The 55,511-nt window shown below is 74.1% G+C and carries 56 protein-coding genes (1 of these 56 running past the window's edge); 29 read left to right on the top strand and 27 right to left on the bottom strand.

The features are described 5' to 3' along the window. The coding region (locus tag KK617_RS08365; RefSeq protein ID WP_277499439.1) for an alpha/beta fold hydrolase at positions 1-381 on the bottom strand (381 nt) is incomplete at its 3' end. A gap of 61 nt (positions 382-442) precedes the next feature. Here KK617_RS08365 and KK617_RS08370 point away from each other — a divergent pair. Further along, positions 443-2,047: a PP2C family protein-serine/threonine phosphatase gene (locus tag KK617_RS08370; RefSeq protein WP_277499440.1), complete on the top strand. Its 1,605-nt coding sequence runs from the start codon at positions 443-445 to the stop codon at positions 2,045-2,047. Positions 2,048-2,060: 13 nt separating this feature from the next. Here KK617_RS08370 and KK617_RS08375 read toward each other — a convergent pair whose 3' ends face one another. Together KK617_RS08375 and KK617_RS08380 are read right to left on the bottom strand one after the other, a co-directional pair. Continuing rightward, on the bottom strand, positions 2,061-2,690 hold the full coding sequence (locus tag KK617_RS08375) for a hypothetical protein (RefSeq protein WP_277499441.1): 630 nt from the start codon (positions 2,688-2,690) through the stop codon (positions 2,061-2,063). A 62-nt stretch (positions 2,691-2,752) separates the two neighbouring features. Next, positions 2,753-4,075 carry a glutaminase gene (locus KK617_RS08380; RefSeq protein ID WP_277499442.1) on the bottom strand — a complete coding sequence of 441 codons (1,323 nt, stop codon included), beginning with the start codon at positions 4,073-4,075 and terminating at the stop codon, positions 2,753-2,755. Positions 4,076-4,142: 67 nt separating this feature from the next. Between KK617_RS08380 and KK617_RS08385 the strand changes: the two genes are divergently transcribed. After that, on the top strand, positions 4,143-5,489 hold the full coding sequence (locus KK617_RS08385) for an MFS transporter (protein ID WP_277499443.1): 1,347 nt from the start codon (positions 4,143-4,145) through the stop codon (positions 5,487-5,489). Between the two features lie 6 nt (positions 5,490-5,495). On the opposite strand, the gene KK617_RS08390 is transcribed toward KK617_RS08385, so the two are convergent. The 4 genes from KK617_RS08390 to KK617_RS08405 are packed head-to-tail and all read right to left on the bottom strand — an operon-like array spanning position 5,496 to position 8,758. After that, positions 5,496-6,650 carry an MFS transporter gene (locus KK617_RS08390; protein WP_277499444.1) on the bottom strand — a complete coding sequence of 385 codons (1,155 nt, stop codon included), beginning with the start codon at positions 6,648-6,650 and terminating at the stop codon, positions 5,496-5,498. Between the two features lie 9 nt (positions 6,651-6,659). Then, positions 6,660-7,082 carry an SRPBCC family protein gene (locus KK617_RS08395; protein WP_277499445.1) on the bottom strand — a complete coding sequence of 141 codons (423 nt, stop codon included), beginning with the start codon at positions 7,080-7,082 and terminating at the stop codon, positions 6,660-6,662. A 33-nt stretch (positions 7,083-7,115) separates the two neighbouring features. Next, complete coding sequence (locus KK617_RS08400) at positions 7,116-7,709, bottom strand: TIGR03086 family metal-binding protein (protein ID WP_277499446.1); 594 nt, start codon at positions 7,707-7,709, stop codon at positions 7,116-7,118. Beyond that, entirely contained in the window at positions 7,706-8,758 is a 1,053-nt protein-coding gene (locus KK617_RS08405; protein WP_277499448.1) for a sigma-70 family RNA polymerase sigma factor, read from the bottom strand. Before KK617_RS08405 ends, KK617_RS08400 begins: the two co-directional genes overlap by 4 nt. A gap of 152 nt (positions 8,759-8,910) precedes the next feature. On the opposite strand from KK617_RS08405, the gene KK617_RS08410 reads away from it, so the two are divergent. Next, positions 8,911-9,327 (top strand): VOC family protein, encoded by a 417-nt coding sequence (locus KK617_RS08410; protein WP_277499449.1) that lies wholly within the window; start codon positions 8,911-8,913, stop codon positions 9,325-9,327. Positions 9,328-9,541: 214 nt separating this feature from the next. After that, entirely contained in the window at positions 9,542-9,739 is a 198-nt protein-coding gene (locus KK617_RS08415) for a hypothetical protein (protein WP_277499450.1), read from the top strand. Here the strand turns inward: KK617_RS08415 and KK617_RS08420 are convergent. Beyond that, entirely contained in the window at positions 9,711-10,223 is a 513-nt protein-coding gene (locus KK617_RS08420; protein WP_277499451.1) for a DUF2000 domain-containing protein, read from the bottom strand. The two genes, KK617_RS08415 and KK617_RS08420, sit on opposite strands and share 29 nt — an antisense overlap. A 110-nt stretch (positions 10,224-10,333) precedes the next feature. Between KK617_RS08420 and KK617_RS08425 the strand changes: the two genes are divergently transcribed. Further along, positions 10,334-10,786 carry an Lrp/AsnC family transcriptional regulator gene (locus KK617_RS08425; RefSeq protein ID WP_277499504.1) on the top strand — a complete coding sequence of 151 codons (453 nt, stop codon included), beginning with the start codon at positions 10,334-10,336 and terminating at the stop codon, positions 10,784-10,786. Positions 10,787-10,827: 41 nt separating this feature from the next. Here the strand turns inward: KK617_RS08425 and KK617_RS08430 are convergent, their stop codons facing one another. Together KK617_RS08430 and KK617_RS08435 are read right to left on the bottom strand one after the other, a co-directional pair. Then, complete coding sequence (locus KK617_RS08430; protein WP_277499452.1) at positions 10,828-11,589, bottom strand: pirin family protein; 762 nt, start codon at positions 11,587-11,589, stop codon at positions 10,828-10,830. Beyond that, entirely contained in the window at positions 11,586-12,773 is a 1,188-nt protein-coding gene (locus KK617_RS08435) for an aminotransferase class I/II-fold pyridoxal phosphate-dependent enzyme (protein ID WP_277499453.1), read from the bottom strand. Before KK617_RS08435 ends, KK617_RS08430 begins: the two co-directional genes overlap by 4 nt. 147 nt (positions 12,774-12,920) lie before the next feature. Here KK617_RS08435 and KK617_RS08440 point away from each other — a divergent pair, with 147 nt between their 5' ends. Further along, positions 12,921-14,270: an MFS transporter gene (locus KK617_RS08440; RefSeq protein ID WP_277499454.1), complete on the top strand. Its 1,350-nt coding sequence runs from the start codon at positions 12,921-12,923 to the stop codon at positions 14,268-14,270. Between the two features lie 113 nt (positions 14,271-14,383). On the opposite strand, the gene KK617_RS08445 is transcribed toward KK617_RS08440, so the two are convergent. The 4 genes from KK617_RS08445 to KK617_RS08460 form a co-directional block, all read right to left on the bottom strand. Continuing rightward, complete coding sequence (locus KK617_RS08445; RefSeq protein ID WP_277499455.1) at positions 14,384-16,459, bottom strand: NADPH-dependent 2,4-dienoyl-CoA reductase; 2,076 nt, start codon at positions 16,457-16,459, stop codon at positions 14,384-14,386. Further along, on the bottom strand, positions 16,456-17,022 hold the full coding sequence (locus KK617_RS08450) for a PadR family transcriptional regulator (RefSeq protein ID WP_277499456.1): 567 nt from the start codon (positions 17,020-17,022) through the stop codon (positions 16,456-16,458). The genes KK617_RS08445 and KK617_RS08450 overlap by 4 nt, the downstream gene beginning before the upstream one ends. 314 nt (positions 17,023-17,336) lie before the next feature. Next, positions 17,337-18,512, bottom strand: a complete 1,176-nt coding sequence (locus tag KK617_RS08455) for a lactate 2-monooxygenase (RefSeq protein ID WP_277499457.1) — start codon at positions 18,510-18,512, stop codon at positions 17,337-17,339. 84 nt (positions 18,513-18,596) lie between these two features. After that, positions 18,597-18,911 carry an SMR family transporter gene (locus KK617_RS08460; RefSeq protein ID WP_277499458.1) on the bottom strand — a complete coding sequence of 105 codons (315 nt, stop codon included), beginning with the start codon at positions 18,909-18,911 and terminating at the stop codon, positions 18,597-18,599. Between the two features lie 107 nt (positions 18,912-19,018). Here KK617_RS08460 and KK617_RS08465 point away from each other — a divergent pair, with 107 nt between their 5' ends. Genes KK617_RS08465 through manA form a run of 5 tightly spaced genes read left to right on the top strand, consistent with a single transcriptional unit; the run spans position 19,019 to position 24,334 of the window. Continuing rightward, on the top strand, positions 19,019-20,182 hold the full coding sequence (locus tag KK617_RS08465) for a CaiB/BaiF CoA-transferase family protein (protein WP_277499459.1): 1,164 nt from the start codon (positions 19,019-19,021) through the stop codon (positions 20,180-20,182). A gap of 32 nt (positions 20,183-20,214) precedes the next feature. Continuing rightward, the gene (locus KK617_RS08470) at positions 20,215-21,507 is read left to right on the top strand and encodes an SLC13 family permease (protein WP_277499460.1); all 1,293 of its coding nucleotides are present in this window, start codon (positions 20,215-20,217) and stop codon (positions 21,505-21,507) included. Between the two features lie 9 nt (positions 21,508-21,516). Further along, positions 21,517-21,960: a T6SS immunity protein Tdi1 domain-containing protein gene (locus tag KK617_RS08475; RefSeq protein WP_277499461.1), complete on the top strand. Its 444-nt coding sequence runs from the start codon at positions 21,517-21,519 to the stop codon at positions 21,958-21,960. A gap of 9 nt (positions 21,961-21,969) precedes the next feature. Then, entirely contained in the window at positions 21,970-23,121 is a 1,152-nt protein-coding gene (locus tag KK617_RS08480; RefSeq protein ID WP_277499462.1) for an acyl-CoA dehydrogenase family protein, read from the top strand. A gap of 22 nt (positions 23,122-23,143) precedes the next feature. Then, positions 23,144-24,334, top strand: coding sequence for a mannose-6-phosphate isomerase, class I (gene manA / locus KK617_RS08485; protein WP_277499463.1), 1,191 nt, complete (start codon positions 23,144-23,146; stop codon positions 24,332-24,334). A gap of 13 nt (positions 24,335-24,347) precedes the next feature. Here manA and KK617_RS08490 read toward each other — a convergent pair whose 3' ends face one another. Next, positions 24,348-24,761: an S-adenosylmethionine decarboxylase gene (locus KK617_RS08490; RefSeq protein WP_277499464.1), complete on the bottom strand. Its 414-nt coding sequence runs from the start codon at positions 24,759-24,761 to the stop codon at positions 24,348-24,350. 47 nt (positions 24,762-24,808) lie between these two features. Further along, on the bottom strand, positions 24,809-26,050 hold the full coding sequence (locus KK617_RS08495; protein WP_277499465.1) for an AI-2E family transporter: 1,242 nt from the start codon (positions 26,048-26,050) through the stop codon (positions 24,809-24,811). 194 nt (positions 26,051-26,244) lie between these two features. On the opposite strand from KK617_RS08495, the gene KK617_RS08500 reads away from it, so the two are divergent. The 4 genes from KK617_RS08500 to KK617_RS08515 all read left to right on the top strand — a co-directional run bounded on the left by KK617_RS08500 (position 26,245) and on the right by KK617_RS08515 (position 30,611). Continuing rightward, positions 26,245-27,456 carry an acetyl-CoA C-acetyltransferase gene (locus KK617_RS08500; protein WP_277499466.1) on the top strand — a complete coding sequence of 404 codons (1,212 nt, stop codon included), beginning with the start codon at positions 26,245-26,247 and terminating at the stop codon, positions 27,454-27,456. A gap of 30 nt (positions 27,457-27,486) precedes the next feature. Beyond that, positions 27,487-29,685: a 3-hydroxyacyl-CoA dehydrogenase NAD-binding domain-containing protein gene (locus KK617_RS08505; RefSeq protein WP_277499467.1), complete on the top strand. Its 2,199-nt coding sequence runs from the start codon at positions 27,487-27,489 to the stop codon at positions 29,683-29,685. A 145-nt stretch (positions 29,686-29,830) separates the two neighbouring features. Continuing rightward, entirely contained in the window at positions 29,831-30,004 is a 174-nt protein-coding gene (locus tag KK617_RS08510) for a CsbD family protein (protein ID WP_277499468.1), read from the top strand. A 124-nt stretch (positions 30,005-30,128) separates the two neighbouring features. Further along, the gene (locus tag KK617_RS08515; RefSeq protein ID WP_277499469.1) at positions 30,129-30,611 is read left to right on the top strand and encodes a glutathione peroxidase; all 483 of its coding nucleotides are present in this window, start codon (positions 30,129-30,131) and stop codon (positions 30,609-30,611) included. Between the two features lie 229 nt (positions 30,612-30,840). Here the strand turns inward: KK617_RS08515 and KK617_RS08520 are convergent, their stop codons facing one another. Next, positions 30,841-31,914 carry a glycoside hydrolase family 6 protein gene (locus tag KK617_RS08520; RefSeq protein WP_277499470.1) on the bottom strand — a complete coding sequence of 358 codons (1,074 nt, stop codon included), beginning with the start codon at positions 31,912-31,914 and terminating at the stop codon, positions 30,841-30,843. A gap of 155 nt (positions 31,915-32,069) precedes the next feature. Between KK617_RS08520 and KK617_RS08525 the strand changes: the two genes are divergently transcribed. Continuing rightward, the gene (locus KK617_RS08525; protein WP_277499471.1) at positions 32,070-32,786 is read left to right on the top strand and encodes a PadR family transcriptional regulator; all 717 of its coding nucleotides are present in this window, start codon (positions 32,070-32,072) and stop codon (positions 32,784-32,786) included. Beyond that, the gene (locus KK617_RS08530; protein WP_277499472.1) at positions 32,783-33,274 is read left to right on the top strand and encodes a DUF1707 domain-containing protein; all 492 of its coding nucleotides are present in this window, start codon (positions 32,783-32,785) and stop codon (positions 33,272-33,274) included. The genes KK617_RS08525 and KK617_RS08530 overlap by 4 nt, the downstream gene beginning before the upstream one ends. A 97-nt stretch (positions 33,275-33,371) precedes the next feature. Here the strand turns inward: KK617_RS08530 and KK617_RS08535 are convergent, their stop codons facing one another. Together KK617_RS08535 and KK617_RS08540 are read right to left on the bottom strand one after the other, a co-directional pair. Beyond that, positions 33,372-33,980: a YceI family protein gene (locus tag KK617_RS08535; RefSeq protein WP_277499473.1), complete on the bottom strand. Its 609-nt coding sequence runs from the start codon at positions 33,978-33,980 to the stop codon at positions 33,372-33,374. A 199-nt stretch (positions 33,981-34,179) separates the two neighbouring features. Further along, on the bottom strand, positions 34,180-34,317 hold the full coding sequence (locus KK617_RS08540) for a hypothetical protein (RefSeq protein WP_277499474.1): 138 nt from the start codon (positions 34,315-34,317) through the stop codon (positions 34,180-34,182). A 287-nt stretch (positions 34,318-34,604) separates the two neighbouring features. On the opposite strand from KK617_RS08540, the gene KK617_RS08545 reads away from it, so the two are divergent. From KK617_RS08545 to KK617_RS08555, 3 genes are all read left to right on the top strand, one after another. After that, positions 34,605-35,657 carry an SGNH/GDSL hydrolase family protein gene (locus tag KK617_RS08545; RefSeq protein ID WP_277499475.1) on the top strand — a complete coding sequence of 351 codons (1,053 nt, stop codon included), beginning with the start codon at positions 34,605-34,607 and terminating at the stop codon, positions 35,655-35,657. A gap of 138 nt (positions 35,658-35,795) precedes the next feature. Further along, on the top strand, positions 35,796-37,007 hold the full coding sequence (locus KK617_RS08550; RefSeq protein ID WP_277499477.1) for a TerC family protein: 1,212 nt from the start codon (positions 35,796-35,798) through the stop codon (positions 37,005-37,007). Positions 37,008-37,208: 201 nt separating this feature from the next. Next, on the top strand, positions 37,209-38,666 hold the full coding sequence (locus tag KK617_RS08555; protein ID WP_277499478.1) for an NAD-dependent succinate-semialdehyde dehydrogenase: 1,458 nt from the start codon (positions 37,209-37,211) through the stop codon (positions 38,664-38,666). Between the two features lie 155 nt (positions 38,667-38,821). Here the strand turns inward: KK617_RS08555 and KK617_RS08560 are convergent, their stop codons facing one another. Further along, positions 38,822-39,760 carry an NAD(P)/FAD-dependent oxidoreductase gene (locus tag KK617_RS08560; protein ID WP_277499479.1) on the bottom strand — a complete coding sequence of 313 codons (939 nt, stop codon included), beginning with the start codon at positions 39,758-39,760 and terminating at the stop codon, positions 38,822-38,824. 88 nt (positions 39,761-39,848) lie between these two features. Here KK617_RS08560 and KK617_RS08565 point away from each other — a divergent pair, with 88 nt between their 5' ends. Beyond that, a complete protein-coding gene (locus KK617_RS08565) occupies positions 39,849-40,286 on the top strand; it encodes a MerR family transcriptional regulator (RefSeq protein WP_277499480.1) in 438 nt (145 codons plus the stop codon). A gap of 152 nt (positions 40,287-40,438) precedes the next feature. On the opposite strand, the gene KK617_RS08570 is transcribed toward KK617_RS08565, so the two are convergent. Next, positions 40,439-41,962: an SPFH domain-containing protein gene (locus KK617_RS08570; protein WP_277499482.1), complete on the bottom strand. Its 1,524-nt coding sequence runs from the start codon at positions 41,960-41,962 to the stop codon at positions 40,439-40,441. Between the two features lie 78 nt (positions 41,963-42,040). After that, positions 42,041-42,538, bottom strand: a complete 498-nt coding sequence (locus KK617_RS08575) for a hypothetical protein (RefSeq protein WP_277499483.1) — start codon at positions 42,536-42,538, stop codon at positions 42,041-42,043. Positions 42,539-42,767: 229 nt separating this feature from the next. On the opposite strand from KK617_RS08575, the gene KK617_RS08580 reads away from it, so the two are divergent. Then, positions 42,768-44,552: an ATP-binding cassette domain-containing protein gene (locus tag KK617_RS08580; RefSeq protein WP_277499484.1), complete on the top strand. Its 1,785-nt coding sequence runs from the start codon at positions 42,768-42,770 to the stop codon at positions 44,550-44,552. Between the two features lie 43 nt (positions 44,553-44,595). After that, positions 44,596-46,059: a glucose-6-phosphate dehydrogenase gene (gene zwf / locus KK617_RS08585; RefSeq protein WP_277499485.1), complete on the top strand. Its 1,464-nt coding sequence runs from the start codon at positions 44,596-44,598 to the stop codon at positions 46,057-46,059. Positions 46,060-46,078: 19 nt separating this feature from the next. On the opposite strand, the gene KK617_RS08590 is transcribed toward zwf, so the two are convergent. From KK617_RS08590 to KK617_RS08600, 3 genes are all read right to left on the bottom strand, one after another. Further along, positions 46,079-47,161, bottom strand: coding sequence for a class I SAM-dependent methyltransferase (locus tag KK617_RS08590; protein WP_277499486.1), 1,083 nt, complete (start codon positions 47,159-47,161; stop codon positions 46,079-46,081). A 107-nt stretch (positions 47,162-47,268) separates the two neighbouring features. Next, complete coding sequence (gene folP, locus KK617_RS08595) at positions 47,269-48,132, bottom strand: dihydropteroate synthase (protein ID WP_277499487.1); 864 nt, start codon at positions 48,130-48,132, stop codon at positions 47,269-47,271. Next, complete coding sequence (locus KK617_RS08600) at positions 48,129-49,097, bottom strand: glucosyl-3-phosphoglycerate synthase (RefSeq protein WP_277499488.1); 969 nt, start codon at positions 49,095-49,097, stop codon at positions 48,129-48,131. Before KK617_RS08600 ends, folP begins: the two co-directional genes overlap by 4 nt. A 116-nt stretch (positions 49,098-49,213) precedes the next feature. On the opposite strand from KK617_RS08600, the gene KK617_RS08605 reads away from it, so the two are divergent. The 3 genes from KK617_RS08605 to KK617_RS08615 are packed head-to-tail and all read left to right on the top strand — an operon-like array spanning position 49,214 to position 50,934. Next, a complete protein-coding gene (locus KK617_RS08605) occupies positions 49,214-49,780 on the top strand; it encodes a hypothetical protein (protein WP_277499489.1) in 567 nt (188 codons plus the stop codon). A 54-nt stretch (positions 49,781-49,834) separates the two neighbouring features. Next, the gene (locus tag KK617_RS08610) at positions 49,835-50,449 is read left to right on the top strand and encodes a rhomboid family intramembrane serine protease (RefSeq protein ID WP_277499490.1); all 615 of its coding nucleotides are present in this window, start codon (positions 49,835-49,837) and stop codon (positions 50,447-50,449) included. Beyond that, positions 50,446-50,934, top strand: coding sequence for a hypothetical protein (locus tag KK617_RS08615; protein ID WP_277499491.1), 489 nt, complete (start codon positions 50,446-50,448; stop codon positions 50,932-50,934). Before KK617_RS08610 ends, KK617_RS08615 begins: the two co-directional genes overlap by 4 nt. Positions 50,935-51,045: 111 nt before the next feature. On the opposite strand, the gene KK617_RS08620 is transcribed toward KK617_RS08615, so the two are convergent. Beyond that, positions 51,046-51,900 carry an aldo/keto reductase gene (locus tag KK617_RS08620; RefSeq protein ID WP_277499492.1) on the bottom strand — a complete coding sequence of 285 codons (855 nt, stop codon included), beginning with the start codon at positions 51,898-51,900 and terminating at the stop codon, positions 51,046-51,048. A gap of 139 nt (positions 51,901-52,039) precedes the next feature. Between KK617_RS08620 and KK617_RS08625 the strand changes: the two genes are divergently transcribed. Genes KK617_RS08625 through KK617_RS08635 form a run of 3 tightly spaced genes read left to right on the top strand, consistent with a single transcriptional unit; the run spans position 52,040 to position 54,725 of the window. Continuing rightward, positions 52,040-53,035: an ABC transporter substrate-binding protein gene (locus KK617_RS08625; protein WP_277499494.1), complete on the top strand. Its 996-nt coding sequence runs from the start codon at positions 52,040-52,042 to the stop codon at positions 53,033-53,035. Further along, complete coding sequence (locus tag KK617_RS08630; protein ID WP_277499495.1) at positions 53,032-53,871, top strand: ABC transporter permease; 840 nt, start codon at positions 53,032-53,034, stop codon at positions 53,869-53,871. The genes KK617_RS08625 and KK617_RS08630 overlap by 4 nt, the downstream gene beginning before the upstream one ends. After that, positions 53,868-54,725 (top strand): ABC transporter ATP-binding protein, encoded by an 858-nt coding sequence (locus KK617_RS08635; RefSeq protein ID WP_277499497.1) that lies wholly within the window; start codon positions 53,868-53,870, stop codon positions 54,723-54,725. The genes KK617_RS08630 and KK617_RS08635 overlap by 4 nt, the downstream gene beginning before the upstream one ends. A gap of 307 nt (positions 54,726-55,032) precedes the next feature. Here the strand turns inward: KK617_RS08635 and KK617_RS08640 are convergent, their stop codons facing one another. Continuing rightward, positions 55,033-55,511: the 3' portion of a hypothetical protein gene (locus tag KK617_RS08640; protein ID WP_277499498.1), read on the bottom strand. The gene runs 127 nt beyond the window's last position; 479 of the gene's 606 nt are visible here — the last part of the coding sequence; the start codon falls outside the window, past its right edge — the gene reads right to left on this strand; the stop codon is at positions 55,033-55,035.

Consider the following 55,511-nt stretch of genomic DNA (forward strand, 5'->3'; position numbering starts at 1 on the left):
CGCCCGCCGCAGCACCCGCGCCGCGCTCGGCGGCCGCCCGCCGCCGTCGGCGGTGGCCGGCGGCCAGAACCCGCCCGGCGAGATCGCGCAGACCGACGCGGCCCGGCCCCGGCGCGCGAGCTCGAGGGCCATCCAGCCGCCCAGCGAGTTGCCGGCGAGGTGCGGGGCGTCGAGGCCCTCCTGGTCGAGCCAGCGCTCGCAGTCGTCCACCAGGTCGGTGATGGTGACGGGGACCCGGCTCGGCACCCGGCCGCCGCGGTGACCCATCGTCGTGGGGGTGCGGACGTCGTGGTGCTCGGCCAGCAGCGGCACCACCTCCCGCCAGGCCAGGCCGCTCATGGTGACGCCGTGGAGCAAGACGAGGGGCGAGCGAGCCGTCACGGGGGCCTCCGAGTTGGTGGTCGTCAGGACGCCGCGTGGCGCCTGCGCCTAGATTGCACCAGTGACCACCGAGATCCCGAGCGCGGGCCTCCGTGCGCTCTACGCGGAGCGCGACTGGGCGGCCACCCCGCTCGGCGACCCCGCGGGGTGGTCCCCGGCGTTGCGCACCGCCCTCGAGATGGTGCTGTCGACCCAGTTCGCCTGCATCCTCCTGTGGGGCGACGAGTTCGCGTGCCTCTACAACGACGCCTACATCGACGTCATCGGCGACAAGCACCCGGCGGCCCTCGGCGAACGGGCCGTCGACGTCTTCCCCGAGGCGTGGCACGACATCGGGCCCCTCATGGAGGGGGTGCTCGGCGGCGGGCCGTCGTTCCGCATCGACGAGGCACACGTTCCGCTCCACCGCCGGGGGTTCCTCGAGGACTGCTGGTTCGTCTACTCCTACTCACCGGTGGCGGGACCCGACGGCGTCGAGGGCGTGCTCGACATCGTCGTCGAGATCACCCCGCACGTGCTGACCGAGCGGCGGCTCAGCGCCCTGACGCGGCTGACGACGGCGCTCGTGGGGGTGGAGTCGCGCGACGAGCTGCGGCGGGTGGCCCGGAAGCTGCTCGCGGACACCCCCGACCTGCCGGCCGCCGAGGTGCGGCTCCCGGGTGGCGACCCCGAGGCGGAACCGGCCGGCACGGACCTCCCCGCCGCGCCCCCCGCGGGGGCGCGGCCCGACGAGGCCGGGGTCGTGGTCGCAGAGGTCGACGGCGGGCGGACGGCCTGGCTGCCGCTCGGCACCGACGGTGACGACGCCCAGCTCGTGTGCCGGCTCTCCCCGCGGCTGCCGTACGACGCGGACTACCGCGACTACCTCCAGCTGCTGGCCACGGTGGTCACCGAGGGCCTGACCCGCATCGAGCTCCTCGCGAGCGAGCGCGCGCGGCACGAGCAGGAGCGCCACCTGTCGCTGGCCCTGCAGCGCAGCCTGCTGACGCCGCCCGCCGCCGTACCCGGCACGGAGGTCGCGGCCCGCTACGTCCCCGCCACCGAGACGGCGCAGATCGGCGGCGACTGGTTCGACGCCTTCCCCCGCGACGCCCACGCGCTCGTGCTGACCGTCGGCGACATCGCCGGCCACGACAGCGAGGCGGCCGTGACGATGGCGCAGGCGCGCAACATCGTGCGGGGCGTCGCGTTCGCGGTGGAGGACAGCCCGGGTCGCGTGCTCGAGGTGCTCGACCGCGCCCTCGAGCGCCTCGACGTCGCCACCGTCGCGACGGCGGTCGTGGCGCACGTCGACCAGGCGCCGTCGCAGGTGGGCACCGGGCGGTGGACCGTCCGGTGGTCGCGCGCCGGCCACCCGCCGCCGGTGGTGCTGCATCCCGACGGCTCCACGTCGCTGCTCGACACGGGCGGCGAGCTGCTGCTCGGGGTGGACGCCTCGGTGCCGCGCGCCGACCACGTGCTGCTGCTGGAGCCGGGCTCGGCGCTCGTGCTCTACACCGACGGCCTCGTCGAGCGCCGCGGCGAGACCCTCGACGTCGGCACCGACCGGCTCCGGGCCACGCTCACCGGCCGGCAGGACCTCGACGCCGACGCGCTGTGCGACCTGCTCGTCGACGGCCTCGACGTGCGCGAGGACGACGTGGCCGTGCTCGTGCTGCGGGTCTGAGCGGGGCCCGCGCTCACACGCGGACGGCGATCTCCTCCCCGAGCCGCGCGCCCTGGCGCAGCTCGAGGTGGTCGCCCGACCAGAACTTGCCGGGGTCGTAGTAGTTCGTCGGTCGCTGGCCGTCGAGCAGGCCCATGGCCTGGTACGTCGCGGCGACCACCTCGGCGCAGTAGGTCTCCTCGACGGGTGCGGTGCGCCGTACCCGGCCGCGGGCCCAGCGCCCCGCCAGCCGCGCGGTCGCGGGGAACGGGGTGCCGTCGAGGCGCGCGATCGTGCGGAGCACGGCGGCCTCCTGCTCGGCCGTCACCCCGCTCGGCCCGGCGCCGGGCACGTCGAGCTGGCGCAGCCACGCGTGCTGGGAGTAACGGTCGCACCACTGCACGACGGCGTCGTGCAGGTCGTGCAGCTGCACGCCGCGGTGGTGCGAGCCGGTCCACACGTCGAGCAGGCCCTTGCCCAGCTCGGCGTGCCACATCAGCGGCGGCATGTCGTCGAGCACCACCGCCATGCCGACGTGGTTGACGGGGGCGTTGGTGACGGCCCGGATGGCGCGGTCGGCGCCGGAGGACCCCCGGAAGAGCCAGAGGTCACCGGTGCGCGTCAGCTCGACGGCGCCGGACAGGCTGAGGCTGTATCCGCTCACCCCGGCATCCTCGCAGGCCCCGCGCCGACAGCGCCCCCGGCGCCCCGGGGCCCGCGGCGCGGCTAGCGCCGCCGGTGCACCTGCGCGTCGACGCCGCCACCGACGTCGATCAACGGGTCGTCGTCGACCGACTCCCGCCCGTCGGCCCCGCCGTGCGCGTCCTCGTCGCCGGCGTGGTCGCCCGCGCCCTCCGGCAGCGCGGCGAGCAGCCCGTCGGGGTCGACGAAGCTGACCGTGTGGCCGTCGAGGTGCAGGCGTCGCGCGCCCTCGAGCAGCATGCGCCGGCCCACCTCGCGCACCTCGTGCACGCGGGTCAGGTCGAGCACGACGGCGGAGGTGCGGGGCGCCTCGTCGGCGAGGTCGCGCAGGAGCCGCTCCATGCCGACGAAGTCGACCGAGCCCTGCAGCTCGAAGACCTCGCCCTCCTCCTCGCCGCCGGGCAGCGGGGAGCGCTCGCGCACCAGCGAGCGCGCGGGCGGCGGCACCTCCATCAGGTGCATGCCCATGTCGGCCGACAGGCGCTCGAAGACCTGCACGCCGCGCACCGAGTTGCCGTGCTTGTCGAGCCGCGGCGAGAACACGGCGAACCCGGCGCGGCCGGGCAGGGCGCCGATGAGGCCTCCGGAGACGCCGGACTTGGCGGGGATGCCGACGGTGGTGAACCAGTCGCCGGCGGCGTCGTACATGCCGCACGTCGCCATCACGCTCAGCACCTGTCGGGCCACCCACCGCGGCACGACCTGCTCGCCGGTGACCGGCTGCACGCCGCCGTTGGCCAGCGTCGCCGCCATCGTGGCGAGGTCGGAGACGGTGACGAGCAGCGAGCACTGCTCGGTGTAGCCGGCGACGACGTCCTGGGGGTCGGTCTCGACGATGCCGTGGTTGCGCAGCATGTAGGCGATCGCCCGGTTGCGGTCCGCCGTCTCGAGCTCGGAGGAGCGCACCTCCTCGTCGACCTCGAGCTCGCGGCCCGCGAAGGCGGCGAACCCCCGGCGTACCCGCTCGGCCTCGAGCATCGAGTGCACCGTGATCGCGCCGGCGTTGATCATCGGGTTCAGGGGCCGGCCGGACTCCTCCTCCAGCGACAGCTCGTTGAACGCCTCGCCCGAGGGCTCGACCCCGACCTTCGTCGAGACCTCCTCCAGCCCGTGGTCGGCGAGCGCGAGGGCGTAGGCGAACGGCTTCGAGATCGACTGGATGGTGAAGGCGGCCTCGGCGGCGTCGCCCACGGCGTACCCGGTGCCGTCGACGGTGCACAACGACAGGGCGAGCCGGTCGGGGTCCGCCTGGGCGAGCTCGGGGATGTACGACGCGAGCTCACCGCTGGTGTCGTCGCCGCAGGTGTCGAGCACCTCGGTCAGGTAGTCCGGCAGGGGGGTGCGCACGGGGACACCTCACCACGGCCCGCAAACCGGGGTGCGCCGTCCCGTGCCCGGCGGCGAGGATGGGCGGGTGGACCCCGCGAGCGACGCCGTCACCGAGAGCCCCGCCCCGCCGCCGCGCGCCGGGCTCGGCCGGGCCCTCGCGCCGTTCGGGATCCCGGCGTACCGGCGCCTCGCCCTCGCCCTCGTCTTCTCCACCTTCGCGAGCGGCACGTGGGCGGTGGCCCTGGTCTGGGAGGTCATCCGGCTCGGCGGCGGCCCGGGCGCGCTGTCGCTGGTCAGCGGCGCCTCGGCCGCCGGCATCCTGCTGCCCGCGCTGCTCGGCGGGGTGGTGGCCGACCGGGTGCCGCAGAAGGACGTGCTCGTCGTGGTCGCCCTCGTCGAGCTGGTCGGCATCGGGGTCGTCGCGGTGCTGGCCGCCACCGACGTCGCCGCGCTGTGGCACCTCGCGGTCGCCGCGTTCGCGACCGGGACGGGCATGGCGTTCTACTACCCGGCGTACTCGGCGTGGCTGCCCGCGCTCGTGCCCGAGCAGCACCTCATGGCGGTCAACGGCTTCGAGGGCGTCGTGCGCCCGCTCGTGCAGCAGGCCGGCGGGCCGGCCGTCGCGGGCCTCGTCATCGGCGCGGCCGCCCCGTCCGCCGCGTTCGGCGTCGGCGCGGCGAGCGTCGCCGTGGGCCTCCTGGTGCTGCTGACCGTGCCCCGCACGGCGGTACGACGCCTGGTCACCCCCGGGGCCGACGGGCCATGCGAGGAGCCCGTCGAGGAGCCCGTCGAGGAGCGGCTGCTCGGCCAGGCGCTCGGCGACGTGCGCGAGGGCTTCGCCTACATGGTGCGCACACCGTGGCTGCTCGGCACGCTGGCCTTCGCCTCGCTGATGACCCTGCTGGTGATGGGCCCGCTCGAGGTGCTGGTGCCGTTCCTGGTGAAGGACGGCCTGGGCGGCGACGCGGGCGACCACGCGGCGGTGCTGGCGGCGTTCGGCATCGGCGGGGCGCTGGGGTCGATGGCGATGGCGGCGTTCCCGATGCCGCGGCGCTACCTGACGACGATGAACGTGATGTGGGGCGTGGCCTGCGTGCCGTTCGTCGGCATGGCCGTGGCGACCGCGGTGTGGCAGCTCGTGGTCTGCGGCTTCGTGCTCGGCGCGCTCTTCGGCGCCCCGATGGTCATCTGGGGCACGCTCCTGCAGCGCCGGGTGCCGCCCCACCTGCTGGGCCGCGTCTCGAGCCTCGACTTCTTCGTGTCGCTCGCCCTCATGCCGGTCTCGATGGCGCTGGCGGGCCCGCTCGCGACGCTGGTCGGCCTGACGACGGTCTTCGTCGTGGCGGGCCTGCTGCCGGTCGGGCTCGCGGTCGCCGCCGTGGTCGTGTTCCGCATGCGCGCCGACGAGGTGGCGCACCCGCTGCGGGACTGACCGGCGCTAGTCCAGGTCCTGCCCGCGCAGCACCGGGAGCATCGCGGCGAGCAGCAGGGCCACCGCCAGGAGGGCCACGGAGGCGCCGCCCACGGCGGCGGCGCCGAGCACCGACGGCACGACGACCTGCCCGACCCGGTTGCCGGCCAGCCGCAGCGTGACGGCCTGGGCGCGCTGCTCTGCCGGCGCCCGCCGGGTCAGCCACGACATCGTCAGCGGCTGGCCGACGCCGAGCCCGAGCCCGACGACCGCGAGCACGACGAACATCACCGGCACCGGCAGGGGTACGGCGAGCAGGGCCAGGCCGCCCGCCGAGGCGACGATGCTCGTCAGCAGCACGGGGCCGCGGCCGAAGCGCCCCGTGAGCCGCCCCAGCCCGACGCGCGAGAGCATCGAGAAGACGGCCCGCACGGTGAGCATCGCGCCGACCGTGCCCGCGCCGAGGCCGCGCTCGGCGCCCAGCGCGGGGAGGTAGACGAGCGTCAGGTCGATCGCGGCGATCACCACGGCGCTCGTGGTCAGCGCGCGGGTGAGCCCGGGCAGGCGCAGCAGTCCCCGCAGGCCGCCGCCCCCGTCGGCCCCGTCCGTGCGGCGCGGCCGGCGCCGCAGGCCGAGCACCGGGGCGAGGAGCACCAGCGGCAGGGCGAGCAGCGCCGCCACCACGAGGATGCGGTCGGTGTCGGGCGCCAGGGCCGTGCCGCCGACCGCGGCGATGAGCAGCGGGCCGAGCGCCTGGCCGAGGGACGCCGCGAACGTGTAGTAGCCGAACGCCGCGTCCAGCCGCGACGCCTCGAACTGGTGGGCCACGTGGGTCTGCTGACCGATGACGCAGGCGAGCTGGCCCGCGCCGAGCAGCGCGTTGCCCCCGACGAGCGTCGCGGGCCCCGCCGGGGCCAGGACCAGGACGAGGCAGGCGCCGACGAGCACGAGGCCGCCGACGAGCTGCAGCGCACCCTCGCCGATCCGGTCCGCCACCGACCCGAGAGGTACGGCGAGCAGCAGCGGCGCCACCGCGAACGCGGCCCCGATCGCCCCCAGCGCCGCAGCGGGCACGTCGACGGCGATCGCGGCGTACGTGCTCGCGGGTCGGGCCAGGAAGACCACGGCCTGCACCACGAGGGAGGAGGCGAGCAGGGCGCCCAGTCGTGCCCCGGACGGCATCCGGGGGGCTCAGCCGCGCCGGGTGGCGCGGGCGAACAGGGTGAGCAGCACGCGGTTGACGCCGGCGAGCGCGAGCCGCTCGAGCACCGGCACGCGGGGCGAGGCCGTGAGCGTCCAGCGCACCTCGGTGGCGTCGAGGCCCCGCACGGTGAGCTCGATGGTGCCGGCGTAGTCGCGGAACGGGATGCCGCTGACCGCCTCGTAGCCCAGCCGGCGGCCGGGCACGAACGCGGTGATGCGCTCGACGATCGCGGGGCCGGGGCCGCCCTCGATCCGCCGTACGGCGCCCACCTCGCCCGGTGCGGTCGCGGCGGTGTCGTCCACCTCGACGCGCAGGCCCGGCGCCCAGCCGGAGATGCGCCGGTGGTCGGCCAGGGCCGCCCAGACCTCGTCGACCGGCCTGGCGATGACGGTGCTCGCGCTCGTCTGCATGCCTCGATCCTGCTGGGTGGTCGGTGGGCCGGTCTAGCGTCGCGGGTCGCGCCCGAGGAAGCAGAGGAGCCGCTCGCCGTGCGAGGCCGCGAACGGCGGCGGCACGGGCGGGGCGAAGCGGGCCGGCCGGTCCTGCGCCACGACGGTCGCGCCGGCCACGCCGAGCAGGTCCCGGGCCAGGGGCGCGGGCAGGGCGGGCCGGCGGGCGGGCGCGGGGTCCAGCGCGACTGCCACGTCCCAGCCGTGCACCGCCACCTCCAGCGCGGCCGCGGCGACGAGCACCGCGGTGGGCAGGGCGACCGACCCGGTCCGCACGGCGCGCGGCGTCGGCCGCGCCCACGCCCCGAGCAGCGCCGACGCCTTGGCCTGCAGGAGCGGCACGCGGGGGACGGGGTGGGCCTCGAGCCGCGGGTCCGGCACCGGTACGACGAACCCGGCCGCCGCCTCGGCGAACGCGTCGAGCGCGTCCTCCATGTGCGCCAGCAGGGCCGCGAGGTCCCAGCCGGCGCACGGGGTCGGCGCGCCCAGCTGCTCGGGCCGCACGCGGGCGAGCTGCCCGCACGTCCAGGCGAGCGCTCGCTCGAGGAGCTCGACCTCGCCGGGGACGACGAGGTCGCCGGCGGTCACGACACGCCTGCGGCGCCCGCCGGGTCGCGCGGGCGGGGGTCGTGGTCGGCCGGCAGCGTGGCGGGCAGCCCGAAGGTCTCGAACAGCCGCTGGTCGAAGAACGCGCTGACGTGGCGCACACGGTCGCCGTCGAGGTCGAGCACCTGGAGGTGGAACGGCTCGAAGTGGCCGGCGGGGGTGCGCATGTAGAGGCCGAACGCCGGCGCGCCGTTGGCCTGGGTGCGCACCATCGGCATGTCGTAGGTGCCGCCCGGGCACTTGGTGCCGATGAGGGTCGCGATGGTCTCGGCCCCGACGTACCAGCCGGTGAAGGGGGGCATCTCCCAGCTGGCCTCGGTGGTGAGGAGGTTGACGATCTCCGTGACGTCCTTGCGCCAGAACGCGTCGACGTAGCGGTCCAGCAGGCGCTGCTGCGCCGGGTTGAGGGACTCCTCGACCGTCTCGTCGGTCAGGCCCTGCTGGGTCATCTGCGCGTGGGCGCGCTGCAGGGCCGAGTTGACGGCGGCGACGGTGGTCTCGAGGGCCTCGGCGGTCTCCTTCGCGCTCCAGCGCAGCACGTCGCGCAGGATGAGGACGGCGCGCTGGCGGGCGGGCAGGTGCTGCAGGGCGGCGACGAACGCGAGGCGGATCGAGTCGCGCTCCGCCACCACCACCGCCGCGTCCGGCACCGGCTCGAGCCAGGGGACCTCGGGGTTCGGGTCCAGCTCGCCGACCACCGCCTCGGGGGTGCCGAGGGCGCTGGGCAGCGGCCGCTTCGGCTTGTTCTCCAGGTTGGTCAGGCAGACGTTCGTCGCGATGCGGTAGAGCCAGGTGCGCACCGAGCTGCGGCCCTCGAAGCTGCGCGCGGCCTTCCAGGCGCGCAGGAAGGTCTCCTGCACCAGGTCCTCCGCCTCGTGGGTCGAGCCGCTCATCCGGTAGCAGTGCGCGAGCAGCTCGCGGCGGTAGCGCTCGGTGAGCGCGTCGAAGTCGTCGAGCTCGGCGGGCGCGGTGGCAGCAGCCTCGGCGGCGGGCTCCGCGAGGGCGGTCGACGTGGTGGGGATGGTGGTCACCGGGGCGCTCCTGGTGGTCGGCGGCGGCAGGCCCTCATCATGACCCGGGGCGGCCCCGGAAATCATCGGTCCGGCCGGCGATGATTCGCGGTGCGCCGCCCGGTCGGAGCACCTGACCGGCCCGCAGGGGGCCGCCACCGAGAGGAACCACCATGACCACCACCCAGCAGGCCACCGACCGCATGCTCTTCGTGAACCTCCCGGTCGCGGACCCCGCGGCGACCCGCACGTTCTGGAGCGAGCTCGGGTTCTCGATCAACGAGGCGTTCAGCGACGAGAACGCCACGTCGGTGCAGCTCAACCCCCTCACCTCCGTCATGTTCCTGCGGACGGACTACTTCCACTCCTTCCACGGCACGACGTCGCCCACCGGCGGCACGAGCGCCCTCTACTGCCTGTCCGCGAACAGCGCCGACGACGTGCGCGCGCTCGTCGAGCGGGCCCTCGAGCTCGGCGCGTCGCCGGCCGGCGAGCCCCAGGAGCAGGGCCCGATGTTCGGCTGGTCGTTCCGCGACCTCGACGGCACCATCTGGGAGGTCATGTGGATGGACCCGGCCGCCCTGGGCTGAGCGCGCGGCGCTCTTCACGGGGCGCGCCGGCGTGCGACCGCCCGGACGTCACCACACCCCCCGGCGGCGGCCTGCAGTGGCGCGGCGTACCCACGGGGAGTGGATGCGGACGGGCGCCCCGCCCCTCACGCCTGCGGCGCACCCCCGGGCTCGGCGACGCAGACGGCGGGCCGGGGCAGGATGGCGTCGTCCGTCCCCGACCCCAGGAGGTCCCGTGAAGCTGTGGAAGGTGCTCGGCCTCGCCGGGCTGGCCGGTGTGACCGCCACCGGTGTCGTCATCGCGCGCGACGCGCGGGCGCGGGGCCAGCTGAGCCCCGACGAGGTCCGCGAGCGGCTGCACCAGCGGCTCGCCGAGGCCGACGGGCGTGACGACCCCGCGGAGGTCACGGGAGCAGGCGCAGACCCTTCGTGAGGCGGTCGACCACCCTCCGGGGCCCCACGAGGCTGACGGCGTAGTAGCCCAGGTGGGCCGACGGGGTGCGCCCGACGGCGAAGAGGTAGTCGTCGTACACGCGGGTGTGCTGCGCCTGCGTCGGCATGTCGGCCAGCGCGACGTCGTCGCGGGCGGCCGCGCGGGAACGCACCGCCGCGAGCCGGTCGGGCGCCGCGCCGAGCACCGTGCAGCCCAGCCACGGCAGCCCCGGGTGTGCGGAGCCGTCCGCGTCGTCGACGGCCGGCCCCAGCAGTCCGGGCACGCGGTCGACCGTGGCCCCGGCGACGCACACGGCCGCGTTGACGGCCCGGCCGGGCGGCAGCGTCTCGTCGACGACCACCACCCACTTCAGCGGTACGTCGCGGGTGGCGGCCGCGGTGTCGACCTCGTGCGGTCCGAAGCCGACGGGTGGGGCGCCGACGGGTGGGGCGCCGACGGGCGGGATGGCGGCGGTCTCGGTCACGGGTGTCTCCTGGTCGAGCGTCGGGCAGTACGCCGCTGACGCTAGGAAGACGTTCGCCACGACCGCAAGCAGCCCGGAGTTCGTCAGGCAGAATGGCCGGTGTGGCTGACATGGACGAGCTGGACCGGGCGATCCTGGCCGCCTGGGCGACGGATGCACGGCGGAGCCTGCGCGACATCGCGGCGGAGGTCGGCGTCTCGGCCACGACCGTCCACGACCGCGCCCGGGGCCTCCAGCGGCGCGGCGTCGTGCGGGGAGCGCGGCTCGACGTCGACCTGGCGAGCATCGGCCGGCCGGTGCAGGCGCTCATCGCGGTCCGGATCCGCCCGCCGTCGCGCGCGAGCATCGAGGCGTTCCGCGACTGGGTGAGCGCCCTGCCGGAGACGGTCGGGGTGTTCGTCACCTCGGGCGGCGCCGACTTCATGGTGCACGTCGCCGTGCCGGACAACGACCACCTCTACGCGTTCGTCATCGACCGGCTGACCTCGCGCGCGGAGATCGCGGACGTCGAGACGTCGGTCATCTACGAGCACCTGCGCAGCGACCGGGTGCCCCCGGCCTGAGGCGCCGCGCGCCCGGCTGGTCCGGGGACCGACCCATCCGCTCAGGCGTCGGCGTCGAACGCCCACACGACGAGCTCGGTCCCGTCGTCCCGGGGTACGACGACCTGCTCGCCGGCGTCCCGCAGGCGCCAGGCATCTCCCTCCCCCCCGCCTGGCGCCGCGGGTCCGTCGTACCCCCCGTCGGGCTGCGTCCCGAGCGGGCCGCGCTCGGGGAGGGTGACGGCGCCGCGGGCGACGTACAGGTGCAGGAGCGGAGCGTCGGGCAGGCGGAGCGGTACGCCGGCCCGCGGCCGCGCGACGAGCAGCCGGGCGCCGCGGGTGCCGAGGGGGAGCCCGCCCGCGCCGGCCAGCGGTGTGAAGCCGTCGGGGTCGAGGACGGCGGTGGTGCGGGTGGTGCGGGGCGGGCGGCCCGGCTCGTCGGGGCGCAGCCACACCTGCAGGAACCGGGTGGGGCCGGCGGCGGGGTCGACGAGCTCGCTGTGCCGGATGCCGGAGCCGGCGCTGGTCACCTGCACGGTGCCGGCGCCCAGCGCGGCGCGGGAGCCGTCCACGGTGTCGGTGTGGGTGAGCTCGCCGTCGAGCACCCACGTGACGATCTCGAGGTCGGTGTGCGGGTGGTCGGGGTAGCCGCCGCCCGGCGCGACCCGGTCGTCGTTGTGGCAGACCATCGGGCCGAAGCCGAGGTTCGCGGCGTCGTAGTGCGGCCCGAACGAGAAGGCGTGCACCGTGGTGCGGTCGTCCCGCACGGTGCGGAACGCGTCGGCGCCGCGCCGCACCTCGCCCGGGCCCCCGGCGGCGCTCACGTCAGCGCCCGGGCGATCCGCTCCACGAGGGCCTCCAGCCGCTCGGGGGTGGTGGCCAGGTTGAGCCGCACGTGACCCTCGAGCCCGGGCTCGTAGTCCTGGCCCGGTGCCGGCCAGGCGCCGTGCGCGCGGGCGGCGGCCGCGGGGTCGGGGACGCCGTACGCCCGCAGGTCGAGCCAGGCGAGGTACGTCGCCTCGAGCGGCCGCGTGCGCGCCTGCGGCAGGTGCGCGGCGAGGAGGTCGGCGAGCAGCGCGCGCTGGGCCGCGAGGCGCTCGACGAGCGCGGCGAGCCAGTCGTCGGCGTCGCTCCAGGCCGCGACGCCGGCGGCCACCCCGAGCCGCGAGACGCCGTGGTTGGCGGAGTGCACGACGCCGCGCAGCGCCGCGGCGTCGGCCGGGTCGGGGGTGACGAGGTGGGCGCAGGCGAGGCCCGGCACGTTGAACGCCTTCGACGCGCTCGTGACGGTGATGCCGCGCGGGTCGACCGCGAGGTACGGCGTGAAGCCGGCCCCTCCCGAGCCGTCGGGGGCCGCCGCGCCGTCGGGCTCGGGCAGCACGAGCGGGGCGTGCACCTCGTCGGCGACGACGCGGGCGCCGTGCCGCTCCGCGAGGTCGCGCACGGCCTCCAGCTCGGCGCGGGTCCAGCGGCGCCCGAGCGGGTTGTGGGGCGAGCAGAGCAGCAGTCCGCGGGCGCCGGCGGCGAAGGCGGCCTCGAGCCGGTCGAGGTCGAGCGTCGCGGTCGGCGCGTCGGGGTCGACCGGCAGGGCGACGACCTCGCGGGCGGCCAGCGCCAGCAGCTCGCGGAACGGCGGGTAGCAGGGGGTGGGCAGCACGACCGGACCGGGCGGCACGAGGGTCTCGACCGCGACGCGGAGGCCGGTGACGACGTCCGGGGTGAGGGTGAGCGAGCCGGCGGGCACGTCCCAGCCCCAGTGGCGGGCGGCGAAGCCGCGGAACGCCCCGGCCAGGGCCGCGGTGTCGGAGCCGTCGTCCTCGGCGCCGTCGAGGGAGAGGTGGGGGTAGCCGGTGCGGCCCGTGCGCAGCGCCGCGGCCACCGCGGCGGTCACGGCCGGCGCCGGGGCGTAGTCCATCTCGGCCACCCAGGCGGGGATGGTGCCCTCGGGGACCGCCGACCACTTGAGCAGGGCGGCGCGGGCCTCGGCGTCGGTGAGGTCGCGGATCACGGGATCGACCGTAGCCGGGTCAGCCGACCTCGCCCGCGAGCCGCCACGACGAGGTGCTGCGCGCCGTGGGGGTGAGACGTGATTCCCACGCTTCGAGACGCCCGGCGTAGCCTTCCCGGGTCCCCCGCCGCTGTCACGGAAAGACCCATGTCCACCGCACACGCCCCCTCCGCGACCGACGCCCCTGCCAATCCGCGCTCCCGCGTGCTGGTCGCGAGCCTCGTCGGCACGACGATCGAGTTCTACGACTTCTACATCTACGCCACCGCCGCGGTGCTGGTCTTCCCGCACCTGTTCTTCCCGGCGGGGAACGACACCACTGCGCTGCTCGCCTCGTTCGCCGTCTTCGGCGCCGCGATGGTCGCCCGCCCGCTCGGCGCGGTCTTCTTCGGCCACCTCGGTGACCGGAGGGGACGCAAGGTCACGCTCGTCGTCTCGCTCCTCACGATGGGCGTCGCCACCTTCGCGATCGGCCTGCTCCCGACGTACGCGCTCGTCGGCTGGTTCGCGCCGCTCCTGCTGGTGCTGATGCGCCTCGCGCAGGGCTTCGCGATCGGCGGTGAGTGGAGCGGCGCTGCCCTCGTGGCCACGGAGAACGCGCCGGCCGGCAAGCGCGCCTGGTACGGCACCTTCCCCCAGCTCGGCGCCCCGCTCGGCTTCATCCTCGCCAACGGGCTGTTCCTGACCATCGCCGCGCTGATGCCGTCGGACGACCCCTCCACGCCGTCCGACATGTTCCTGTCGTGGGGGTGGCGCATCCCGTTCCTCTTCTCCGCCGTCATGGTCGTGGTCGGCCTCTACGTCCGGCTGCGCCTCGTCGAGAGCGCCGCGTTCCAGCGCGCGGTGGAGAAGGGGAAGGTCACGAGGCTGCCGCTGGGCGAGGTCGTCCGCACGCACGGGCGAGAGCTGGTGCTCGGCACGTTCTACATGCTCGCCACCTACGTGCTCTTCTACCTGATGACGACCTACTCGCTGAGCTACGGCCGCGCCGCCACCGACGCCGAGGTGCCCGGACTGGGCTACACCTACAACGGTTTCGTGCTGATGATGATCGTGGGCGTCGTCTTCTTCGGCATCTTCACCATGGTCTCCGGCCCGGTCGCCGACCGCTTCGGGCGGCGCGCGCACCTGCTCGTCGTGACCGCCGGCATCATCGTGTTCGGCCTGTGCTGGGTGCCGCTGCTGGAGGCGGGCGACGTCGGCGTCATGGCGTGGCTCATCCTGGGATTCAGCCTGATGGGGCTCACCTTCGGCCCGATGGGCGCGCTGCTGCCCGAGCTGTTCGCGACGAACGTGCGCTACACGGGCTCCGGGTTGTCCTACAACGTCAGCTCGATCCTCGGCGCCGCCGTCGCCCCGTTCATCGCGGTGTGGCTGTGGGGCCTCGGGGACGGCAGCCCGTTCCTCGTCGGGGTCTACCTCTCGGTGATGGGCCTGCTCACCTTCGTCGCGCTGGCCGTGGGTCGCGACACCCGCAGCCTCGACATCGACCGCTGACCGGGGGCACCCACCACCCCCCGGCCCCCCCGGCCCCTCCGACCCCGGCCCGGTCGCGGTAGGAGCGATAGCCCTCGACTACCGCTCCTACCGCGACCCGGAGGAGTCGCCGCTCAGCCCGGCAGCGCCGCCACGACGCGGGTGGCCTGCTCGATGGCGCGCTTGGCGTCGAGCTCGGCCGCGACGTCGGCGCCGCCGACGAGGTGGCGCCCCGCCGCGGTGCCGGACGCGGCGGCGGTGAGCGCGTCGTACAGCCCGCGCACCGACTCCTGCCCGGCGCAGACCACGACGTGGTCGACGGCGTAGAGCCGCTGCTCCCCGTCGACGGTGACCCACAGACCCTCGTCGTCGATGCGGTCGTAGGTGACGCCCGCGACCTGCACGACGCCGGACTGCTTGAGCACGGCGCGGTGCGCCCACCCCGACGTCTTGCCGAGGCCCACGCCGATGGGGGTGGTCTTGCGCTGCAGCAGGTAGACCTCGCGGGGTACGGCGCGCGGCTTGCGGTCGGTGAGACCGCCGCGGTCGAGCGCAGGGTCGCCGACGCCCCAGTGGGACTTCCAGGCCTCGACGTCGTCGATGGTCTCGGCGGGGTCGTGGGTGAGGAAGTGGGCGACGTCGACCCCGATGCCGCCGGCGCCGATGACGGCGACGCGGCGCCCGCAGGTGACGCGGCGGGCGAGCACGTCGGCGTACGACACGGCCTTGGGGTGGTCGATGCCCGGGATGTCGGGCAGGCGCGGCTCGACGCCGGTGGCGACGACGACCTCGTCGAAGGCGGCCAGGTCGTCGGGGCGGGCCTCCGTGCCGAGGCGGACGTCGACGCCGAGCACCTCGAGCCGGCGGGTGTAGTAGCGCAGCGTCTCGGCGAACTCCTCCTTGCCGGGGATCTGCACGGCCAGCTGGAACTGGCCGCCGAGGTGGGGGTTGCGCTCGAAGACGGTGACCGCGAAACCGCGCTCGGCCGCGGAGGTGGCAGCGGCGAGGCCGGCCGGCCCGGCGCCGACGACGGCGAGCGTGCGGCGGCGCCGCGTCGGGGCGAGCACGAGCGTGGTCTCGCGGCACGCGCGCGGGTTGACGAGGCACGACGACTTCCGGTTGCTGAACGTGTGGTCGAGGCACGCCTGGTTGCACGCGATGCACGTGTTGATCTCGTCGGCGCGGCCCTCGGCGGCCTTGGCCACGAGGGCGGCGTCGGCGAGGAACGGCCGGGCCATCGAGACGAGGTCGGCCTCCCCGCCGGCGAGCAGCTCCTCGGCGACCTCGGGGGTGTTGATGCGGTTCGACGCGCAGACCGGGGTCGCGACGCCGGCGGCCCGCAGCGCCGCGCGCAGCCGCGCTGTCGAGTCGCGCCACGCGGCCCGCGGCACCTGCGTGATGATCGTCGGCACCCGCGCCTCGTGCCAGCCGATGCCCGTGTTGAACACGTCCACCCCGGCCTCGACGAGCCGCAGCGCCAGCTCCTCGGTCTCCTCCCACGTCTGGCCGTCCTCGACGAGGTCGAGCAGCGAGATGCGGTAGTCGAGGAGGAAGTCGTCGCCGACCAGCTCGCGGGTGCGGCGCACCACCTCGATCGGGAACCGCATCCGGTTCTCCGCGCTGCCGCCCCAGCGGTCGGTGCGGTCGTTGGTGCGGGCGGCGAGGAACTGGTTGACCAGGTACCCCTCCGAGCCCATGATCTCGACCCCGTCGTACCCGGCCTTCTGCGCCAGCCGCGCGGCGCGGGCGAAGTCGCTCGCGGTGCGGTCCACGGCCTTCGTGCTCAGCGCGCGCGGCGTGAACGGGGTGATGGGGCTCTTGCGGGCCGACGCGCCGACGCTGAGCGGGTGGTAGCCGTAGCGGCCCGCGTGCAGCACCTGCAGCACGATCTTCCCGCCGTGCTCGTGCACCGCGTCGGTGACCTGCACGTGGCGGGCGGCCTGCAGCCGGGTGGTCATCTCGGAGGCGAAGGGCTTGAGCCAGCCGCGCTTGTTCGGGGCGTAGCCGCCCGTGACGATCAGCCCGACCCCGCCGCGGGCCCGCTCGGCGAAGTACGCCGCCAGCTTCGCCACGTTCCAGGGCGCGTCCTCGAGCCCGGTGTGCATGGAGCCCATGACGCTGCGGTTGCGCAGCGTGACGCTCCCCGCGCCGTGGGCGGTCGGGATCGTCAGGGGGCTGAGGAACGTCGGGTACGGCGTGGGGCCGGTCATCGGGTCTCCTCCGGGTCGGCGGGGGTGGGGGTGAGCTGGTGGGCGGTGAGGTACTCGGACAGCCACGTCACCCAGAACTCCTCCATGAGGAGCCCGCCGCGCAGCACGAGCCAGCGGTCGAGCGCTGCGCCGCTGAGGGCGGACGGGTCGGGGAACTGCTCCGCGGCCATGCCGCGGAAGGTGGCGAGGCGCGCCTCGTGGTCGGCGAGCCGCGCGGCCAGGTGGGTGAGCAGGGCCTCGCGGTCGCCGTACGACGCCGCGCGCATCTTCACCGCGATCTCGGTGCGCAGACGCTCGGGCGGGCTGGGCTCGGCGAGCCAGGCGGCGAGGACGTCCTCGCCGGCGGGGGACACGGCGTACACCTTGCGATCGGGCTTGCCGGACTGCACGACGGTCTCGACGCCCACCCAGCCGTCGTCGGCCATGCGGGCCAGCGTCCGGTAGACCTGCTGGTGGCTGGCGTGCCAGAAGAACCCGATGGTGCGCTCGAAGCGCTGCGCCAGCTCGAGGCCGGACCCGCTCCGCTCGCGCAGCGCGACGAGGAGGACGTGCTCGAGGGCCATGACCGCAGCATGGCATGCAACGAGTTGCAGTGCAACGAGTTGCACCGCGGGAAGCCCGCCGAGTCGTCGCTGACCGCACGCCCAGGCCCGCCGAGTCGTCGCTGACCGCACGCGGCCGGCCCCCCGGGGTCGCGGTAGGAGCGATAGCGGACGACTACCGCTCGTACCGCGACCGCGCCGCGATCGCGCCGGCACACTGCCGGCCCCGGGGTCGCGGTAGGAGCGGTAGCGGACGACTACCGCTCGCACCGCGACCGCGCCGCGATCGCGCGGGCCGGGGCGCCCGTCCGCACCGGTGGGCGCCGGGGCCGCCCCTAGGGCAGGGGCGCCACGGCCCGCAGCGCCTCGCGCGACAGGACGGCGACGCTCGGGTAGCCGTTGATCGCCATCGTCAGGTCCGTCTCGGCGAGCAGGCACCGCAGCACGTGCTCGACGCCGGCCTGGCCGCCGACGGCGAGGCCGTAGGCGTAGGGCCGGCCCACCGCGACGGCGCGCGCCCCGAGCGCGAGGGCCTTGACGACGTCGGGCCCGCTGCGCACGCCCGAGTCGAAGACGACCGGCGCGTCGCCCGCGGCGTCGACGACCTCGGTGAGCACGTCGAGGGCGGGGAGGCCGCCGTTGGCCTGGCGACCGCCGTGGTTGGAGCAGTAGATGCCGTCGATCCCGGCGTCGACGGCGCGCCGGGCGTCGTCGGCCGAGCAGATGCCCTTGAGCAGGATGGGCAGGTCGGTCAGCGAGCGCAGCCAGGCGAGGTCGTCCCAGCCGAGGCTCTGGTTGCCGAAGATCATCGCCCAGTGGCCGACGGCGGCCTGCGGGTCCTCCTCGGGGGGCGCCGCCAGCCGCGAGCGGAACACGGGGTCGGAGGTGTAGTTGGCCAGGCAGAGCCCCTTGAGCTGCGGGAAGCTGGCGAGCGCGAGGTCGCGCGGGCGCCACCCGAGCGTCAGGGTGTCGAGGGTGATGACGAGGGCCGTGTAGCCCGCCGCCTCCGCGCGGCGCACCAGGCTCTCCGTCAGCTCGCGGTCGTTCGGCGGGTAGAGCTGGAACCACCCGGGCGTGTCCCCGAGCTGGGCCGCAACGTCCTCCAGCGGGTCCTGCGAGAGGGTCGAGGCGATCATCGGTACGCCGGTCGCGGCCGCCGCGCGGGCGGTCGTGAGGTCCCCGTGGCCCTCGGGCTCGCAGATGCCGAGGACGCCCACCGGCGCCAGCATCAGGGGCGTGGCGAACCGGCGCCCGAACAGCTCGACGCCGAGGTCGCGCTCGGCCGCGCCGGCGAGCATGCGCGGCACGAGGCCCCACCGCTCGAAGGCCCGCACGTTCGCGCGCTGGGTGTGCTCGTCGCCCGCGCCGCCCGCGACGTACGACCACACCTCGGGCGACATGGCCTCCTCGGCGGCGGCCTCGAGGGTGCGGAAGTCCATCGGCAGGCTCGGCATCGTGCCACCCAGTCCCTCGAGGTAGATGCCGAACTGCCAGTCGCCGTGGTTCGCCACGTCGGGCCCCCTTGCTCGTCGTCGGCGTCGACCCCCGGCGCCCGCGACGGAGCGTAGACCCGCCTCCCAGCCCCGGGGCGACGCTCAGTGCGCGAGCTTCAGCCCGATCACGCAGGCGACGATGCCGAGCAGCAGGAGCGCGCGGACCAGCGAGAACGCCTCGGCGCCGGTCACCATCGCGTACGACGCGGTGAGCGCCGCGCCGATCCCCACCCACACGGCGTACGACGTGCCCACCGGCAGCGTGCGCATCGCCCACGCCAGCCCGACCATGCTGGCCACGACCGACACGCCGAACACGACGCTCGGCCCGAGGCGCGTCAGCCCCTCCGAGCGCGACAGCGCGGTCGCCCAGACCGCCTCGAGACACCCCGACACCACCAGCACGACCCACGCCATGCCCGCATCCTGCCGCGCCTGCATGACGCCCACGTGTCGTGCCGGGACCGAGCGGACGCTCGGTGACCCCTCGCGACGTTGACAGTAGATCTGTCATGATCCGGCCCATGGTGCTCTCCCTGGGACACGGAACCGGCCCCCTCGCGGGCCTCAAGGTCGTCGAGCTGGCCGGCATCGGCCCGGGCCCGCACGCCTGCATGATCCTGGCGGACCTCGGCGCCGACGTGATCCGTGTCGACCGTCCGGGCGGGGGCGCGCTGAGCGTCGTGGCGGACCCGCGTCACGACCTGCTGACCCGCGGGCGACCCAGCGTGGCGGCGAACCTCAAGGACCCGGCGGCCTGCGACACGGTGCTCGAGCTGGTCGCGGGCGCCGACGTGCTCGTCGAGGGCCTGCGCCCCGGGGTCACCGAGCGCCTCGGGCTCGGGCCGGACGACTGCCTGGCCCGCAACCCGCGTCTCGTCTACGGCCGGATGACCGGGTGGGGCCAGACGGGTCCGCTGGCGCAGGTGGCGGGCCACGACATGGACTACGTCGCGATCGCCGGCGCGCTGCACGGGCTCGGCCAGGACAAGAGCCGGCCCCACTTCCCGGCCAACCTGGTGGGCGACTTCGGCGGCGGCTCGACGTACCTCGTCATCGGCATCCTCGCCGCGCTGCTGGAGCGGGGGGTCAGCGGGAAGGGGCAGGTCGTCGACGCCGCCATCGTCGACGGCACCGCGCACCTCAACGCGATGGCCTCCGCGATGCTCGCCGGCGGGGCGCTCAAGGAGGAGCGCGCGGCGAACGTGCTCGACGGCGGGATCCCCTACTACGACGTCTACGAGACCTCCGACGGCGAGCACGTCGCGGTCGGGGCGCTCGAGCCGCAGTTCTTCACCGCGCTGGTCCGCACCCTGGGGATCGAGGAATCCGCGCCCGGCCAGGCCGACTTCGACCGGTACGACGACCTCCGCGAGGCGCTGGCGGACACGTTCCGCACCCGCACCCGGGACGAGTGGGCCGAGGTGTTCGACGGCAGCGACGCCTGCGTCGCCCCGATCCTGCGGCTCAGCGAGGCCGCGCAGCACCCGCACATGGTGGCGCGCGGCGTGTTCGTGGAGCACGAGGGCGTCGTGCAGCCCGCCCCGGCGCCGCGCTTCTCCCGCACGCAGCCGACGCTGACGCTCGCCCCGTCACGTGCGGGCGAGCACACCCGCGAGGCCCTCGCCGCGTGGGGAGTCGAGGGCGTCGACGAGCTCCTCGCCTCGGGGGCCTTCGTCCAGGCCTGAGGCCCCCGGGGGGCACCTGGCACCCTGACCCGGTGACCGTGCTCGCCGTCCTCGCCGCGGGCGCGTGCCTCCTCGCGGCGCTGGCGCTGCAGGGCTGGCGCCAGCTCGCCGTGGGCGTCGTCGCGGCCGTGGCGGTGCTCGCCGCCGGCGCCGTCGACCTCGCGGCGGCCCGCGCGACGGTCGCGGACCTGGGCCCGGTCGTCGGCTACCTCGTCGCCATCCTGCTGCTCGCGGGGCTCGTCGAGCGCGGCGGGCTCTTCGCCTGGCTCGGGTACGCCGTCGCGCACCGGTCCCGCGCCCGCCCGGGCCGCCTGCTCCCGCTCGCCGTGGCCGCGGCCGCCGGCGTGACCGTGCTGCTGACGCTCGACGCCACCGTCGTGCTCCTCGTGCCGGTGCTCGTCGTCGCCGCCCGCGTGCTGGCCGTCGACCCCTGGCCCGTCGACCTGGCCGCGGTGCGGCTGGCGAACAGCGCCTCGATCCTCCTGCCGATCTCGAACCTGACGAACCTCGTCGCCTTCGAGGCGTCCGGGCTGTCCTTCGCCCGCTTCACGCTGCTGATGGCCCCGGCCTGGGTGGTGGTCGTGGGCCTCGAGCTCGCCCTGCTCCGTGCGGTCGCGCGCCGTTCCGCCGGCCCTGCCTCCCGCAGCGCCCCCGCCGCCGACCCCGCCCCCGCCGTCACGACGCCGCCCGCGGCCGCGCCGCGCCCCGACGGCCCGACGGTCGTCGTGCTGGTCCTGGCCCTCGCCGCGATCGTCGCCGGGGGCCAGGTGCACCTCGACCCGGTCTGGCCCGCGCTCGCCGCGGCGGCCCTGCTGGGCGCGCGGGCGGTGACCACGCGCCGTACCGGCCTGCGGGTCGCGCCCGCCACCCTCCTACGGGAGGCGGGCCTGCCGTTCGCCTCCTTCGTGCTGTGCTGGGCCGTCGCGGTCGCGGCGCTGGCCGAGCAGGGCGGGGCCGACCTGCTGGCCCGCCTGCTGCCCGACGGCACGGGACCGGTCGCCCTCGTCGCCACGGCACTGCTGGCCACCGTCGTCGCGAACGTCGTCAACAACCTCCCCGCGACGTTGCTGCTCGTGCCGCTCGCCGCCCCGCTCGGCGCCCCGGCCGTGCTGGCGGTGCTGGTGGGCGTCGGCGTGGGGGCGGGCGCGACGTACGCCGGGTCGCTCGCCAACCTGCTGTGGCTGCGCAACCCCGCCGTCGACCACCCGGTCGACGTCGGCCGCCGCTTCCACCTCGCCGGCCTGCTCGCCACCCCCGTGCTCGTCGTCGCCGCGGCCCTCGCGCTGGCCGCCACGGTGGGGTTGACCGGCGGCGGCACGGGGTAGGGGCGGCGGGTGCCCGTCGAGCTGCTGCGCCCCGCCACCTCCGACGACGTCCGGGGACTCGCCGACTGGACGTGGCTGCCCGGCCTGGTCGACCAGCGGCCGCTGCTGGTGACCGCGTTCGCCGACGTCGTCCTCGCGGGCGACGACGGGCTCTGGTTCCTGTCGACCGTCGAGGGCAGCCTGGAGCGCTGCTGGGCCGACCTCGACGACCTGCGCGCCGCGCTCGACGACGTGGAGGCCCAGGACCGGTTCCTCCACGCCTGGCTCGTCGAGGGCGCCGCCCGCCGGGGCCTCGAGCCCGGGCCCGGCCAGTCCTACGCCTTCACGGTCGCGCCCGTGCTCGGCGGCGCCTTCACCGCGGCCAACGTGCAGGTGCTCGACAGCGTCGTGGCCCTGTCGCTGAACGGCCAGCTGCACCGCCAGGTCGGGACAGGCAACCCGCCCGCCTGGTAGAGAAGTGACGTGGACCTCACCCTCAGCCCCGACCAGGAGGCGTTCCGCGCCGCCGCCCGCGAGTTCTGCGACCGGGAGGTCGTGCCGTTCCGTGCCGAGTGGGACCGGGCGGAGGCCGTGGACCTCGCCATCGTTCCCAAGCTGGGAAAGCAGGGCTTCCTCGGGCTGATGATCCCGGCGGAGTACGGCGGGCTCGAGCTCGACCTGCTCATTTACTGCCTGGCGATGGAGGAGCTCGGCCGCGCCGACTCCGCCATCCGCGGGATCGTCTCGGTCTCCGCGGGCCTCGTCGGCAAGCCCCTGCTGGCCCACGGCACGGAGGAGCAGAAGCAGCGCTGGCTGCCCGGCATCGCGAGCGGCGAGCTGCTCGGCTGCTTCGGTCTCACCGAGCCGGGCCACGGCTCGGACGCGGCCAACCTCCGCACCCGTGCGGTGCGCGACGGCGACGACTGGGTCCTCGACGGCGAGAAGATCTTCATCACGAACGGCACGTGGGCCGACGTGTGCCTCGTGTTCGCCCGCACCGGCGGCCCCGGCCCCCGAGGCGTCTCCGCCTTCCTCGTGCCCACCGACACTCCCGGCTTCGAGCGGCGCGAGGTGAAGGGCAAGCTCGGGCTGCGTGGCCAGGCCACCGCCGCGCTGTCGTTCTCCGGCGTCCGCGTGCCCGCCGACGCGCTGCTGGGCGAGGAGGGCGGCGGCTTCCGCATCGCGATGTCGACGCTCGACACGGGCCGCATCGGCATCGCCGCGAGCTGCACCGGCATCATCGCCGGCTGCCTGGAGGCGACGGTGGCCTACACGGGCGAGCGCGAGCAGTTCGGCAAGCCGATCGCGGCCCACCAGCTGGTGCAGGAGCTGATCGCCGACATGGCGGTCGACGTCGACGCCGCGCGGCTGCTCGTCTGGCGCGCCGCCGACCTGGCCATGCGCGGCGAGCCCTTCTCGACCGCTGCCTCCAAGGCCAAGCTGTTCGCCTCCGAGGCCGCGGTCCGCGCCGCGAACAACGCGATCCAGGCGTTCGGCGGCTACGGGTACGTCGACGAGTACCCGGTGTCGAAGTACATGCGGGACGCCCGCGTCATGACGCTCTACGAGGGCACGAGCCAGGTCCAGAAGCTGCTCATCGGCCGCGCCGAGACGGGCATCGCCGCGTTCGGGTGAGCCGCTGCCTAGGCTGACGCCCATGTACCGACTCCGCAACGGCGTGCAGACCTACTCGTGGGGCTCCCCGGACGCGATCCCGCGGTTCCTGGGCGAGCGCCCCGACGGCACCCCGGTCGCGGAGGTCTGGATCGGCACGCACCCGCTGCAGCCCTCGACCGCGGTCGACGCCGCGGGCGACGCGAAGCCGCTGTCGGACCTGACGGGCGACCTGCCCTTCATGCTCAAGGTGCTCGCCGCCGCCCAGCCGCTCTCGCTGCAGGTGCACCCGAGCAAGTCGCAGGCCGAGGACGGGTACGCCGAGGAGGAGCGCGCGGGCATCCCGCTGGACGCCCCGAACCGGGTCTACAAGGACGCGAACCACAAGCCCGAGATGGTCTACGCGCTGACCACCTTCGACAGCCTCATCGGCTTCCGTCCCACGGTCGAGATCCTCCGGGTGCTGGCCCCGCTGGAGACGCCGCTGACGCAGCGCCTCGCCGAGGACCTGCGCGCCGACCCCGGGTTCGCCGGCATCGTGCGCCGCGTCGAGTGGCTGCTGTCGCAGGACGTCACGGCGGCCCAGGTCGGCGAGGTCGTCGGGGCGTGCCGCGCGCTCGGCAAGATGGGCATGGACATCAAGCGGGCCTACTCCACGGCCGTCGAGATCTCGGAGTACTACCCCGACGACGTCGGCGTCGTGCTCTCCCTCATGCTCAACCGGATGACGCTGCAGCCGGGCGAGGCGGCGTACCTCGGGGCGGGCATCATCCACGCCCACCTCAAGGGCCTCTGCCTGGAGGTCATGGCCTCGTCCGACAACGTGCTGCGCGCGGGCCTGACGAAGAAGCACGTCGACCCGGCGGGCCTCGTCACCTGCCTCGGGGCGACGGGCATGGCCCGCATCGCGCGGGTGAACCCCGAGTTCGTGCTGGCGGAGACCGAGGTCTTCAGCCCCGCCGACGTCGAGTTCGCGCTCGCCGTCACGCAGGTCTCCCACGCCGACCCCGACGGGGTCGCGGTCGTGAGCGCCAAGCAGTCGCTGCTCATCTGCACCGGCGGCGAGGTCGAGGTGCGCTCGGCCGAGGGCGAGAAGGTGGCGCTGGCCCGGGGCGAGTCGGTGTTCCTCGGCCCCGACGACCGCGACTGCGTGGTCGTCGGCCTGGGCGAGGTGGCGCAGGCGTTCGAGCCCGCGCGCCGCGCCGTGCACTCCCGCCTGGTCGACGTCGTCTGAGGACGGGCCGGGCTCAGTCCGGCGCCTGCACCGGCCGCATCGTGCGGGTCAGCCGGGTGCGCGACGCCGCCAGTCCGGCGCAGACGGCCGCGACGATGGCCTCGCCCTCGAGCACGCCACAGGTCAGCAGGTCGACGTTCGCCAGCCGGTGCTCGGGCCAGGTGTGCACGGCGAGGTGCGACTGCGAGAGCACCAGCGAGGCGGTGACCGCGCCGTTCGGGAAGACGTGCCCGGCCTCGCCCAGCACCACCGCACCGCCGGCCGCGGCGGCCGCGCGCAGCAGCGCCCGGAGGGCGACCTCGTCGGTGAGCAGCGTCGGGTGGTCGGTCCACACGTCGAGGGCGTAGGAGCACATCTCGTCGCCCGACGGCGCCGTCACCAGCGCGCCGAGGGCGGACGGGACGGGCGGGGCGGTGGGCTCGGGCACGGCGGTGCAGCCTGCGTCGTGGCGGTGGGGCTCAAACCCCGCGCGGCTCACGCGGTGGCCGGACCCTCCTCGCGCAGCTCGGTCGGCGTCCGCCCGTCGTGGGTGTGCGGTACGTCGGGCAGCGCCGGGTGGGCGCCCGCGGGTCCGTCCGGGCCGTCGGCGCCGGCCGCGTCCTGCGGGTGGGCGTCGTCGGCGACCGCGTCGTCGATCCGCTCGTTGAGGTAGCGCAGCACCTCGGCGACGGTCGCCGCGACGGGCACGGCGAGGAAGGCGCCGGTGATGCCGAACAGGGTGGAGCCGGCGGTGACGGCCATGAGCACGACGGCGGCGTGCAGGTTCATCGACTTGCCCTGCAGCCACGGGGAGAGCACGTTGCCCTCGAGCTGCTGCACCACGACGATGATGATGAGCACGATGAGGGCGTCGCCGGGGCCGTTGGTCACGAGGGTGACGAGGCCGGCCAGCGCACCGGCGGAGACCGCGCCGACGATCGGGATGAAGCCGGCGAAGAAGGTGAGGATCGCCAGCGGGATCGCCAGGGGCACCCCGATGATGACGAGGCCGAGGCCGATGAGCACCGCGTCGATGAGGGAGACGAGCGCCTGGGTGCGGATGAAGCCGCCGAGGGTGTTCCACGCCCGGGCGCTGACCTCGACGAGGTGGCCGCCGGCGCGGTGGCCGCCGATGGCGGAGACCCAGGGCAGGAAGCGGTGGCCGTCCTTGATGAAGAGGAACGTGAGGATCAGCATCAGCACGAGGTTGATGAGGATGTTCGTCACCGCGCTGATGCCGGTGATGACGCCCGAGCTGATCGCGGACGCCTGGCTGGAGATCTCGTCCTGGAGGGTGGAGAGCGCGTCGGTGATCTGACCGTCGCTGACCCCGAGCGGGCCGTCGGTGAGCCAGGTCCGGATCTGCCCGACGCCGTCGACGGCCGAGTCGGCGATGTCGTTGGACTGCCCGGCGATCTGGGGGGCGAGGAGGAACCCGACGAGCACGAGGCTGCCGAGGAACCCGAGCATCACCCCGGCCGCCGCGAGGCCGGACGGCACACCGCGCTTGCGCAGGAACGCGGTCGGCGGTCCGAGGACGGTGGAGAGCACGAGGGCCAGCGAGACGGGGAACCACACCATCCACGTGTGGCCGACGGCCCAGCCGAGGATGAACAGGGCGGCGGCGCCGACGACGACGCGCACGCCCCAGACGTTGATGCGCGAGAGCCCGCGGTCGATCACGTCCGCGCGGTCGGGCACGGTGCGGGGATGGCGGTCGGGCGCGGGGCTCGTCACGCCCACCACCCTAGGTGTCGCCTCCCGAGCCGGGTCGTGCGGAGGCGCCTTGTTACCGACGAGTCACCTAAATCACGTGCCCCCGTTCCCACGATGACAGTAATGGTGTCATTATCGGATCCGGACCTGGATCTCCCCGAGCTGCGACGCGGGTGCAGATCCCCACACGACCATCGAGGCAGGCAAGGACCGACATGGCAGAAGCATTCGTGTACGACCACGTTCGTACGCCGCGCGGCAAGGGCAAGAAGACCGGCTCCCTCCACGAGGTGAAGCCCATCGACCTGGTCGTCGGCCTGATCGACGAGACCCGCAAGCGCAACCCCGACCTCGACCCCGCCCTCGTCGACGACGTCGTGCTGGGCGTCGTCAGCCCGATCGGTGACCAGGGCGGCGACATCGCGAAGGCGGCGGCGCTGAAGGCGGGCCTGCCCGACGAGGTCGCCGGCGTGCAGCTGAACCGCTTCTGCGCCTCGGGCCTCGAGGCCGTCAACCAGGCCGCCTCGCGCGTGCGCGGCGGGTTCGAGGAGCTGATCCTCGCCGGTGGTGTCGAGTCGATGAGCCGCGTGCCCATGGGCTCCGACGGCGGCGCCTGGGCGATGGACCCGCGCACCGCGCTGCAGTCGAGCTTCGTGCCCCAGGGCATCGGCGCCGACCTCATCGCGACCGTCGAGGGCTTCAGCCGCGAGGACGTCGACGCCTACGCCGCCGAGTCCAACGCCCGGGCCGCCCGCGCCCGCGAGGCCGGCTACTTCAAGCGGTCGGTCATCCCGGTCGTCGACGAGAACGGCCTGACGGTCCTCGACCACGACGAGTTCATCCGCCCCGGCACGACGGTGGAGAGCCTCGCGGGCCTCAAGCCCTCCTTCGCCGACATCGGCAAGGGCGCCGGCTTCGACGACGTGGCCCTGGAGAAGTACCACTGGCTGGAGAAGATCGACCACGTCCACCACGCCGGCAACAGCTCGGGCATCGTGGACGGCGCGGCCATCATGGCGATCGGCACGGAGGACGCGGGCAAGCGCGCCGGCCTCACCCCCCGCGCCCGCATCGTCTCGGCCGCCGTCTCCGGCGCCGACCCGGTCATCATGCTGACCGGTCCGGCCCCCGCCGCACGCAAGGCGCTGGCGAAGGCCGGCCTGACGGTCGACGACATCGACCTGTTCGAGATCAACGAGGCGTTCGCCGCCGTCGCGATGCGCTTCATGCGCGACATGGGCATCGGCCCCGAGATCACCAACGTCAACGGCGGCGCCATCGCCATGGGCCACCCGCTCGGCGCGACCGGCGCGATGATCCTCGGCACGCTGATCGACGAGCTCGAGCGCCGCGAGCTCAAGCGCGGCCTCGCCACCCTGTGCGTGGGCGGCGGCATGGGCATCGCCACCATCGTCGAGCTCGTCTGAGCGTCGTACCGGACATCGAGAGAGGAACCCATGACCGAGCAGAGCGCCGTCCGCTACGACAAGGACGCCGACGGGATCGTCACGCTGACGCTGGACGACCCGAACCAGAGCGCCAACACCATGAACGAGCTCTACCGCACGTCGATGACCGACGCGGTGGAGAAGCTGTACGCCGAGCCGGAGGGCTCGGTGAAGGGTGTCGTCATCGCCAGCGCCAAGAAGACCTTCTTCGCCGGCGGTGACCTCAAGGGCATGGTGCAGACCACGCCGGACGACGCCGCCGACGTGTTCGCGATGGTCGAGGACGTCAAGGCCGCGCTGCGTCGCCTCGAGCTCCACCCCGCGCCCGTGGTCGCCGCCATCAACGGCGCCGCGCTCGGTGGCGGGCTGGAGATCGCGCTCGCCGCGAACCACCGGGTCGCGTGGGACAGCCCGAAGGTGCAGATCGGCCTGCCCGAGGTGCAGCTGGGGCTCCTGCCCGGCGGCGGCGGCGTCACCCGCACGGTGCGCATGTTCGGCCTGCAGACCGCGCTGATGGACGTCCTGCTCCAGGGCACGCGCTTCAAGCCGGCCCAGGCGAAGGAGAAGGGCCTGGTCGACGAGCTGGTCGCCGACCTCGACGGCCTCCTGCCCGCCGCGAAGGCGTGGCTCGCGTCGGTCGCGGGCGACGCGGACGCGGGCAAGCAGCCCTGGGACCGCCCGGGCTACAAGATGCCCGGCGGCACCCCGTCCACCCCGAAGCTCGCCCAGTTCCTCCCGGCCTTCCCGGCGCTGCTGCGCCAGCAGGTCAAGGGCGCGCCGTACCAGGCGCCGCGGGCGATCCTGTCCGCCGCCGTCGAGGGCGCGCAGGTCGACTTCGACACCGCCTCGCGCATCGAGTCGCGCTACCTGACCGGCCTCGTCGTCGGCCAGCAGAGCAAGAACATGATCCAGGCGTTCTTCTTCGACCTGCAGGCGATCAACGGCGGCTCGCTGCGTCCTGACGGCCACGAGAAGTACGTCGGCCGCAAGGTCGGCGTGCTCGGCGCCGGCATGATGGGCGCGGGCATCGCGTACGTGTTCGCCAAGTCGGGCGCGCAGGTCGTGCTGAAGGACGTCACGACCGAGGCCGCCGAGCGCGGCAAGGCGTACTCGGAGAAGCTGCTCGACAAGGCGGTCTCCCGCGGTCGCGAGACCGAGGAGGGCAAGGCCGAGTTCCTCTCGCGCATCCACGCCACCGCCGACCCGGCCGACTTCGCGGGCGTCGACGTGGTCGTCGAGGCCGTCTTCGAGGACCCGTCGCTGAAGGCCAAGGTGTTCGCCGAGATCGCCGAGCACGTCAACCCGGACGCGCTGCTGTGCTCGAACACCTCGACGCTGCCCATCACCGAGCTGGCCCAGGGCGTCGACCGTCCGAAGGACTTCATCGGCCTGCACTTCTTCAGCCCCGTCGACAAGATGCCGCTGGTGGAGATCATCCGCGGCGAGGAGACCGACGACGCGGCGCTGGCGAAGGCCTACGACCTGGTGCAGCAGATCAAGAAGACGCCGATCGTCGTCAACGACAGCCGCGGCTTCTACACCTCCCGCGTCATCGGCTTCATGGTCAACGAGGGCCTGCAGCTGCTCGCCGAGGGCGTGCACCCGCAGACCCTGGAGCGCGCGGTCACGCAGGCCGGCTACCCGGTCGGCACGCTGCAGCTCTCCGACGAGCTCAACATGGAGCTCATGGCCAAGATCGCCAAGGCCACGGCGGACGCGGCCGAGCGCGACGGCCTCGACTACGTGCCGCACCCGGGGCTGAAGGTCGTCGAGAAGATGATCGAGATCGGTCGTCCCTCGCGCCTCAAGGGCGCCGGCTTCTACGAGTACGACGAGTCCGGCAAGCGCCAGGGCCTGTGGAAGGGCCTCGCCGAGACCTTCCCGGTCGCGGAGCAGCAGCCGCCGCTGCGCGACGTGCAGGACCGCGTGCTCGTGCTCGAGGCGCTCGAGACGGCCAAGTGCTTCGAGGAGGACGTCATCACCTCGGCGGCCGCCGCGAACATCGGCTCGATCATGGGCATCGGCTTCCCGCCGTACACGGGTGGCGCGGCCCAGTTCATGACCGGCTACGAGGGCGCCGACGGCGAGATCGGCCTCGCGGCCTTCGTCAAGCGCGCCGACGAGCTGGCGGAGAAGTACGGCGACCGCTTCCGGCCGACCGACCACCTCCGCAAGATGGCCGCCAACGGGGAGTCCTTCCCCGCCTGACGGCCCTCCGCGACCCACCACCGGGCCGGTGCCCCTCCCCAGGGGGCACCGGCCCGGTGCTGTCGTCGGCGGGCTCCCGGCGCGTCCTTGGAGACGTGGCTACCGTGGGGGAGGACCGGACGACGAAGCACGGAAGGGGAACGACATGGGTATCGCGGACAAGGCGAAGAACACCGTCGAGGACCTGGGCGGCAAGTCCAAGGAGCACGTGGGCGACGCCACCGGCGACGACGAGCTCAAGGCCGAGGGCAAGAAGGACCAGACGAAGTCCTCGCTCAAGCAGGCCGGCGAGAACGTCAAGGACGCCTTCAAGTCCTGAGGTCTCGACGCACCACGACGGGCTCCCCGATGATCGGGGGGCCCGTCGTCGCGTCCGGGCCCATCCGGCGGGCCCGCGGCACCGAACCCCTGATGACCCCGACCGACCCCCTCCGAGGAGCACCATGAGCACCCTGTCCGACTTCACCGCGACCCGGCTCGACGGCACCGAGGAGTCCCTGGAGGCGTACGCCGGACGGGTCGTGCTCGTCGTGAACACCGCCAGCAACTGCGGCTTCACGCCGCAGTACGAGGGTCTCGAGCAGCTCTACCGCACGTACGGCGAGCAGGGCCTCGTCGTGCTCGGGTTCCCGTGCAACCAGTTCGCGGGCCAGGAGCCCGGCGGGGCCGACGACATCGGCGAGTTCTGCCAGCGCAACTACGGCGTCTCGTTCCCCATGTTCGACAAGGTCGACGTGAACGGCTCCGACGCCCACCCCGTCTTCGACTGGCTGAAGAAGGAGAAGGGCGGCCTGCTCGGCGGTCGCATCAAGTGGAACTTCACCAAGTTCCTCGTGGGGCGCGACGGCACGGTCGTGAAGCGCTACGGCCCCACCACGAAGCCCGCCGACATCGCCGCCGACATCGAGAAGGCGCTCGCGGCCTGACGCTCCTCCCGCTCGCGCGGTGGTTGAGGTGGGTGCGCTAGCACCCCTCGAAACCACGCTGACCTACTCCGGTGGTTTCGAGGGCCGCTGGGGCGGCCACCTCAACCACCGGATGTCGGTGGTTGAGGTGGGTTGCTCTGGCAACCCCTCGAAACCACGACCGGGTTCCCTGGGTGGTTTCGAGGGCGGCTGGGGCGGCCACCTCGACCACCGGACGGGGTCGGCGGCCTCAGCGGCCGAGCAGGCGCCGCGCTCCCGTCGCCCACCACTGGCCGGCGGCGGGGCCGCCGTTGCAGGCGCCGTCCGACTCGCCGGGGCGCTTGACCCACGCGTAGAAGTCGACGCCGTTCGCGTTCACGACCTTCGGCTTGCTGCCCAGGCGGGCGGCGGCGGTGTTGCACCACGAGCCGTCGCGCGCGGGGCCGGCGCCGTTGCGGGAGGTGTCGACGAGCTGGCGCTTGCCGGCGTACCCCCGGGTGGCGAGCGCCGCGACCAGCGACCGGCCGTAGGCGAGCTCGTCGTTGGTGGTGCGGTAGTTGCTGACGTTCGTCGCGACGCCGCGCGCCCACTGCACGCCCGACTGGGACAGGCGGTCGGCCATGACGTTCGCGGAGTGCCACGACGAGTGGCCCGAATCGACGTACACCCACGTGCCGTTGCGCGCGAACGTGTAGGTCGCGTAACGGATGAGCGACGTCCACAGCTCCTGCCCGGCGCACGAGCCGAGCAGGCCGAGCGCGTCCGGCTCGAGCACGACGACGGCCCCCTTGCCCTTGAGGCCCAGCGCGATCTGCTCCACCCAGAGGCGGTACGAACGGGGGTCGAACCCGCCTGAGGAGTGGCTGCCGCAGTCGCGGTTGGGCAGCCCGTAGACCGCGATCATGGGCGTGCGGTTCTTCTGCCGGCCGTAGTCCGCCCACGCCGCGGCCGCCGCGCGCGCCCGGCCGACCGGCACCGCCTCGGTGAACCAGCGGGTGTGCGTGTTCGCCGCGATGGGGGTGTACGTCGCGTCCTTGCGCGCGGCGACCATGGCCGGGCTCGACGGGTCGACGAGCACCCCGCGCCGCAGTCGGATGTCGACGGCCGCGGCCGCCTGGACCGCGGGCGCCTGGACCTCAGGTGCCGGGGCTGCGGGTCCCCCGTCCACCAGGGCCGCCGGGGCGGGCGTCGCCGCGCGGGCCGACCCCGTCAGACCCGTCAGGCCGGTCAGCAGCGTCGCGAGGAGCACGACGGCGAGCGCGGCGGGGACGAGGACGAGGTGCGCGGCGCGGGCAGGCGTCAGCGCGGACGAGGTGGGGGGCACTGCCGCAGCCTAGGGCGGCGCGACCCGGCCCGGGCGGGCGTCGGTGGGACCTGCAGAGAAACAGCGCTTGGCTTGAGCCGACCTCCGGCGTACTGTCGCGATATATCGCGAGCGGTCGACGACCGTACGGCCGCGACGGACGGAGGGAGCAGCACATGTGGGACGCCGACAAGGTCGACGGCTTCGACGACGACGACCAGGAGAACGGCTGGGAGCGGGGGCGCCACCAGCACCCGCGCGAGGGGGGCCGCCGCGGTGACTTCCCGGCGTGGCCCGGCCTGGGCGGGCCGTTCGGCCCGGCCGGCCTCGGCGCCGCGTTCGGTCCGCGGCGCGGCGGTGGGCGTCACGGCCAGCCCGTGCCGCCGTGGGTCGCCGGTCTGCTCGGCTTCGACGCTCCGCCGCAGCGCGGCCACGGCGGCGGGCCGAAGGTGCGGCGTGGCGACGTCCGCGCGGCGATCCTCGACGTGCTCGCGTCGGGACCGCGCAACGGCTACCAGGTGATCAACGAGATCGCGGAGCGCTCGCACGGCGCCTGGAAGCCGTCGCCGGGCTCCGTCTACCCGACCATCCAGCAGCTCGAGGACGAGGGCCTCGTCGTCGCCGACGACGCGCAGGGCCGCCGTACCCTCACCCTCAGCGACGAGGGGCAGGCGTACGTCGCGCGCCACGCCGACGAGCTGGCCGCCGTGTGGCGTCCGTTCGCGCCGCGGGCCGAGGCGCCGCAGGGCGCGCTCCCCGAGATCGGCCAGGTCATGAACGCGTTGTGGCAGATCGTGTCGACCGGCACCGACGCCCAGCGGGCGGAGGCCCTGACGGTGCTCGCCGAGGCGCGGCGCCGGCTGTACGGGATCCTCGCGGAGGGCGACCGGTGAGCGAGGCCGGCCGGGTGCGGCTCTCCGACGCGGAGCGGCAGGACGCCGCGGCCGCGCTCGGCACCCACTTCGCCGAGGGCCGGCTCGACCCCGTCGAGCACGACGAGCGCTCCACCGCCGTGTGGGCGGCGCGCTTCGCCGAGGACCTGCAGCCCGTGTTCGCGGACCTGCCGGCGCCTCACCCCGGGGCGCTCGCCCCGGCGCGGGCGCACGACTGGAACGCGCAGCGCCCGGCCGCGCGGAAGCGGGGCGCCCGGGGCGCCCGGGGTGACGGACCGCCGGCCTTCGTGCCGACCGCGGTGCTCGTCGCGCTGCTCGTCGGCGGTGTCCTGCTGGGTGTCGCGGTGCTGAAGGTGCTGGTCGCCGTCGTGCCGCTCCTCCTGCTCGGCGGGCTGGCGTTCCTGGCGGTCCGCCGCATCGCCGGCCGGGGCGCGGCCGGCCCGCGCGGGACGCTCCCGGGGCGGGGAGGGCCGCCGTACCGCTGCTGAGGGCGGGTACGACGACGCCCCCGCTCCCCGGTGATGACCGGGAGGCGGGGGCGTCGGGTGCGTCGGGGGTCGCCCGGCGCGCTGGGGGAGTGCGTGCTCAGGCGCTCTGGATCGCCGAGACGTCGAACTCGAGCTTGACCTTGTCGGAGATGAGGACGCCGCCGGTCTCGAGCGCGGCGTTGTAGGTGAGGCCCCAGTCCTTGCGGTTGATGGCGACGCCACCCTCGAAGCCGATGCGCAGGTTGCCGAACGGGTCGCGCGCCGAGCCGGTCTGCTCGAGCTCGACGGTGACGGACTTCGTGACGTCCTTGATCGTGAGGTCGCCGGTGACCAGCCACGTGTCGGCGTCCTCGCGCTCGACCTTGGTCGAGACGAAGGTGATGTTCGGGTACTTCTCCGCCTCGAAGAAGTCACCGGTCTGCAGGTGGCCGTCGCGGTCGGCGTTGCCGGTGTCGATGCTGGCGGCCTTGATGGTCAGGGCGACCGTCGAGGCGGACGGCGTGGCCGTGTTGATGGTGGCGGTGCCGTCGAACTCCTTGAAGGAGCCGCGGACCGTCGTCACCATCGCGTGGCGCACGGAGAAGCCGAGACGGGTGTGCGTGACGTCGAGGGCGTAGGAGCCCGCGATGTCCTCCACGGCGGTGGTGGGAGCGTCGAACGTCTGCTCGGCCGGGGCCGAGTCCTTGGTGCGGCTGAAGATGCCCATGATGCTGTCCTCCGAAGTCAGTTGAACTTTCAACGACGACTGTACGGGTATCTACTTGCGCCGTCAACCATCTCGGGGTCGGCGGGGTGGTGACGACACACACCCCGGACGCAGCAGAGCCGCCATCCCGGGGGATGGCGGCTCTGCGGGGCTGCCTCGAGGGCGGCGGGGCGCCGGGTGGCGCGTGAGTGCTCGGCTGTCAGGCGGCGGCCGGTCGGGCGACGGCCGTCGAGGCCGAGGTCCAACGAGCCTCCATGCGAGCACGGCCGGACGCGTCGACGACCTTGGTCCAGGTGAGGACGAGGCCGTTGCGGTGGGTCGACGTCGAGTAGAGCATGAGACACCTCCTGTTCACTTTCCGTTCATCCAAGGTAGCGCACCGTCGGCGGGATCGGTAGTCGGCGCCGCACTTTTCTGCCCCAGATGCGGCGGTCCTGCTCCACCTGGGCCTGTGGACGGGCCCGGACGAGCCCGTTCCGCTCCACTTGGGGGGCTGCTCGCAAGGTGAACGACGGGTGAATGCGGAACCCTCCGGCCTCCCCTCACGGGGGTGGTCACCGTCGAGCGCGTCGACCTACGGTGCCGCTCGGGCGCCACCGATCGCCGGCACCCTCGGGAGGAACCATGGCGACCCCACCTGTCCGCACGCCCGCACGACGTCGTACCCGGGGGTGGGTGGCGCTCCCCGCCGTCCTGGCCGCCGGGCTCGCCCTGGCCGGCCCCGCCGCCCCGGCGCTCGCCGACCCCGTCTCGGGCTCCACCTCCGTGGGGCCCGCCGCCGGCGGCTCCTACGTCGCGCTGGGCGACTCCTACTCGTCGGGCACGGGAACGCGGGAGTACCTGGCGGACGGCACCCAGTGCCTCCGCTCCGTGCACGCGTTCCCCTCGCTGCTGGCCTCCGCCGGGGGCTGGGACCTCGACTTCCGCGCGTGCTCCGGCGCCGTCGTCGCCGACGTGCGCGCCAACCAGCTCACGGCGCTCTCCGCCGCCACCGACCTCGTCACCCTGTCCGTCGGCGGCAACGACGCCGGGTTCACCGACGTCATCACGGAGTGCGCCCAGCCGGGGTGGATGAGCGACTGCGACGGCGCGATCGACGGCGCCCAGGCCTTCATCGGCGCCACGCTGCCCGCGCGGCTCTCGGGCCTCTACGCCGACGTCCGCGCCGCCGCGCCGAACGCCGACGTCGTGGTCGCCGGCTACCCGCGTCTGTTCCAGGGCGAGGACTGCGACGTCCTCACCTTCATCTCGCCGGCGGAGATGACGCGCCTGAACGCCACCGCCGACCAGCTCGACGCCCGCACCGCCGCGGCCGCCCGGGCCGCCGGGTTCCGCTTCGTCGACCCCACCGCCGCGTTCACCGGCCACGCCGTCTGCGACGAGCCGGCGTGGCTGAACGGGCTGTCGAACCCCGTGGTCGAGAGCTACCACCCGAACACGCTGGGCCACGCCCAGGGCTACGTCCCCCTCGTGTCCTCCGCGGCCACCGGCAGCGCGCTGGCCGTCACCCCCGCGGTCGTCGCCGACGCCGAGGCGCACGCGGGCACGTACGTCGCGCAGCAGGCGCCGTACGCGGCGTACGACCGCACGATCGCGCCGCGGGTGGTGGAGACGGCGCCCCTCCACGCGGCCCAGCGGGCCATCGCCGACGGGACGGCCGACCCCGCGCAGGAGTGAGACGGGGGGAGATCCACGTCGCACCGGGAACTTGTGCGACCCCTGTGCACGTTCTTCTCCCTGACGTCGCCGCGCGGCGGGGTGGCCGACCGGTCGCCCCGCCCTCGTGCACCACCGCAACGCAGAAGGAGTCCGTCCATGGAGGTCACCCCGCTGGTATGGGGCCTCACCATCGCCGTCATCGCCGGCTTGCTGCTCTTCGACTTCTTCTTCCACGTGCGCAAGGCGCACATCCCCACGTTGAGGGAAGCAGCGATCTGGTCGGCCATCTACGTCGGCCTGGCGATCGTGTTCGGCTTGTTCGTGCTGTGGAACTGGGGCGGGACGTACGGCGGTGAGTACTTCGCCGGCTACATCACGGAGAAGGCGCTGAGCGTCGACAACCTGTTCGTGTTCCTGGTGATCATGGCGAGCTTCAAGGTGCCGCGCGAGGACCAGCAGAAGGTGCTGCTCTTCGGCATCGTGTTCGCGCTGTTCGCGCGCACCGCGTTCATCCTCGTCGGCGCCGCCGCGATCAACCAGTTCAGCTGGGTCTTCTACCTCTTCGGCGCGATCCTGCTCTACACGGCGATCTCCCTGCTGAAGGAGGACGACGACGAGGGCGGCGAGGAGGCCGACAACTTCGTCATCCGCCTCGCGAAGCGTTTCTTCCACACCTCGGAGCACTACGACGGCGACAAGCTGTTCACCGTCGTGGACGGCAAGAAGATGCTGACCCCGATGCTGCTCGTCATGGTCGCGATCGGCGGCACGGACCTGCTGTTCGCGCTCGACTCGATCCCCGCGATCTTCGGCCTGACGCAGGAGACGTACATCGTCTTCGGTGCCACGGCGTTCTCGCTCATGGGTCTGCGCCAGCTGTACTTCCTCATCGACGGCCTGCTCGACCGCCTCGTGTTCCTCTCGTACGGCCTGGCGATCATCCTGGCGTTCATCGGCGTCAAGCTGTTCATCCACGCCCTGCACGAGAACGAGCTGCCCTTCATCAACGGCGGCGAGCACGTGACCGCCATCCCGGAGGTCAGCATCGCCATGTCGCTGAGCGTCATCCTCGGCGTCCTCGTCGTCACGGTCATCGCGTCGCTGCTCAGCCCCAAGGGCAAGGCGGAGTCGACGATCAAGGCGGCCAGGGCGGCGGCCGACCACTACCTCGACGGGACCTACACCCACGACGTCGACGAGCACGAGCGCCAGTTCGGCATCGTCGTCGCCAAGCAGCAGCAGATCGACGACCTCCCGGAGAAGCACCGCCCCACCCCGGCGGAGCGCGCGGAGCTCGACGAGCTGTTCGCCCGGGTGCACGCCGCCCGCGGCGGCACGGCCACCGAGGGCGGTCGCACCCGCGACTGACCCACGGGCACGCCGGTCACGCACCGGTCGCACCACCCGCTCGATCCGACGGCCCCCGGCACCACGCCGGGGGCCGTCGGCGTCCCCGGCCGCACTCCACCCCGGCCGCGCCTGGTCGCGCCCGGCCACGCACCCGCCGTACGCCGCCGTTGTGCGCAGCGCCCGTTGGCGGCGCTCGGGCCGGGTGGCACGCTGAGGGCCATGAGCGCACTGCCCGACGACCTGTTCGTCCCCCAGCTCCACATCGGCGGCACCTGGCGTGACGCCGAGGACGGGGCCACCTTCGACGTGCTGGACCCCGCCGACGAGTCGGTTCTCGTGAGCGTCGCGGACGGCACCGCCGCCGACGCCGTGGCCGCCCTCGACGCGGCGGCCGAGGTCCAGGAGGAGTGGGCCCGCTCGGCGCCCCGCGACCGCGCCGAGATCCTGCGGGCCGCCTTCGAGGCCATCACCGCCCGTCGCGACGACTTCGCCCGGCTCATCAGCCTCGAGATGGGCAAGCCGCTGGCCGAGGCCGCGGGCGAGGTGACGTACGGCGCGGAGTTCCTGCGCTGGTTCTCCGAGGAGGCCGTGCGCATCCACGGGCGCTGGATGAGCGCGCCCGCCGGTGGGTCCCGGCTGCTGACGGTGAAGAAGCCGGTCGGTCCGTGCCTGCTCATCACGCCGTGGAACTTCCCGATCGCCATGGCCACCCGCAAGATCGCCCCGGCCATCGCCGCCGGCTGCACGATGGTCGTCAAGCCCGCCGCGCTGACGCCGCTGACGACGCTGGCCGTGGCGAAGGTCTTCGAGGACGTCGGTCTGCCCGCCGGCGTGCTCAACGTGGTGACGTCGACGCACTCCGGGGACGTCTCCGAGACGCTGATGGCCGACGAGCGGCTGCGGAAGGTCTCCTTCACGGGGTCCACCCCGGTCGGCAAGGTGCTGGTGCGGCAGTCGACCGAGCACCTGCAGCGCCTGTCGATGGAGCTGGGTGGCAACGCGCCGTTCCTCGTCTTCGAGGACGCCGACCTCGACGCGGCCGTCGAGGGCGCCGTGCTGGCCAAGATGCGCAACATGGGCGAGGCCTGCACGGCCGCCAACCGCTTCCTCGTGCACGAGAGCGTCGCCGAGGAGTTCAGCCGGCGCCTCGCGGAGCGCCTCGGCGCCCTGCGCGTCGGCCGCGGCCAGGACGACGGGGTCGACGTCGGCCCGCTGGTGCAGGCCTCCGCGGTCGAGGACGTGCACCAGCTCGTCACCGACGCCGTGCACGACGGCGCCCGGGTGCTGGTGGGCGGCGAGGCGCCCGACGGCGCGGGTTACTTCTACCCGCCGACGGTGCTGGCCGACGTACCCCACGAGTCGGCGATCGTGAACACGGAGATCTTCGGCCCGGTGGCGCCCATCTCGACCTTCACCGACGAGGACGAGGCGGTGCGCCGGGCCAACGCCACGGAGTACGGCCTCGCCTCGTACGCCTTCACCCGCGACCTCGAGCGCACCATCCGGCTCGCCGAGCGCCTCGAGGCCGGCATGCTCGGCATCAACACGGGCCTGCTGTCGAACCCCGCCGCCCCCTTCGGCGGCGTCAAGCAGTCGGGCTTCGGCCGCGAGGGCGGCTTCGAGGGCATCGAGGAGTACCTCGAGACCACGTACGTGGGGATCTCGACCGGGTCGTGAGGCGGGGGTGGGGGGTTCCCCGGTGCACCGGGGAACCCGCCACTTCCGGGTGGGAACTTCCCGCCGGAAGTGGCGGGTTGCGGCTACAACCTTCGCGCCGGGCCGGGCCGCGAGACCGGGTACGGCGCCGCTCGCCGCCGCGCCGCCGCTGCGGGTCAGTGACCGGCGGCGCCGAGCGCGGCCATCTCCTCGCCGAGCAGGTCGGCGCTGCAGGCCGTCGCCGCCATCTGACCGGCCGCCAGCGCATTGACCACGGACGCCATCGGCATCGGGAAGACCGAGCGGTGGGCGAGGTCGCCCCCGGCGTACACGCCCGTCACGCTGGTGCGGCCCATGTCGTCGATCTCGACGCAGCCGGACGGCAGCAGCTCGACGCCCAGCTGGGCCGCGAAGGGCGCGGACTGGCGGTAGGTCGGCGCGAGCAGCACGCCCACGGCGTCGATCTCCGAGCCGTCCGACAGCACGACGCGCGCGCCGTCACCCCGGCGCTCGAACCGCTCGACCTTCGCCTCGACGACGGCGGCGCCGAGGGCCGCGAAGATCGTGCGGGCCTCGGGGGCCACCTCGGCGCCGTTCGCGAGCACGGTGATCTCGCCCGCGATGCCGCGCATGAGGCCCACGGCGTGGCTCATCTGCTGGGCCGCGCCGAGCACCACCACGTGGCCGTCGGCGAACTCGTGGCCGTGGCAGAAGGGGCACTGCGCGGCCACGGTGCCCCACAGGTCGGCGAGCCCGGGCACGTCGGGGAGCTCGTCGGTGAGGCCGGTGGCCAGCACGACGCGCTTGGCGCGCACGGTGCTCCCGTCGTCGAGCGTCGCGGTGAACCCGCCGACGACGTCGCCCTCGATGGTCCGGACGGTCGCCTCGCGGACGACGACGTCGTACGCGTCGAGCTGGGCGCGGGCCTGCGCGCGGAACTCGGCCGGCGGCCGGCCGTCGTGGGTCGCGACGTTGTGCATGTGGTCGACCTGGGCGTTCCGGTAGGTGCCGGAGTCGACCAGGGTGGTGCTGCGGTGGATGCGGCCCAGGGTGAGGGCCGCCTGGAGGCCGGCGGGGCCGCCGCCGACGACGAGCGCGTTACGGATCTCGGACATGGTGCTCCTTCTCGGGTCAGGACTTGTGCAGGTCACCAGCGTGTGACTTCATGTGAACATGAAGTCAAGCCCGTGGAGCATCGGAGATGTGGCACGCCGTTTCGACATCGGTACCCACGTGCTGCGGTTCTGGGAGGACGAGGGCCTGCTGGTTCCCGAGCGGGACGGTGCGGGCCGTCGCCGGTACGGCGAGGCCGAGGTCGTGCGGGTGGCCGCCATCGTGCGGAACAAGGCGGCGGGGATGACGCTGGAGCAGATCCGGATCCTGCTCGACAGCGAGGCCGAGGGCCGCCAGGCCGTGCTGCAGGCGCACCTCGACGACATCGCCGAGCGCATGCGGTCGATGGAGCTGTGGCGCGCCATGACGGAGCACGCGCTGCGCTGCCGGGCGCACGACGTGACGAACTGCCCCCGCTACAAGGCGTTCCTCGCCGACCTGCTCGACGACAGCCGGCCGCGCCCCGCGCTGCCGCCCGAGCCCACGGCGGAGGAGATGGCCGCGCTGGGCCACCCGCCCGCGAGCTGACACCGGAGCCGCGGGACCGCCGTACCCCCCCGAGACGACCGCGGACGTCATGCGGACCGGAGGCCGGGGGCCACCGGACGCATGACGTCCGCGGGGTGCTGCAGTGCAGCGGGGGTGGGCAGGTCGTGCCGGTGGTGCGGGCGGTACGGCGCCTACTGGCCGGTGGTCTCGCCCGTCACCGTGTCGCCGCGCAGGCCGAGGCCGTCGGCGGCGGAGCCCACGGACCGCTTGATGAGCGCGTCGAGGTCGAGGCCGGTGGTCGTCCGCAGCATGTTGAGCGTCTCGACCATGTTGGAGGTGACCTGCTTGGGCAGGGCGCCGGCACCGTCGGTCGACACGACGGTGAGCTGGTCGATCGCGCCGATCGGGGCGGCGACCTCCTTGGCGATCTGCGGCAGCACCTCGATGAGCATCTGCAGCACCGCGGCGTCGTTGTAGTGCGCGAACGCCTCGGCGCGCTTGTCCATCGCCTCGGCCTCGGCCTGCCCGACGGCCAGCACCGCGGCCGCCTGGGCCTCGCCCTCGGCGCGGACGGCCTCGGCCTCCGCCGTACGACGGGAGCGCTCGGCCGCACCGCGCCGCTCGCCCTCGATGGCACCGGCCTCCGCGAGCGCGGCACGCCGGGCCTTCTCGGCCTCACCGGAGAGCCGGACCTCCTGCGCCTTGGCCTCGGCGGCCGCGATGGTCGACGCCTTGCGGGCGTCGGCGGCGGCGATCTCGGCGGAGCGGCGGGCCTCGGCGTCCTGCTCGACGCGGTAGCGCTCGGCGTCGGCCGGCTTGCGCACCTTGGTCTCGAGCTCGCGCTCGGTGAGGGCGGCCTGCCGGACGGCGACCTTCTCCTGCTCGAGCAGGATGGCCTGGTCCTGGTCGGCCTGCGCGAGCGGGCCGGCGGCCGCGGCGCGGGCCTGCGCGGCGTCCGTCTCGATCTTGATCTCGGCCTGGCGCAGCGCGAGGGCACGCTGCGAGACCGCGATCTCCTCCTCGGCGGCGATACGCGCCTGCTCGGCGGCTCGGCGGGCGTTCGCCTCGGCGATCGAGGCCTCCTGGCCGATGCGCGCGGCCTCGGGGCGACCGAGGTCCGCCAGGTAGGAGCCGTCGTCGGTCACGTCCTGGATCTGGAACGTGTCGAGGATGAGCCCCTGGCCGGTCAGGGAGTTCTCCGACTCGTCGGCCACGCGCTGCGCGAAGGCCGCGCGGTCGCGGATGATCTGCTCGACGGTCAGGCCGCCGACGATGGAGCGCAGCGCGCCGGCGAGCACCTCCTGGGTGAAGGGCTCGATGTCGCCCTGCTGCGACAGGAACCGCTGGGCCGCCAGCCGGATCTGGTCGGCGTTGCCGCCCACCTTGACGATGGCCACGCCCTCGACGTTGAGCTTGATGCCCTGCCCGGAGACCGCGCCACGGATCTGCACCGAGATGCGCCGCGACGACAGGTCGAGGTTGCCGAGCTTCTGCACGAACGGGATGACGAAGACGCCGCCGCCCATGACCACCTTCTGGCCGGACAGGTCGGTCGTGAGCTCCCCGGTCTCCGGGTTGATCACCGCCTTGCCCTTGCGGCCGGTGACGATGAACGCCTCGTTGGGGCCGGCGACCTTGTAGCGGCTGGTGATGAGCAGCACCAGCAGCACGAGCAGGACGACGAAGCCGATGATCGGGGCCAGGACCGGGTCCATGGTGATGGGCCTTTCGGTGGTGGGCGAGCGGTCACGCGGGGGAGCGGTGGTGCGGGCGGTGCGGGTCGTGCCGGGGGTTCAGGAGAGCTCGTCGTACGTCGCGGCGACGGTGACGGCGGTCGGCGACAGCACGCCGGTGACGTGCACCGCGGTGCCCGCGGGCAGGGCGCGTTCGGCCTGGGCGTTGTAGCGCAGCACGTGGCCGCCGCGGCGGACGGTGATCGCGCCGTACCCGCCCTCGGGGATGGCCGTCACGACGGTGGCGTCCCAGCCGACGGCGTCGCGGGCGCCGGGCGTCGCGTCGGTGCCGCCGGTCTTCACGAGCCGGGTGAGCCACGCGGCGAACCACCCGACGACGAGACCCGCGGCCACCCCGACGAGCGAGGAGGGGAGCTGGCCGAGGCCGGCGGCCTGCGCGATCGCGCCGCCGAAGCCGAGCGCGGAGACGAAGCCACCGAGGGCGGCGGTGGAGAACCAGTCGCCGGCGAGAGCCTCGATGTCGAACAGGTCGCCGAGGACGAGCGAGACCAGGAGGACGACGGCGCCGCACAGCCCGATCACCAGGAACGGCGTCACGGGCGCCTCCTCCAGGTGTCGCGGGCACAGGCTCGATGGGCGGGGCCGCCCCCACCCTCTCACGGCGCGGACCACCGCGCCGCCGATCTCCCGCGTGCGGGGGAAAACCCGTTGGCCGTCCGGCGCCCGGGGCGTAGCCTGGCGAGCACCATGGAGCTCTGACGACGCCCGCGATCGCGCTGCGGCCCCGCCCGCGCGGTCCCTCCCCACCCCGGACGGACGCGTCGTCATGCCTGCCCACTCCTCTTCTTCCTCCGCCGCCGATCTTGCCGGCCTCCCGGACCTCGCCGATCTCACCGCCCCGCTCGCGCCCGTCGTCGCGCACGGCGTCGTGCGCTCCTACCCGGGCCGCGCCGGCGGGCCCGTCCTCGACGGCGTGGACGTCGTGGCCGCGCCCGGCACCCGGCTGGGGCTCATCGGCGAGAACGGCTCCGGCAAGTCGACGCTGCTGCGCGTGCTCGCCGGCCTCGACCGGCCGGACGCCGGCACGGTCCGCGTGCCCGCCGACGTCGTCCACCTCGCCCAGGAGCCCGACCCCCGGGCCGGCTCCGGGGCCGGCACCGTCGGCGACCTGCTCGACGACGCCCTGCGCCCGCTGCACGCGGCGGTCCGGCTCCTCGAGCGGCTCGCGGCCGACCTGGGCGCCGACCTCCCCGCGGGTACGGCGGACGAGGTCGGGGCGGCGTACGACGCCGTGCTGGCCTGGGCGACCCACCACGACGCCTGGGACGCCGAGCGCCGCGTCGAGCTGACCGCCGCCACCCTCGGCGTCGCCGACCTCGACCGCGCCCGCCCCGTCGCGACGCTCTCGGGCGGCCAGCGCACGCGCCTGACGCTGGCCGCCGCGCTCGTGCGCCGCCCCGCCTGCCTGCTGCTCGACGAGCCGACCAACCACCTCGACGCCGAGGCGCTGGAGCTCCTCGAGACGTCGCTGGTCGCGCTGCCGGGCGTGGTCGTCGCGGCCAGCCACGACCGCACCTTCCTCGACCGCGTCTGCACCGACCTGCTCGACCTCGACGCGGGCGTGCTCGGCACCGACGGCCGGGGCGGGCAGCGGTTCGGCGGCGGGTTCGGCGACTACCTGGCCCACCAGGCGGCCGTGCGCCGCCGCTGGGAGGAGACCTGGCAGCGGCAGCAGGACGAGATCGCCGACCTGCGCGCCCGCACCCGCGTCGACCTCGGCAGCATCGCGCCGGGTCGCGGACCCACCGACAACGACAAGTTCATCCACGCCTTCAAGGGGGCGAAGGTCGAGCGCACCCGGGCCCGGCGCGTCCACGACGCCGAGCGCCGGCTCGAGGTCGCCGAGCGCGAGGCGCTCCCGAAGCCGCCGCGGCCGCTGCGGTTCGCCGTACCCCTCACGGGGGGCGCGCCCGACGGCGGCGCCGGGGCGGGTACGCCGGGCAGCGGCGCCGCGGTCGCCGTGCGGGACCTGCGGGTCGACGGGGAAGAGCCTGGCCGCCCCCGCCTCGTCCTCGACCGGCTCGACGTCGTCGCCGGAGAGCACCTGCTCGTCACCGGCCCGAACGGGTCGGGCAAGACGACGCTGCTCGACGTGCTGGCCGGCCGGCTGACCCCGGACGCGGGCCGGGTCGACGTCCAGGCCCGCCGCGTGCGGCTCGTCGCGCAGGACCCCGACGTCGGGGCGCCGGAGCGCACCACGCGGGCGGCGTACCGCGACCTCGTCGGCGCCGCGACGGCCGAGCGGGTGCCCCTGCGCTCGCTGGGGCTGCTGCACCCCCGCGACCTCGGCACTCCGGTCGGCGCCCTCAGCGTGGGCCAGCGGCGCCGGCTGACCCTGGCGGTCGCGGTGGCCGCCGCCCCCGACCTGCTGCTCCTCGACGAGCCGACGAACCACCTCTCGCTGCGGCTCGCCGGGGAGCTGGAGGAGGCGGTCGGCGTCGCCCCGGGGACCGTCGTCGTCACCTCGCACGACCGGTGGCTGCGCGCCCGGTGGTCCGGGCGGCAGGTGGCGCTCGCCGCGCCGTACCCGGCCACCGGGGCGGGGCGCTGAGGTCGACACCCTCCCGTCACGCGGGCGTGGCAGGCTGGGAGCCATGTCGACCGCGCACCCCCAGGGCACCCCCGGACCGCCCACGACGGTCATCCTCTTCGGCGCCACCGGCGACCTGTCGCGCCGCAAGCTGCTGCCCGGCCTGCTGCACCTGCGGCGCACCGGCCTGCTGCCCCACGTGCAGATCGTGGGCACGTCGCTGGACCCCCACACCCGCGAGACGTTCGTGGAGTTCGCGCACGACGCGATCCGCGAGTTCGCCTCCGACGTCACCGAGGGGGAGTGGGACGACTTCGCCAAGCGGCTCTACTGGGCCCCGGGGGGTACGGCGGACTCGCTGCGGGCCGCGGTCGCGGAGGCCGAGTCGGAGTGCGTCGAGCCGCAGCACCGGCTGCACTACCTGTCGGTGCCGCCCAAGGCGGCGATGGCGGTCATCCACACCCTCGCCGAGGCGCAGCTGGTGGAGCGCTCGCGCGTGGTGATGGAGAAGCCGTTCGGCGTCGACCTCGAGAGCGCGAAGGCCCTCAACGCCGCGGTGCACGAGGTGTTCGAGGAGTCGCAGGTCTTCCGCATCGACCACTTCCTCGGCAAGGAGGCGGCGCTCAACATCCTGGCGTTCCGCTTCGCCAACGGCCTCTTCGAGCCGGTGTGGAACCGCAACATGATCGACCACGTGCAGATCGACGTGCCCGAGCGGCTCGGTCTGGAGCAGCGGGCGTCGTTCTACGAGGCCACCGGCGCCTACCGCGACATGGTCGTGACCCACCTCTTCCAGGTGCTCGCCTTCACCGCGATGGAGGCGCCGACCGCGCTCGACCCGCAGTCGATCACGGAGGAGAAGGGCAAGGTCTTCCGCTCGATGCTGCCCATCCACCCCGAGGACGTGGTGCGGGGGCAGTACCTGGGCTACCGCGACGAGCCCGGCGTCGACCCCGAGTCGGAGACCGAGACGTTCATCGCGCTGCGCTGCTACGTCGACAACTGGCGGTGGGCCGGCGTGCCGTTCTACCTGCGCACCGGCAAGAAGCTCGCCGAGGGCCAGCGGATCATCTCGGTCGCGTTCAAGGAGCCGCCCAAGTCGATGTTCCCCGAGGGCTCGGGCATCGGGCAGCACGGCCCCGACCACCTGACCTTCGACCTCGCCGACCAGGCCAAGGTCAGCCTGTCGTTCTACGGCAAGCGGCCCGGCCCGGGGTTCCGCCTCGACAAGGTGTCGATGCAGTTCTCGGTCGAGGACACGAACTGGGCGGGCTCGGTGCTCGAGGCCTACGAGCGGCTCATCCTCGAGGCGACGAAGGGCAACCACACGCTCTTCACCACCGCCGAGGGCGTCGAGCGGCTCTGGGAGATCTCGCAGCCCCTCATCGACTCCCCGCCGCCGGTGCGGCCCTACGAGCCGGGCACGTGGGGGCCGAACCAGATCCACCAGCTCATCGCCCCGCGCGCCTGGCGCCTGCCGTTCGAGCGCAAGTGGCGGGAGAAGCACGCCGAGCACGACGCGGACTGACGCGCCGGCGGCAGTCCGGTCAGGGCATGCGCAGGACGCCGAGCCCCTTGTAGAGGTCGACGCGCTCGAGCGTGCTGCCCGGCGCGGAGGCCTGCCAGCGCTCGCCGGTGACGCGCTCGTCGTCGCGGTCGTAGTCGTCCATCAGCACGATCGCGCCGGGCGCGAGGCGGTCGCGCAGCACGGGGAACGCCGGGTAGCGGGCCTCGCGACCGCCGGAGCCGGGCGGGCCGTCGACGATGAGCAGGTCGATGGGGGGCAGGTCGCCGAGGGCGTCCACGTCGTACCACTGCGGCTCGTGCTCGGGCACCGGCGAGGGGGCCAGCGGGGCGATGCGCACCTCGGCCACGTCGTCGACGCCGTTCTCCGACAGCGTGCGGCGGGTCTGCTCGCCGTAGAACGCCTCGTGGTCGATCGAGATGATGCGGGTCGGCAGGCCGTACTGCTGCACGGTCAGGGCCATGAGCAGCGTCGAGGAGCCCGAACCGCACTCGACGACGACCGCCGGGCGCTCCTCGCGCAGCAGGTGGACGAGGAAGAGCAGCAGGTCGGGCGAGGCCGCGAAGCCGCTGAGGCCGGGCAGCGGGCGCTCGATGCGCACCGCGGCGAACAGCTGGAGCAGCGCCTGGGTCTGGCGCACGTCGCCGATCGACTCGACGAGCAGGAGGCGCTCGATCTCGTTGCGCAGGCCGTCGCGGTTGCGGTCGGAGACCGTCGTCGTCGTGCGGGTGGCCTCGGCGATCTCGCCCGCGACGTGGCCGGCGAGCCGGTCGGTGCTGCGCTCGACGGTGCGGTGCAGGCCGTCGGTGCGGGTGCGGACCAGCTCGGCGAGCTCGGCGGTGCGGGCCGCCTCGAGCTCGTCGGAGCGGGCGTGCTGGGCGTGGAGCAGCCGGCTGGTGCCGATGGCGGCCAGCCCCGCCAGGGTGGCGGCCAGCAGGACGAGACCGGCGAGGAGGCCGAGCACCCAGGCGCCGTCGAGGTCGACGAGCAGGCCCGCGAGCACCGGCAGGCCGACGAGCGCCACGAGCGCGACCAGGCCGAGGAGGGGGCGCGTGGGCCCGGACGACGGCAGCACCTGCCGCAGGACGGAGCGCGACGTACTCATGCGGGAACCTCCCGGTCGGGGTGCGCGCGGGAGGTTCGCGCACCGGTCCGGGCCCGAGGCTATCCAGGTGCGGCCTCGCAGGCGGGCAGCGACCCTCGGGCCGACCCTCAGGCCAGGCCGCGGATCGGGCGTGCGGGCGGGCGGCGGCCGGCGATGCTCCACGCCATGTCGACGACCTGCCGGGTCTCGGGCACCTCGTGGACGCGGTAGATCCGGGCGCCCGCCTGCGCGCAGATGGCGGTGGCCGCCAGGGTGCCGAGCAGCCGCTCGCCGACGGGGCGGTCGAGGGTCTCGCCGACGAAGTCCTTGTTGCTGAGGCTCACCAGCACGGGCCAGCCGGTGGCGACCATCTCGCCGAGGCGCCGGGTGACCTCGAGGGAGTGGAAGGTGTTCTTGCCGAAGTCGTGGGCGGGGTCGATGACGATGGACTCGCGGGCCACGCCGGCGGCGAGCGCGCGCTCGGCGTACGCCGTGGTGTCGGCGATCGCGGCGGCGACCACGTCGTCGTACGCGACACGGAACGGGCGCGTGCGCGGCGTGATGCCGCCGGTGTGGGTGCAGATGATCGCGGCGCCGTGCTCGGCGGCGGCGTCGACGAGCTCCGGGTCGGCCCCGCCCCACGCGTCGTTGAGCACGTCGGCGCCCTCGGCGCACACGGCACGTCCGACCGAGGCGCGCCAGGTGTCGACGGAGATGACGAGGTCGGGGTACGCCGAGCGCACCCGCGCGACGAACGACACGACGCGGCGGCGCTCCTCCGTCTCGTCGACCTCGACGCCCGGGGCGGCCTTGATGCCGCCGATGTCGACGATCTCCGCACCCTCGTCCACGACCTGCGCGACGCGGTCGAACGCCCGGTCCTCCGCCCACGTGGCGCCGCGGTCGTAGAAGGAGTCGGGCGTGCGGTTGACGATCGCCATGACGAGGGTGGCGTCGTCGGCGAAGGAGTGGCGGCCCAGGCGCAGCGTCACGGGCGGGCCCCCGGGGTCGGGTCCACGACCGAGGAGTACGGCGGGCGCTCGCCCACCGTGACCGCCCGCAGCGTGGCGTGGGCCCCGCCGTCGGACTGGTCGAACTGACGCAGGGCGACGGTGTCGACGCCGCCGACGGGGGCGACGCGCCGGGCGGCGGCGGCGAGGATCTGGGTGGCCATCGCGCCGAGGTCCGCGAGCGCCTGGTGGCGGTGCGAGCGACGGCCGAGGTCGACCTGCGCGATCGCGTCGAGGCCGCGGGCCCGGAGCGTGTCGACGAGGGCGGCGAGCTCGACGGCGTACCCCGTCGGCACCGACAGCGACCCGAACAGCTCGCGACGCACCGCCCACTCACCGGCGAGGGGCTGCACGAGGCCGGCCAGCTCGGGGAACGCCAGCGCGATGAGGGGCCGGGCGACGAGCTCGGTGACGCGGCCCCCGTCGTACGGGCCGCCGCCCTCCACGTCGAGCGGGCGCGCGTAGAACCCCTTGACCAGCGCGACCGTCGGGTCCGTCAGCAGCGGCCCCAGCAGGCCGGGCACGAAGTGGGTGTCCCACGCGCGCAGGTCGGCGTCCATGAAGACCAGCACGTCGCCGCGGGTGACGAAGAGCGACTTCCACATCGCCTCGCCCTTCCCGGGCGCCCAGCCGAGGTCGGGGCGGATGTCGGCGGCGCGGTGCACCACGGCGCCCGCGTCGGCGGCCACCGCGGCCGTGTCGTCGCTCGAGTCGGAGTCGATGACCACCACCTCGTCGAGCAGGGAGACGGTCTCGACGAGCCGCTCGCGCACGCGGCTGACGACGTCGCCGACGGTGGCGGCCTCGTTGCGGGCCGGTACGACGAGGCTCACCGTCGCGCCTGACGCGCGGCGGGCCTCGAGGAGGGCGTCGAGCGTCCACGCGTCCCAGCGGTGGGTGCGCCGACGCGACCACGCGGCGGTGGCGTCCTCGGGCAGCGCGGTCACGCCCGTCAGCCTAGACAGGGGCGGGTGGGTACCGGTGGTCTCTGCGAGTTCGTCCGCGCCGGGGCCCGAGGCGCCGTAGGGTTCGCAAGGTCTGCCCCTCCTGCCGATCGGACCCCGTGACCACTCCGCCCGCCCCGTCCCGCCGCGCCGTCCTCCGCGCGACCGCCTGGACGGCCCCCGCCGTCGTCGTCGTCAACGCGGCGCCCGCCTTCGCGGCCTCGGTCGCCGGCGACGTCACCGCGATCTTCACGCCGACCCGCCAGATCGACGGTGTGCTGCTCTCCGGACTGGTGACGAACAGCGCGTCGAGCGACCTGCTCGTCACCGCCTCGTTCGACGTCGCCGTCGACCCGGCCAGCCCCGACACGGTCCTCAACGGCTCGTACAACGACCTGAACGGTTGGACGCTGACCTACTTCAACTGGGTCGACGGCACCGGCCAGAAGGCGGCGCGGTGGGCCGGGAGCCGGGTCATCGCCGCCGGTGCGGGGGCGCCCCTGCCGGACATCACGATGCATCTCGCGTCGTCGGCGTTCGGCACCAGCACCCTGACGCTCACGGCGCCCGCCCCGGCCGTCGTGACCAACCCCCCGGCCGTCCCGTTCGGGCCCTCCGGCGTGCAGGCCCGCCGCGCCGCGCCGCAGCCCTCCCCGACGTGGGGGACCGGGGCGTCGCAGGGCTGAGCCGCCGGGGGCGGGCGGCGGCGACGTCGACCGCTCCCTGGCTAGCCTGGCCGCATGTCCACGCCCGTGCGCCGGCCCGACGCGGCCGAGCCCGTGCGCGACGCCGCCGTCCTGGTGGGCGGGTTCGTCGCGCTGCTGTGGCTGCTCGAGATCGTCGACACCGTGCTCGGCAACCGTCTCGACGCCTACGGGGTGCAGCCCCGCAGCGACGAAGGGCTCGTGGGCGTCGCGACAGCGCCGCTGCTGCACCTCGGCTTCGGGCACCTGGTCTCCAACACCCTGCCGCTGCTCGTGCTCGGCTTCGTGATCGCCCTGTCCGGCATCGGCCGCGCCCTCGCCGTCGCGGCGATCGTCTGGGTCGTGGGCGGTCTCGGCACCTGGCTCGTCGCACCGGCGGCGACCAACCACATCGGCGCCTCGGTGCTCGTCTTCGGCTTCATCACCTACTTGGTGGCGCGCGGCTTCTTCAGCCGCAGCCCCGGGCAGGTGGCCATCGGCGTCGTCGTGCTCCTCGTGTACGGCGGCGCGCTGTGGGGCGTGCTGCCCGGCCAGCCCGGCATCTCGTGGCAGGGCCATCTCTTCGGTGCGCTCGGTGGCGTGGTCGCCGCAGCGCTGCTGGCTCCTCGACGTACCGCCCGTGCTCCTCGACGTACCCCGGAGGTCCGATGACCAAGTTCACCGTCACCCACGAGGCGACCGAGGTGCTGCCGGTCGAGCGGCAGCGCATCTGGGACGTGCTCACCGACCCCCACCAGCTCGCGTCGCTGACGCCGATGCTGACGGGCATCGAGCCGCACGGCGAGGCGGGGGAGCACTGGCGCTGGAAGATGACGAAGGTGCCCGCCCTGAGCCTCGCCGTCGCGCCGGAGTTCACGGAGCGCATGACGTTCACCGAGCTGGAGCGCATCGAGTTCCGCCACGATCCGCCGGCCGGGGCGAAGGAGGACGCGGGCGCGGAGGGCTGGTACTCCCTCGAGGACGCCTCCACCGCCGACGGCCCCGCCACCCACCTCGCCATCAGCCTCGCCATCACGGTCGACCTGCCGCTGCCGCGCGTGTCCGCGCCCGCCGTGAAGGCCGCGATGAAGGGCGTCGTGGGGACCATGGGCAACGGGTTCGCCGGCAACCTCGAGAAGCACCTCGGGATCCGCTGAGGCCGCGGCAACCCCCTCGAGCCCCCGGTACGACGAACGCGGCGCCGACGGTGAGCTCACCGTCGGCGCCGCGTGGCGTCGTACCGATCCCGCCCGGGGGCGGGGCCCCGGTCAGTCGGGGATGTAGTCGAACGTGTCGGGATTCGGGCCGGTGCGGCCCTCCTCGCCCTTGTCGAGGCCCGTGATGCGGTCCACCTCGTCGGAGGTGAGGGAGAAGTCGAACAGGTCGAAGTTCTCCTTCACGCGCTCGGGCGTGACCGACTTCGGGAAGATGATGTCGCCGCGCTCGACGTGCCAGCGGAGGGTGACCTGGGCGGGGGTCTTGCCGTACTTCTCGGCGAGCTCGACGAGCACCGGGTCGTCGAGGACGGCGCCCTGGGCGATCGGGGACCAGGCCTCGACGGCGATGCCGAGGTCGAGGCTGGCCGCGCGGGCCGCCTCGTTGGTCAGGTAGGGGTGCACCTCGATCTGGTTGACCGCGGGCACGACGCCGGTCTCGTCGGTGATGCGCTTCAGGTGCTCGGGCTGGAAGTTCGAGACACCGATCGCGGCGGCGCGGCCGTCGCTCGCGAGGTCGGCCAGCGCGCGCCAGGTCGAGACGTAGTCGCCGTCGTAGCGCGTCGGCAGCGGCCAGTGGATGAGGAAGAGGTCGACCGTGTCGAGGCCGAGGTCCGCGAGCGACTGGTCGAAGGAGCGCTTGGCGTCGTCGGGGCGGTGGAAGCCGTTGTTGAGCTTGGTCGTGATGAAGAGCTCGTCGCGGGGGATGCCCGAGGCCTTGATGGCCTGGCCGACCCCGCGCTCGTTGCCGTACATCTGCGCCGTGTCGATGTGGCGGTAGCCGACCTCGAACGCGGTGCTCACCGCACGCTCCGTCTCCTCCGGCGGCACCTGGTAGACGCCGAAGCCGAGCTGCGGGATGGAGGTCCCGTTGTTGAGGCTGACGGTGGGGATGTTCGTGGAAGCCATACCGAGCACAGTGCGTCCGCGGCCCAGAACATTCCCGGGCCGGGCTCGCCCGTCCCTGAAACACCGATGTCACCGTCGTGAAAAACCCGTGCCGGAAGGTGGGCGCTCCGACCCGCCGTACCGATCCGTGGAGGCCCCCGTGCCCGTCGTCCCCCGCACCCGCTCCGTGCGTCCCGCCCGCCTCGCGGCGGCCGCCGCCGCCCTGCTCGTCGCCGCCGGCGGCCTCACCGCCTGCACCTCGACGGGGGGTGGCGACGACGGGGAGGTCACCACCGTGACGGTCGGCACGCTGCGTGGGCAGCCGCACTTCTACGCGCCGTTCCTCTACGACGACCACGCGACGGGCGACATCGAGTACGAGGTCGTCACCCTCGACACGGCCCCGGCGCTCAACGACGCCCTGCTCTCGGGCACCGTCGACATGGCGGTCGGGTCCATCACCGCCACCATCGCGGGCGCCGCGCAGGGGCGCGAGGTCAAGGTCGTCGCGGCGGCCTCGGACGGCGGTAGCGGCTTCGTCGGCGACGAGTCGGTGCAGACGATGGAGGACCTGGTCGGCAAGCGGGTGGGCTACCTCGAGTCGAGCTCGCAGTACGTCGTGCTCCAGCTGATGCTCGAGGAGGCCGGCATCGACATCGAGGAGCTGGAGCTCGTCTCGCTCTCGGCGCCCGAGTTCTTCAACGCCTTCGACACCGACCAGATCGACGCGTTCCTGGCGCCCGAGATCGGGGTGTCGCTGGCGCTGGCGGCGGGCGGCCACGAGATCGCGTCGCCGTACGAGACCGAGATCGGGCGCGTCAACATCGGTCTGCTCGCCAGCCAGGAGTTCATCGACTCCCAGCCCGACGCGGTGCAGGAGGTCGTCGACACCCACGCGGCCACGACGGACTACATGCTCGCGAACCAGGACGAGTGGCTGCCCGAGATGGTCGAGGAGTACGGCGGTGACGAGGCCGTCTTCGCGACCGCTCTCGAGAACTTCTGGCTGCGCTCCGACCTCTCCCCGTCGTACGAGGAGCAGATCGGCAACCTCATCACCCAGATGGCGCGCCTCGGCATGATCAGCAGCGAGCCCGCGGTCGAGGAAGTCGTCGACACCACCTACGCGTCGCGCGACGAGCCGGAGGACGCGTGAGCGCGACCGCCTCCCTCCGGGCGCGGCGCGTGGGGCGGCGTGCGGGCCACGCCGCCCTCGGCGTCGGCTTCATCGCCCTGCTGCTCCTGCTGTGGGACCTCGGGGTGCGCGGCGAGTGGGTGCTGCTCTTCGACATCAAGATGGGCTTCCTGCCGCCGCCGGTGGAGGTCGCGAGGCTGATGTGGGACTTCGCCTTCGGCGGGGTGTACGACGACGCCTACTCCGGCACGCTGTGGAGCCACCTCGGCGCCAGCGCGTTCCGGGTGCTGGCCGGGTTCGCCCTCGCAGCCGCCCTCGCCATCCCGATCGGCGTGCTGATGGGGCGCTCGGAGCTCGTGCGGGCCACGCTCGACCCGGCGGTCAACCTGTTCCGGCCGATCCCGGCCACGGCGTGGGTGCCGCTGGTGCTGCTCATCATCGGGTTCGGCAGCCAGGCGACGATCTTCCTCATCGTGCTGTCGGCGTTCTTCCCGATCCTGCTCAACACGATCACCGCGACACGGGAGGTGTCGCCGCGGCTCGTCGAGGCGGCGCGGATGCTCGGCACGACGCGGCTCGGGGTGCTGCTGAAGGTGGTCGTGCCCGCCGCGACGCCCGGCATCGTGTCGGGCCTGCGGATCGGGCTGGGGCTCGGCTGGGTGATCCTCGTCCTCGGGGAGGCCAACGGCATCGACACGGGCCTCGGCTCGATGATCATGATCGCCCGCGAGCAGGTGCGCACCGACCGGGTGGTGGTCGGGATGATCGTCATCGGCATCGCCGGCTACCTCTCCGACCGCGTGCTCGTGCTCGGCCTCAAGGGACTGTTCGGACGACGCCCGCTGGTGCGGGCATGAGGGGGGACCAGGCCGTGACGGCAGGTACGACGACGCGCGCCGCCGCCGCGGGGGCGGCCGGGACCACCCGCCGTACCCGGGAGCCCGACGAGGGCGGCCGGATCGTGCTGCGGGGCGTCGGCAAGCAGTACGCGACCCGGCGCGGGCCCGTCGACGCCGTCGCGGGGGTCGACCTCGAGGTGACGCCCGGCGAGTTCGTCGCGGTCGTCGGCGCCAGCGGCTGCGGCAAGTCGACGGTGCTGCGGATCCTCGCCGGGTTCGAGCAGCACACGAGCGGCGTGGTGGAGGTCGGCGGCGGGCCCGTGCGGGGGCCGGGGCCGGACCGCGGCGTGGTGTTCCAGGACTACGGGCTCTTCCCCTGGCTGACGGTCGCGGAGAACGTGCGCTGGGGGCCGCGGCAGCAGCGCGTGTCACGCGCCCGGGCGCGGGCGCGGGCCGCGGAGTACATCGAGGTGGTGGGCCTGACGCGGTTCGCCGACCGCTACCCCGGCGAGCTGTCCGGCGGCATGCAGCAGCGCGTCGCCATCGCCCGCGTCCTGGCCAACGACCCGGCCGTGCTGCTGATGGACGAGCCGTTCGGCGCGCTCGACGCCCTCACCCGCACGACCATGCAGCACGAGCTCGGGCGCCTGCGCGCCGCCTCCGGCGCGACCGTGCTGTTCGTGACGCACTCGATCGAGGAGGCCGTGTACCTCGCCGACCGCGTCGTCGTCATGGCCGGCGGCGCCTCCCACGGGGTCCCGGGCCACATCGCGGAGGTCGTGCCCGTCGAGCTCGGCCCCGAGCGCGACGTCAACGCGCCCGACTTCAACGCCGTGGAGAAGCGCATCGCCGCGCTGGTGCACGGGGGCTGAGGGGCGGCCGTCACCTGGGCGTGTGGTTTCGAGGGGTGCTGGCGCACCCGCCTCGACCACCGGGTGCTCGCGCTAGCGGTCCGGTGGTCGAGGTGCTCGCGCTGTGCCGGTGGTTGAGGTGGCCGCGCTGGCGGCCCTCGAAACCACTGTCGCTCTCCACGCGTGGTTTCGAGGGGTGCTGGCGCGGCCACCTCAACCACCGGGGGTGGGCTACCCACCTCAACCACCGGGAGTGGGCTACCCACCTCGACCACCGGCGGTGCTAGCGCACCCGCCTCGACCACCGAGGTGACCCCGGAGCGGGCGGTCAGGGCAGGGCGGAGTCCTGGAACGCGCGCTCGGACCGGCTGGTCTCGCGCCCGTCCACGGCGACGACGCGGTTGAGGACCGTGAACGTCCCGGCGGACACCGTGGTGTCCTCGCCCGCGATGCACTCGCCGGGGATCGTGACCGCCACGACGTCGTGGACCCGCGACCAGGCCACAGCGCCGTCGACGTCGCACTGGCCCACCGACCACGGCTCGCTCGGGTCGTGCACGTTCGTCGACCGCACCCGGAACCCGGTGCCGGTCCGGTCGGGATCCAGGGAGACCAGGGTGTCGCCGTAGCTCGCGGCAATGAGCTGCTGCCCCACGTCGAGCGTGAGGCGCTGGCCGCTGCGCGTCGTACGGCGGGCGTAGGCGAACACCTGCTCCACCGCCACCTCGACGAGCACGTCGTCGCCCTGCGCCCGGGCGCGGACCCAGGCGATGTCCGACGCGGTCGGCGGCGCGGCCGGCGCGAACG

The sequence above is a fragment of the Nocardioides sp. ChNu-99 genome (assembly GCF_029493445.1).
Taxonomy (GTDB): Bacteria; Actinomycetota; Actinomycetes; order Propionibacteriales; family Nocardioidaceae; genus Nocardioides.

Excerpts from the sequence above, each read along its gene's own strand:
- KK617_RS08390 (WP_277499444.1), bottom strand. The coding sequence starts at position 6,650 with ATGCCGTCCGGGGCACGACTGGGCGCCCTGCTCGCCTCCTCCCTCGTG.
- KK617_RS08395 (WP_277499445.1), bottom strand. The coding sequence starts at position 7,082 with ATGCAGACGAGCGCGAGCACCGTCATCGCCAGGCCGGTCGACGAGGTC.
- KK617_RS08410 (WP_277499449.1), top strand. The coding sequence starts at position 8,911 with ATGACCACCACCCAGCAGGCCACCGACCGCATGCTCTTCGTGAACCTC.
- KK617_RS08425 (WP_277499504.1), top strand. The coding sequence starts at position 10,334 with ATGGACGAGCTGGACCGGGCGATCCTGGCCGCCTGGGCGACGGATGCA.
- KK617_RS08440 (WP_277499454.1), top strand. The coding sequence starts at position 12,921 with ATGTCCACCGCACACGCCCCCTCCGCGACCGACGCCCCTGCCAATCCG.
- KK617_RS08445 (WP_277499455.1), bottom strand. The coding sequence starts at position 16,459 with ATGACCGGCCCCACGCCGTACCCGACGTTCCTCAGCCCCCTGACGATC.
- KK617_RS08450 (WP_277499456.1), bottom strand. The coding sequence starts at position 17,022 with ATGGCCCTCGAGCACGTCCTCCTCGTCGCGCTGCGCGAGCGGAGCGGG.
- KK617_RS08460 (WP_277499458.1), bottom strand. The coding sequence starts at position 18,911 with ATGGCGTGGGTCGTGCTGGTGGTGTCGGGGTGTCTCGAGGCGGTCTGG.
- KK617_RS08465 (WP_277499459.1), top strand. The coding sequence starts at position 19,019 with ATGGTGCTCTCCCTGGGACACGGAACCGGCCCCCTCGCGGGCCTCAAG.
- manA (WP_277499463.1), top strand. The coding sequence starts at position 23,144 with ATGTACCGACTCCGCAACGGCGTGCAGACCTACTCGTGGGGCTCCCCG.
- KK617_RS08500 (WP_277499466.1), top strand. The coding sequence starts at position 26,245 with ATGGCAGAAGCATTCGTGTACGACCACGTTCGTACGCCGCGCGGCAAG.
- KK617_RS08505 (WP_277499467.1), top strand. The coding sequence starts at position 27,487 with ATGACCGAGCAGAGCGCCGTCCGCTACGACAAGGACGCCGACGGGATC.
- KK617_RS08510 (WP_277499468.1), top strand. The coding sequence starts at position 29,831 with ATGGGTATCGCGGACAAGGCGAAGAACACCGTCGAGGACCTGGGCGGC.
- KK617_RS08515 (WP_277499469.1), top strand. The coding sequence starts at position 30,129 with ATGAGCACCCTGTCCGACTTCACCGCGACCCGGCTCGACGGCACCGAG.
- KK617_RS08525 (WP_277499471.1), top strand. The coding sequence starts at position 32,070 with ATGTGGGACGCCGACAAGGTCGACGGCTTCGACGACGACGACCAGGAG.
- KK617_RS08535 (WP_277499473.1), bottom strand. The coding sequence starts at position 33,980 with ATGGGCATCTTCAGCCGCACCAAGGACTCGGCCCCGGCCGAGCAGACG.
- KK617_RS08540 (WP_277499474.1), bottom strand. The coding sequence starts at position 34,317 with ATGCTCTACTCGACGTCGACCCACCGCAACGGCCTCGTCCTCACCTGG.
- KK617_RS08545 (WP_277499475.1), top strand. The coding sequence starts at position 34,605 with ATGGCGACCCCACCTGTCCGCACGCCCGCACGACGTCGTACCCGGGGG.
- KK617_RS08550 (WP_277499477.1), top strand. The coding sequence starts at position 35,796 with ATGGAGGTCACCCCGCTGGTATGGGGCCTCACCATCGCCGTCATCGCC.
- KK617_RS08555 (WP_277499478.1), top strand. The coding sequence starts at position 37,209 with ATGAGCGCACTGCCCGACGACCTGTTCGTCCCCCAGCTCCACATCGGC.
- KK617_RS08560 (WP_277499479.1), bottom strand. The coding sequence starts at position 39,760 with ATGTCCGAGATCCGTAACGCGCTCGTCGTCGGCGGCGGCCCCGCCGGC.
- KK617_RS08570 (WP_277499482.1), bottom strand. The coding sequence starts at position 41,962 with ATGGACCCGGTCCTGGCCCCGATCATCGGCTTCGTCGTCCTGCTCGTG.
- KK617_RS08580 (WP_277499484.1), top strand. The coding sequence starts at position 42,768 with ATGCCTGCCCACTCCTCTTCTTCCTCCGCCGCCGATCTTGCCGGCCTC.
- zwf (WP_277499485.1), top strand. The coding sequence starts at position 44,596 with ATGTCGACCGCGCACCCCCAGGGCACCCCCGGACCGCCCACGACGGTC.
- KK617_RS08590 (WP_277499486.1), bottom strand. The coding sequence starts at position 47,161 with ATGAGTACGTCGCGCTCCGTCCTGCGGCAGGTGCTGCCGTCGTCCGGG.
- KK617_RS08610 (WP_277499490.1), top strand. The coding sequence starts at position 49,835 with ATGTCCACGCCCGTGCGCCGGCCCGACGCGGCCGAGCCCGTGCGCGAC.
- KK617_RS08615 (WP_277499491.1), top strand. The coding sequence starts at position 50,446 with ATGACCAAGTTCACCGTCACCCACGAGGCGACCGAGGTGCTGCCGGTC.
- KK617_RS08620 (WP_277499492.1), bottom strand. The coding sequence starts at position 51,900 with ATGGCTTCCACGAACATCCCCACCGTCAGCCTCAACAACGGGACCTCC.
- KK617_RS08635 (WP_277499497.1), top strand. The coding sequence starts at position 53,868 with ATGAGGGGGGACCAGGCCGTGACGGCAGGTACGACGACGCGCGCCGCC.